50 protein-coding genes, 1 tRNA gene and 1 pseudogene (1 of these 52 cut by a window edge) are annotated in these 50580 nt (G+C 65.3%); 19 read left to right on the top strand and 33 right to left on the bottom strand.

Annotated features, from left to right (window positions below):
- Window positions 1-365: 365 nt before the first annotated feature.
- From AC1DZT_RS07100 to AC1DZT_RS07085, 4 genes are all read right to left on the bottom strand, one after another.
- Window positions 366-965: a protein-methionine-sulfoxide reductase heme-binding subunit MsrQ gene (locus AC1DZT_RS07100; RefSeq protein ID WP_478005910.1), complete on the bottom strand. Its 600-nt coding sequence runs from the start codon at window positions 963-965 to the stop codon at window positions 366-368.
- Entirely contained in the window at window positions 965-1864 is a 900-nt protein-coding gene (gene msrP, locus AC1DZT_RS07095) for a protein-methionine-sulfoxide reductase catalytic subunit MsrP (RefSeq protein ID WP_478005909.1), read from the bottom strand. The genes AC1DZT_RS07100 and msrP overlap by 1 nt, the downstream gene beginning before the upstream one ends.
- A 205-nt stretch (window positions 1865-2069) precedes the next feature.
- Window positions 2070-2801, bottom strand: a complete 732-nt coding sequence (locus tag AC1DZT_RS07090; protein ID WP_478005908.1) for a sulfotransferase-like domain-containing protein — start codon at window positions 2799-2801, stop codon at window positions 2070-2072.
- On the bottom strand, window positions 2798-3697 hold the full coding sequence (locus AC1DZT_RS07085) for a D-amino acid aminotransferase (RefSeq protein WP_478005907.1): 900 nt from the start codon (window positions 3695-3697) through the stop codon (window positions 2798-2800). Before AC1DZT_RS07085 ends, AC1DZT_RS07090 begins: the two co-directional genes overlap by 4 nt.
- A 112-nt stretch (window positions 3698-3809) precedes the next feature.
- Here AC1DZT_RS07085 and mutS point away from each other — a divergent pair, with 112 nt between their 5' ends.
- Window positions 3810-6395, top strand: coding sequence for a DNA mismatch repair protein MutS (gene mutS, locus AC1DZT_RS07080; RefSeq protein ID WP_478005922.1), 2586 nt, complete (start codon window positions 3810-3812; stop codon window positions 6393-6395).
- Here the strand turns inward: mutS and AC1DZT_RS07075 are convergent.
- The 3 genes from AC1DZT_RS07075 to hrcA all read right to left on the bottom strand — a co-directional run bounded on the left by AC1DZT_RS07075 (window position 6392) and on the right by hrcA (window position 9263).
- Window positions 6392-7552: a WD40/YVTN/BNR-like repeat-containing protein gene (locus tag AC1DZT_RS07075; protein WP_478005906.1), complete on the bottom strand. Its 1161-nt coding sequence runs from the start codon at window positions 7550-7552 to the stop codon at window positions 6392-6394. The two genes, mutS and AC1DZT_RS07075, sit on opposite strands and share 4 nt — an antisense overlap.
- A gap of 74 nt (window positions 7553-7626) precedes the next feature.
- Window positions 7627-8103, bottom strand: a complete 477-nt coding sequence (locus tag AC1DZT_RS07070; RefSeq protein ID WP_478005921.1) for a nucleotide exchange factor GrpE — start codon at window positions 8101-8103, stop codon at window positions 7627-7629.
- A gap of 89 nt (window positions 8104-8192) precedes the next feature.
- On the bottom strand, window positions 8193-9263 hold the full coding sequence (hrcA, locus tag AC1DZT_RS07065) for a heat-inducible transcriptional repressor HrcA (protein ID WP_478005905.1): 1071 nt from the start codon (window positions 9261-9263) through the stop codon (window positions 8193-8195).
- Window positions 9264-9368: 105 nt separating this feature from the next.
- On the opposite strand from hrcA, the gene rph reads away from it, so the two are divergent.
- The 4 genes from rph to hemW are packed head-to-tail and all read left to right on the top strand — an operon-like array spanning window position 9369 to window position 12226.
- Complete coding sequence (rph, locus tag AC1DZT_RS07060; RefSeq protein ID WP_478005904.1) at window positions 9369-10085, top strand: ribonuclease PH; 717 nt, start codon at window positions 9369-9371, stop codon at window positions 10083-10085.
- A 1-nt stretch (window position 10086) separates the two neighbouring features.
- Window positions 10087-10695 (top strand): RdgB/HAM1 family non-canonical purine NTP pyrophosphatase, encoded by a 609-nt coding sequence (gene rdgB / locus AC1DZT_RS07055; RefSeq protein ID WP_478005903.1) that lies wholly within the window; start codon window positions 10087-10089, stop codon window positions 10693-10695.
- Window positions 10692-11066: a RidA family protein gene (locus tag AC1DZT_RS07050; protein ID WP_478005902.1), complete on the top strand. Its 375-nt coding sequence runs from the start codon at window positions 10692-10694 to the stop codon at window positions 11064-11066. The genes rdgB and AC1DZT_RS07050 overlap by 4 nt, the downstream gene beginning before the upstream one ends.
- Window positions 11067-11068: 2 nt before the next feature.
- Window positions 11069-12226 carry a radical SAM family heme chaperone HemW gene (gene hemW / locus AC1DZT_RS07045; RefSeq protein WP_478005901.1) on the top strand — a complete coding sequence of 386 codons (1158 nt, stop codon included), beginning with the start codon at window positions 11069-11071 and terminating at the stop codon, window positions 12224-12226.
- A 1-nt stretch (window position 12227) separates the two neighbouring features.
- On the opposite strand, the gene AC1DZT_RS07040 is transcribed toward hemW, so the two are convergent.
- The 7 genes from AC1DZT_RS07040 to AC1DZT_RS07010 all read right to left on the bottom strand — a co-directional run bounded on the left by AC1DZT_RS07040 (window position 12228) and on the right by AC1DZT_RS07010 (window position 19620).
- Window positions 12228-13139, bottom strand: a complete 912-nt coding sequence (locus AC1DZT_RS07040) for a ParB/RepB/Spo0J family partition protein (RefSeq protein WP_478005900.1) — start codon at window positions 13137-13139, stop codon at window positions 12228-12230.
- 3 nt (window positions 13140-13142) lie between these two features.
- Window positions 13143-13964 (bottom strand): ParA family protein, encoded by an 822-nt coding sequence (locus AC1DZT_RS07035; RefSeq protein ID WP_478005899.1) that lies wholly within the window; start codon window positions 13962-13964, stop codon window positions 13143-13145.
- Window positions 13957-14586, bottom strand: a complete 630-nt coding sequence (gene rsmG, locus AC1DZT_RS07030) for a 16S rRNA (guanine(527)-N(7))-methyltransferase RsmG (protein WP_478005898.1) — start codon at window positions 14584-14586, stop codon at window positions 13957-13959. The genes AC1DZT_RS07035 and rsmG overlap by 8 nt, the downstream gene beginning before the upstream one ends.
- The gene (gene mnmG, locus AC1DZT_RS07025; RefSeq protein WP_478005897.1) at window positions 14583-16451 is read right to left on the bottom strand and encodes a tRNA uridine-5-carboxymethylaminomethyl(34) synthesis enzyme MnmG; all 1869 of its coding nucleotides are present in this window, start codon (window positions 16449-16451) and stop codon (window positions 14583-14585) included. Before mnmG ends, rsmG begins: the two co-directional genes overlap by 4 nt.
- An 11-nt stretch (window positions 16452-16462) precedes the next feature.
- A complete protein-coding gene (gene mnmE / locus AC1DZT_RS07020) occupies window positions 16463-17740 on the bottom strand; it encodes a tRNA uridine-5-carboxymethylaminomethyl(34) synthesis GTPase MnmE (protein WP_478005896.1) in 1278 nt (425 codons plus the stop codon).
- 9 nt (window positions 17741-17749) lie between these two features.
- Window positions 17750-19021: a transcription termination factor Rho gene (gene rho, locus AC1DZT_RS07015; RefSeq protein WP_478005895.1), complete on the bottom strand. Its 1272-nt coding sequence runs from the start codon at window positions 19019-19021 to the stop codon at window positions 17750-17752.
- Between the two features lie 149 nt (window positions 19022-19170).
- Window positions 19171-19620 carry a CopD family protein gene (locus tag AC1DZT_RS07010; protein ID WP_478005894.1) on the bottom strand — a complete coding sequence of 150 codons (450 nt, stop codon included), beginning with the start codon at window positions 19618-19620 and terminating at the stop codon, window positions 19171-19173.
- A 395-nt stretch (window positions 19621-20015) separates the two neighbouring features.
- Here AC1DZT_RS07010 and AC1DZT_RS07005 point away from each other — a divergent pair, with 395 nt between their 5' ends.
- From AC1DZT_RS07005 to dnaQ, 4 genes are read left to right on the top strand one after another with little or no spacing between them, the layout of a single operon-like run.
- The gene (locus tag AC1DZT_RS07005) at window positions 20016-20612 is read left to right on the top strand and encodes a Maf family protein (RefSeq protein WP_478005893.1); all 597 of its coding nucleotides are present in this window, start codon (window positions 20016-20018) and stop codon (window positions 20610-20612) included.
- The gene (locus AC1DZT_RS07000) at window positions 20609-21448 is read left to right on the top strand and encodes a shikimate dehydrogenase (protein ID WP_478005892.1); all 840 of its coding nucleotides are present in this window, start codon (window positions 20609-20611) and stop codon (window positions 21446-21448) included. Before AC1DZT_RS07005 ends, AC1DZT_RS07000 begins: the two co-directional genes overlap by 4 nt.
- Window positions 21445-22038: a dephospho-CoA kinase gene (coaE, locus tag AC1DZT_RS06995; protein ID WP_478005891.1), complete on the top strand. Its 594-nt coding sequence runs from the start codon at window positions 21445-21447 to the stop codon at window positions 22036-22038. Before AC1DZT_RS07000 ends, coaE begins: the two co-directional genes overlap by 4 nt.
- Window positions 22031-22726, top strand: coding sequence for a DNA polymerase III subunit epsilon (dnaQ, locus tag AC1DZT_RS06990; protein ID WP_478005890.1), 696 nt, complete (start codon window positions 22031-22033; stop codon window positions 22724-22726). Before coaE ends, dnaQ begins: the two co-directional genes overlap by 8 nt.
- Here the strand turns inward: dnaQ and secB are convergent.
- Complete coding sequence (gene secB / locus AC1DZT_RS06985; protein WP_478005889.1) at window positions 22723-23220, bottom strand: protein-export chaperone SecB; 498 nt, start codon at window positions 23218-23220, stop codon at window positions 22723-22725. The two genes, dnaQ and secB, sit on opposite strands and share 4 nt — an antisense overlap.
- A 42-nt stretch (window positions 23221-23262) precedes the next feature.
- Window positions 23263-23751, bottom strand: a complete 489-nt coding sequence (locus AC1DZT_RS06980; protein WP_478005888.1) for an FxsA family protein — start codon at window positions 23749-23751, stop codon at window positions 23263-23265.
- A gap of 119 nt (window positions 23752-23870) precedes the next feature.
- Between AC1DZT_RS06980 and AC1DZT_RS06975 the strand changes: the two genes are divergently transcribed.
- From AC1DZT_RS06975 to AC1DZT_RS06965, 3 genes are read left to right on the top strand one after another with little or no spacing between them, the layout of a single operon-like run.
- The gene (locus AC1DZT_RS06975; RefSeq protein WP_478005887.1) at window positions 23871-24518 is read left to right on the top strand and encodes a Tim44/TimA family putative adaptor protein; all 648 of its coding nucleotides are present in this window, start codon (window positions 23871-23873) and stop codon (window positions 24516-24518) included.
- A gap of 9 nt (window positions 24519-24527) precedes the next feature.
- Window positions 24528-25553: a murein transglycosylase A gene (mltA, locus tag AC1DZT_RS06970; RefSeq protein WP_478005886.1), complete on the top strand. Its 1026-nt coding sequence runs from the start codon at window positions 24528-24530 to the stop codon at window positions 25551-25553.
- A 3-nt stretch (window positions 25554-25556) separates the two neighbouring features.
- A complete protein-coding gene (locus tag AC1DZT_RS06965; protein ID WP_478005885.1) occupies window positions 25557-26159 on the top strand; it encodes a Smr/MutS family protein in 603 nt (200 codons plus the stop codon).
- 3 nt (window positions 26160-26162) lie between these two features.
- Here AC1DZT_RS06965 and AC1DZT_RS06960 read toward each other — a convergent pair whose 3' ends face one another.
- The 12 genes and pseudogenes from AC1DZT_RS06960 to regB form a co-directional block, all read right to left on the bottom strand.
- Window positions 26163-27272 (bottom strand): alpha/beta hydrolase, encoded by a 1110-nt coding sequence (locus tag AC1DZT_RS06960; RefSeq protein ID WP_478005884.1) that lies wholly within the window; start codon window positions 27270-27272, stop codon window positions 26163-26165.
- A 28-nt stretch (window positions 27273-27300) separates the two neighbouring features.
- On the bottom strand, window positions 27301-28596 hold the full coding sequence (hslU, locus tag AC1DZT_RS06955) for an ATP-dependent protease ATPase subunit HslU (RefSeq protein ID WP_478005883.1): 1296 nt from the start codon (window positions 28594-28596) through the stop codon (window positions 27301-27303).
- Window positions 28593-29645: a hypothetical protein gene (locus AC1DZT_RS06950; RefSeq protein ID WP_478005882.1), complete on the bottom strand. Its 1053-nt coding sequence runs from the start codon at window positions 29643-29645 to the stop codon at window positions 28593-28595. Before AC1DZT_RS06950 ends, hslU begins: the two co-directional genes overlap by 4 nt.
- Complete coding sequence (gene hslV, locus AC1DZT_RS06945) at window positions 29642-30199, bottom strand: ATP-dependent protease subunit HslV (protein ID WP_478005881.1); 558 nt, start codon at window positions 30197-30199, stop codon at window positions 29642-29644. The genes AC1DZT_RS06950 and hslV overlap by 4 nt, the downstream gene beginning before the upstream one ends.
- Before the next feature lie 87 nt (window positions 30200-30286).
- On the bottom strand, window positions 30287-30613 hold the full coding sequence (trxA, locus tag AC1DZT_RS06940) for a thioredoxin (RefSeq protein WP_478005880.1): 327 nt from the start codon (window positions 30611-30613) through the stop codon (window positions 30287-30289).
- Window positions 30614-30645: 32 nt separating this feature from the next.
- Entirely contained in the window at window positions 30646-33966 is a 3321-nt protein-coding gene (gene addA, locus AC1DZT_RS06935; protein ID WP_478005879.1) for a double-strand break repair helicase AddA, read from the bottom strand.
- Window positions 33953-36886, bottom strand: coding sequence for a double-strand break repair protein AddB (addB, locus tag AC1DZT_RS06930; protein ID WP_478005878.1), 2934 nt, complete (start codon window positions 36884-36886; stop codon window positions 33953-33955). Before addB ends, addA begins: the two co-directional genes overlap by 14 nt.
- Complete coding sequence (locus AC1DZT_RS06925; protein ID WP_478005877.1) at window positions 36879-37562, bottom strand: nucleotidyltransferase family protein; 684 nt, start codon at window positions 37560-37562, stop codon at window positions 36879-36881. The genes addB and AC1DZT_RS06925 overlap by 8 nt, the downstream gene beginning before the upstream one ends.
- The gene (locus AC1DZT_RS06920; RefSeq protein ID WP_478005920.1) at window positions 37544-38551 is read right to left on the bottom strand and encodes an aminoglycoside phosphotransferase family protein; all 1008 of its coding nucleotides are present in this window, start codon (window positions 38549-38551) and stop codon (window positions 37544-37546) included. The genes AC1DZT_RS06925 and AC1DZT_RS06920 overlap by 19 nt, the downstream gene beginning before the upstream one ends.
- A gap of 45 nt (window positions 38552-38596) precedes the next feature.
- Window positions 38597-39007: pseudogene (gene tsaE / locus AC1DZT_RS06915) on the bottom strand (tRNA (adenosine(37)-N6)-threonylcarbamoyltransferase complex ATPase subunit type 1 TsaE); the annotation flags it as partial.
- A gap of 41 nt (window positions 39008-39048) precedes the next feature.
- Window positions 39049-40629 carry a PAS-domain containing protein gene (locus AC1DZT_RS06910; protein WP_478005876.1) on the bottom strand — a complete coding sequence of 527 codons (1581 nt, stop codon included), beginning with the start codon at window positions 40627-40629 and terminating at the stop codon, window positions 39049-39051.
- An 86-nt stretch (window positions 40630-40715) separates the two neighbouring features.
- On the bottom strand, window positions 40716-42095 hold the full coding sequence (regB, locus tag AC1DZT_RS06905) for a sensor histidine kinase RegB (RefSeq protein WP_478005875.1): 1380 nt from the start codon (window positions 42093-42095) through the stop codon (window positions 40716-40718).
- Between the two features lie 85 nt (window positions 42096-42180).
- On the opposite strand from regB, the gene AC1DZT_RS06900 reads away from it, so the two are divergent.
- From AC1DZT_RS06900 to AC1DZT_RS06890, 3 genes are all read left to right on the top strand, one after another.
- Window positions 42181-42792 (top strand): SCO family protein, encoded by a 612-nt coding sequence (locus AC1DZT_RS06900; protein WP_478005874.1) that lies wholly within the window; start codon window positions 42181-42183, stop codon window positions 42790-42792.
- Window positions 42793-42829: 37 nt separating this feature from the next.
- Complete coding sequence (locus AC1DZT_RS06895) at window positions 42830-43384, top strand: ActR/PrrA/RegA family redox response regulator transcription factor (RefSeq protein WP_478005873.1); 555 nt, start codon at window positions 42830-42832, stop codon at window positions 43382-43384.
- A gap of 69 nt (window positions 43385-43453) precedes the next feature.
- Window positions 43454-43765: an H-NS histone family protein gene (locus tag AC1DZT_RS06890; RefSeq protein WP_478005872.1), complete on the top strand. Its 312-nt coding sequence runs from the start codon at window positions 43454-43456 to the stop codon at window positions 43763-43765.
- A 33-nt stretch (window positions 43766-43798) separates the two neighbouring features.
- Here the strand turns inward: AC1DZT_RS06890 and AC1DZT_RS06885 are convergent, their stop codons facing one another.
- Together AC1DZT_RS06885 and AC1DZT_RS06880 are read right to left on the bottom strand one after the other, a co-directional pair.
- Window positions 43799-44674, bottom strand: coding sequence for a LysR family transcriptional regulator (locus AC1DZT_RS06885; protein ID WP_478005871.1), 876 nt, complete (start codon window positions 44672-44674; stop codon window positions 43799-43801).
- 186 nt (window positions 44675-44860) lie between these two features.
- Window positions 44861-45451: an HD domain-containing protein gene (locus AC1DZT_RS06880; RefSeq protein ID WP_478005870.1), complete on the bottom strand. Its 591-nt coding sequence runs from the start codon at window positions 45449-45451 to the stop codon at window positions 44861-44863.
- Between the two features lie 75 nt (window positions 45452-45526).
- On the opposite strand from AC1DZT_RS06880, the gene ahcY reads away from it, so the two are divergent.
- The 4 genes from ahcY to AC1DZT_RS06860 all read left to right on the top strand — a co-directional run bounded on the left by ahcY (window position 45527) and on the right by AC1DZT_RS06860 (window position 48790).
- Complete coding sequence (gene ahcY, locus AC1DZT_RS06875) at window positions 45527-46927, top strand: adenosylhomocysteinase (protein WP_478005869.1); 1401 nt, start codon at window positions 45527-45529, stop codon at window positions 46925-46927.
- 186 nt (window positions 46928-47113) lie between these two features.
- A complete protein-coding gene (locus AC1DZT_RS06870; RefSeq protein WP_478005868.1) occupies window positions 47114-47455 on the top strand; it encodes a DUF2853 family protein in 342 nt (113 codons plus the stop codon).
- 334 nt (window positions 47456-47789) lie between these two features.
- Entirely contained in the window at window positions 47790-48251 is a 462-nt protein-coding gene (locus AC1DZT_RS06865) for a hypothetical protein (protein ID WP_478005867.1), read from the top strand.
- A 143-nt stretch (window positions 48252-48394) separates the two neighbouring features.
- Window positions 48395-48790, top strand: coding sequence for an acyl-CoA thioesterase (locus AC1DZT_RS06860; protein WP_478005919.1), 396 nt, complete (start codon window positions 48395-48397; stop codon window positions 48788-48790).
- Window positions 48791-48847: 57 nt separating this feature from the next.
- On the opposite strand, the gene AC1DZT_RS06855 is transcribed toward AC1DZT_RS06860, so the two are convergent.
- The 3 genes from AC1DZT_RS06855 to AC1DZT_RS06845 form a co-directional block, all read right to left on the bottom strand.
- Window positions 48848-48923 (bottom strand) — tRNA-Thr (locus AC1DZT_RS06855).
- A gap of 101 nt (window positions 48924-49024) precedes the next feature.
- Window positions 49025-50476 (bottom strand): heme biosynthesis HemY N-terminal domain-containing protein, encoded by a 1452-nt coding sequence (locus tag AC1DZT_RS06850; protein WP_478005866.1) that lies wholly within the window; start codon window positions 50474-50476, stop codon window positions 49025-49027.
- A 3-nt stretch (window positions 50477-50479) separates the two neighbouring features.
- On the bottom strand, window positions 50480-50580 hold the 3' portion of the coding sequence (locus AC1DZT_RS06845; RefSeq protein ID WP_478005865.1) for a COG4223 family protein. It continues 973 nt past the right edge of the window; only the last 101 of its 1074 coding nucleotides appear in the window; its start codon lies off the right edge, out of view; its stop codon occupies window positions 50480-50482.

Here is a 50580-nt window from a genome sequence, read left to right as displayed (position 1 = left end):
GCGCCCAAACCGCCCACATATCCCTTCATTCATCTACATTTCAAAGAGCGTGAGGACAAAACTTTTCGAGGCGCCAGTCTCCTAGCGTTCCCCGAACCGCCGTGTCTTCAGAATTTCCCACAACCGCCGCCCGCTTCCGCGTCCAACCGCTGCCACCCACCCGCTTCCGCCACCGTCTGGCGTCGTCTGCGTCTCGGTGAGGCGGTATTTAGGGAAACACCACAAAACCCGCAAGCGAAAAAAACACCTGCCGTCGCATTTTCTTCGTATTTCCCGATTTTATAGCAAAATCCGTGGCTTGGCGAAACTTTGACCAAGTGGTCAGGGGTTCCGGCGCAAGATTGTTGCGCCGGAAATCCGGGGAATCACACCCAGACCAGGCTTTTCGGGCCATTGCGGGCGAGTCGCACCAGCAGAAGCCCGGCGAGCAGCGCGGCATAGATCAGCATTTCCCGCGTGTAGACCTTTCCGACCATGGTGAAGTGCAGCACGGCCAGAATCGTCGCGGGATAGGCGAGCTTGTGCAGCTGGTTCCAGCTTTGCGCGCCGAGCTTGCGGATCGACCGGTTGTTCGAGGTCACCGCCAGCGGGATCAGCAGGACGAAAGCCGTCATGCCGATCAGGATATACCACCTCTTGTAGAGGTCCGGCAGGATCTGCCCCCAGCGCAGCCCCATGTCGATGGTCAGCCAGGAGGCGAAGTGCAGCACCACGAAGGCGAAGGCCACGAGGCCCAGCTGGCGGCGGAACCGCAGAAGGTTCAGCCCGATCCAGCGCAGCGGAGAGATGAAGAGCGTCGCGATCAGCAACCGCAAGGCCCAGAGGCCGAGGCCCCATTCGATGCCGCGCACCGGGTCGGTCTGGTTCAGGCCCTGGAAGATCACCCAGGCCGCAAGCGCGAGGCCGATCAGGTAGATCGTCCAGACCGGGACCCGGCGCAGGGATTTGTTGATCTTGTCCAGCATCAGTAGTTCTTCGCCAGATCCATGCCGGCATAGAGGCTGGCCACCTCATCGCCATAGCCGTTGAACTTGAGCGTGTCCTGCCGGCCCGCGAAAAGCCCGGCCCCGATGCGCCGCTCGGAAGCCTGGCTCCAGCGCGGGTGGTCGACCTCGGGGTTCACATTGGCGTAGAAGCCGTATTCATTGGCGGCCATCATGTTCCAGGTGGTTTGCGGCATCTGGTCGGTCAGGCTGATGCGGACGATCGACTTGACGCTTTTGAAGCCATATTTCCACGGCACCACCAGGCGGATCGGAGCGCCGTTCTGGTTGGGCAGCGGTTTGCCGTAAAGCCCGGTCGCCATCAGGGTCAGGGGATTCATCGCCTCGTCCAGGCGCAGGCCCTCGCGGTAGGGCCAGTCGAGGATGCCGGATTTCTGGCCGGGCATTTCCTCGGGCCGGACCAGGGTTTCGAAGGCGACGAATTTGGCCGAGGGCTGCACGCCGATCTTGTCGAGCAGGGCCGACAGCTGGAAGCCGTTCCACGGGATGATCATCGACCAGGCCTCGACACAGCGGAAGCGGTAGATCCGCTCCTCCACCGTCAGGCCGGAGATCAGGTCGCCCAGGTCGTAGTCGCCGGGCTTGTCGACCATGCCGTCGACCTTCACCTTCCAGTTCGTCGTGGTCAGGCTGCCGGCATTGGCGGCGGGGTCTTCCTTGCCGGTGCCGAATTCGTAGTAGTTGTTGTAGCCCGAGATCTCCTCGAAGGTGTTGGGCTTGTCGTCTGTGGAATATTTGCTTTTGGCCAGCGCGGGCGAGGCCAGAAGGGCGGCCCCGGCGGCGGCGATGATCTGACGACGGTTCAGGAAAACGGAGTGCGGGGTGACGTCGGACCAACGCAGGTGAGTTTTGAAAGACATTCGAAGCTCCTCTCATGCCAGAAGGCGGATGATGGGGCAGCGCGCCGGGAACCCGAAGACCGCCTCTGAGGACATTACGGTCTTCAGGGCGAAGGCGTTTCAGATATTGCGCTCACAATCCCGTGATCGGGGGCATTCCGGGCGCTTCTCACGCGGATGTGCGCCAGACCGCCCCCTTTGAATGGCGGGGGCGGTCTGGAGGGCGTCAGATCTTGTGCTGGCGCAGATAGTCGTAATAGGGCAGCGCCTCGTCCGCGAGGCGCTGGAATTCGGGCGCGAGGTCGGGCAGCGGGCCTTCCGGCGCGTCCAGACCGGTCGATTGGTGGACGGCATTGTACCAATGCGGCGCCCAGGCGCCGTCATAGGGCTTGGGGCCGGCGGGCCAGGACAGCATCTTTTCGGTGAAGGGAATGCCCAGGGCTTCGCAAAGCCGGGTCAGGGTTTCACGGGGCCTCGCGCGGATATCGTAGCTGTCCACCACCACGGGCGGCTCGCCCAGCCAGTCGGAGACCTCGTTGTAGAGATGCGCCTGCTGGAGAAAGCCGATATCGTGCAGCGTCGGGCTTTCGCGCTTCTTGGAATAGCTCGCCACCACATAGGCGGGATGGCGGATCAGGAAGACATTGGTCAGGCCCAGCATGAAGCCACGCTCGAACTCCTTGATCATGTGGAGCGTCATGTGCTTCTGGTAGAAAATCCGCTGCGCCTGCGGGATCGGGCCGAGGCAGGCTTCGGCCACCTGTGCGGGATCGGGCTGGCCCGCCGCGATCACCTCGGCGGCCATCGGGTGGTCGATGCCGGTGGCTTTCAGATAAGCGGCATAGAAGGGTTCGTCCCAGACCGCGCAATCGCCGCGGGCGGCGAAGGCATACATCAGGGCGGTGGACAGGTTGCGCGGGCCGCTCCACATGGCGATGCGGTGGGGATCGGGGGTCATGCGCCGACAAGCTCCTTGTACAGGCTGCGGATGCGTTCGGTCATCGGCCCCATCTCGCCGGTGCCGATCTTGCGGCCGTCGATGGTGCTGACCGGGGTCTGGGCGCCGAAGGTGCCGGTGAGGAAGGCTTCATCGGCGGAATAGGTGTCGACGAGCGAGAAGTTGCGCTCGAAGACCGGGATGCCGTTGGCGCGGCAGAGGTCGATGACCTTCTGACGGGTGATGCCGTTCATGCAGTAATCCCCGGTCGAGGTCCAAACCTGGCCCTTCCGCACAATGAAGAAGTTGCAGGCGTTGGTCGTGTTCACAAAGCCGTGGACGTCGAGCATCAAGGCCTCATCCGCGCCGGCCTTTTCGGCGGCGATGCAGGCCAGGATGCAGTTCAGCTTGGAATGGCTGTTCAGCTTGGGGTCCTGGGTCATCGGCAACCCGCGCATATGCGGCACGGTGGCCAGACGGATCGGCCGCGGCAGTTTCTGGCGCGAATGTTCCATGATGATCACCATGGTCGGGCCGCGCTGCGACAGTTTGGGATGCTGGAAGGGCCGGGTCTTCACGCCCCGCGTCACCATCAGGCGGGCATGGGCATCGGTGACAAAGCCATTGGCGGCCTGGGTGTCGTAGACGGCCTGGATGACCTGCGCTTTGGTCAGGCCGATGTCGAGGTCGATGGCCATCGCCGCCTCGAACAGGCGGTCGATGTGTTCTTCGAGGAAGGTCCAGCGGTTGTTGTAAAGCCGGATCCCCTCCCACACGCCATCGCCCAGCATGAAGCCGGAATCGTAGACCGAGACCATGGCTTCCGCCTTGGGAACGATCTTGCCGTTGACATAGATGAGGATCGCCTCGTTGCGGGCGTCATCCTCGGCCTGGTGGGTGGAAACATTGTCAGTCATCTGGGGCCCTCGATTTGGCGCAGAAGGTAAGGGGGGCTTTCGGCGAAGGGAAGGGTTGGTTAGGGTTTGCGGCCAGAGTTCGGGGGAAGATGTGCAAGACGAAGTCACGCCGATGATGGCGCAGTATCTGGAGATCAAGGGCCGCTATCCCGGCGCCTTGCTGTTCTACCGGATGGGCGACTTTTACGAGATGTTCTTTCAGGACGCGGTGGAGGCGTCAGAGGCGCTCGACATCGCCCTGACCAAGCGCGGCACCCATGCCGGAGCGCCCATTCAGATGTGCGGCGTGCCGGTTCATGCGGCGGAGGGCTATCTTCTGGGCCTGATCCGCAAGGGCTTTCGCGTGGCGATCGCCGAGCAGATGGAAGACCCGGCCGAGGCCAAGAAGCGCGGCTATAAATCCGTCGTGAAACGCGATGTGGTGCGGCTGGTCACCCCCGGCACCCTGACCGAGGACAGCCTCTTGGAGGCGCGGCGGTCGAACTACCTTTGCGCCTTTGCCGAGCTGCGCGAAGAAGGCGCGCTGGCCTGGGCCGATATCTCGACCGGGGAGTTCCGGGTGATGCCCTGCCCCCCTGCCCGGCTCGCCGCCGAACTGGCCCGGCTCGCCCCGCGGGAGGTGCTGGTGTCCGAAGCGCGAGAGAGCACTTGGGCCGAGGTGGTGCGCGAGGCGGGTGCCGCGATCACCGCGCTGTCGCGGGGGAGCTTTGATTCTTCGGGCGCCGAGGCGCGGGTTTCGGCGCTGCATGGCGTGGCGGGGCTGGCGAGCTTTGGCAGCTTTGGCCGGGCCGAGGTTTCGGCGATGGGCGCACTGGTCGATTACCTGGAACTGACCCAGCGCGGCAAACTGCCCCTGCTGCGCCCGCCGGTGCGGGAGGCCTCGGGCGGGACGGTGCAGATTGATGCGGCGACGCGGCGCAACCTGGAACTGACGCAGGCCCTGTCGGGCGGGCGTGAGGGGTCTTTGCTGGCAGCGATTGACCGGACCGTGACGGCGCCGGGGGCACGTCTGCTGGAGGTGCGTCTGTCGAGCCCCTCGCGCGATCTGGCGGTGATCGGGGCAAGGCTGGAGGCGGTGCGCTGGCTGGTCGAAGGATCTGCCCGCCACGATCTGCGCGATGCCTTGCGGATGGTGCCCGACATGGACCGGGCGCTGTCGCGGCTGGCGCTGGAACGCGGCGGGCCGCGCGATCTGGCGGCGATCCGCGCCGGGCTGGCGCAGGCGGCACGGATCGATCTGCCCGGCGCGCCCGGGGTTCTGGTCGAGGCCTGCCGGGCGCTGCGCGGGCAGGAGGATCTGGTGGATCTTCTGGACCGGGCCTTGGTCGCCGAACCGCCGCTGCTGGCGCGCGACGGGGGATATGTGGCCGAGGGCTTCGATGCGGAGCTGGATGCGACGCGGCGCCTGCGCGACGAGGGGCGCGCCGTGGTGGGCGACATGCAGGCGCAGTTCATTGGCGAGACCGGGATATCCTCGCTGAAGATCAAGCATAACAATGTCTTGGGCTATTTCATCGAGGTCACCTCGCTGCATGCCGACAAGCTGTTGGGCACGGGCAAGTTCATCCACCGGCAGACCAATGCCAATGTGATGCGGTTTTCCACCGTGGAGCTGAGCGAGATGGAGACGCGGATCCTCAACGCCGGGAACCTGGCGCTGGAGCAGGAGAAGGCGCATTTCGATGCGCTGCGGGCCGAGGTTCTGGCCCGGGCCGCGGCGATTGCCGGGGCGGCACGCGGCTTGGCCGAACTGGACCTTGCGGCGGCGCTGGCCGATCTGGCGGTGGCCGAGGATTGGACCGCGCCGGTGGTGGACGACAGCCGCGCCTTCATCGTCGAGGGCGGGCGGCATCCGGTGGTGGAGCGCAGTCTCAAGCGGCAGGGTCAGGCCTTTGTGCCCAACGACTGCCGCCTGACGGAGAAGGACACGCCGGCGATCTGGCTCATCACCGGGCCGAACATGGCGGGTAAATCGACCTTCCTGCGGCAGAACGCGGTCATCGCCCTGCTGGCGCAGATGGGGAGTTATGTGCCTGCCAAGGCGGCGCAGGTTGGTCTGGTGAGCCAGCTGTTCAGCCGGGTGGGGGCGGCGGATGACCTGGCGCGCGGGCGGTCGACCTTCATGGTGGAAATGGTCGAGACGGCGGCGATTTTGAATCAGGCGGATGACCGGGCGCTGGTGATCCTGGATGAGATCGGGCGGGGCACGGCGACTTATGACGGGCTTTCGATTGCCTGGGCGACGCTGGAAAACCTGCATGCCGTCAACCGCTGCCGCGCGCTCTTTGCCACGCATTACCACGAGATGACGGCCTTGGCGGGCAAGCTGAAGGGCGTGAAGAACGCCACGGTCACGGTGAAGGAATGGGAGGGCGACGTGATCTTCCTGCACGAGGTGCGGGAGGGGGCGGCGGATCGCAGCTATGGCGTGCAGGTGGCGCGGCTGGCCGGTCTGCCGCATGCGGTGGTGGAGCGGGCCAAGGTCGTGCTGGAGGCTTTGGAGAAGGGCGACCGCGACCGGCCCTCGCAAAAGGCCTTGATCGATGATCTGCCGCTGTTCCGTGCGGTGAAACCGGAGCCTGCGGTGCGCATCGCAGCCTCTGCCGTCGAGGCGCGGTTGAAGGAGATCAGCCCGGATGACCTTTCCCCGAAGGAGGCCTTGGGGCTGCTTTATGAACTGAAGGGCCTGCTGCCTTAAGCCTCGCTGTCCAGCACCTCGACGGCGAGGATGGTGGGCAGGTGGCGGGCGACTTCGGTCCAGCTGTCGCCCTCATCGAGGCTGGCAAAGACCGAACCGCTGTTTGTGCCGAAATAGATGCCGGCCGGATCGCGGGCGTCGCCGGCCATCGCCTGGCGCAGCACGGTGAAATAGCAGGCGGTCTGCGGCAAGCCCGCGCGCAAGTCGGTCCAGCTTTTGCCGCCATCGCGCGAGCGCCAGACGGCGGCCGCCGCACCCGGCGGATAGCGTCCGGCGGAATCACCGTTGAGCGGTAGGGTCCAGAGCGTATCGGGGTCACGGGGATGCACCCGGATCGGGAAGCCGAAGGTCGAGGGCAGGCCTTCGGTGATATCCTCCCAGCTGCGGCCGCCGTCGGCGGAACGCCAGACACCGTGGTGATTCTGCTGGTAGAGCACATCCTCGGACCCCGGGGCGCGCATCATGTTGTGGACGCAATGCCCGGTATCGCCATCGCGCGGCGCTGCGGGATGATCGTGGTGGACATGGGGCACGGTGTTGGAGAGGCGGTTGCGCCTTTCCCACGACGCGCCGCCATCCTCGCTGGCGAAAACCCCGGCGGCGGAAATGCCGATCCAGAGCTTCTTGGGGTCCTTGGGGTCGCTGACGATGGTGTGGAGCACCAAACCCGCCGCCCCGCCCTGCCAGCTGGCGGCAGAGGGATGGTCGGTCAGGCCGGGCAACAGCGCCCAAGTGGCGCCGCGATCATGGCTGGCCAGAAGGCTGGCGGGTTTGGTGCCGGCATAAAGCGTGTCGCCGGACTGCCCCAGCGACCAGATCTGGCTGAAACTGTCGCCGAAGGGGAGCGGGCTGTCCGTCCAGCCGATGGCGCGGGCAAAGTCCGGGTCATTGGCGGCCCAGTCGTCCATCTTGCCCTTGGTCAGCTTGGCCAGGGTCCAGGTGGCGCCATGGTCGGAGGAGCGCCAGATGCCGGCGCCGCTCCACTCGCTGCCGCCACCGGCCCAGATCTCGCCGGTCTCAGGGTCGCCGATCATGTGATTGATGACCCAACCGTTGCAGAACGGGCCAGAGACGACCCAACCTGCGCGGTCGGGTCCGCCAGAAATCAGAAAAGCGCCTTTTGTCGTGCCGACAAGTAGGGTCAAGGCCTTGGCCATGCGAGCCTCCGTTCCGGAACCTCGCAAAGACTAGCATGCGGGAGGCGACCCGCATAGCCTTTGGCGCGGGCGGGTCAGCCCTGGGTGTTGGACGAAACGCCAACCTGCGCCGGGCGCAGCAGGCGGTCGTGCAGCATGAAGCCCTCGGTCATCACCTGGATGATGGTGCCGGCCTTGGTGCCGGGCAAGGGCGCCTCGAACATCGCCTCCATGCTTTGGGCATCGAAGACATCGCCGACCACGGGGGAAATCGGGCGGACGCCGTGCTTGGTCATCACATTGGTCAGCTCGCGCAGGGTCAGTTCGACACCTTCGGTCAGGGCGGCGGCCTGGGCCTTCAGCTCTTCCGGCACGGCGGTCAGGGCACGCTTGAGGTTGTCGTAGACCGGCAGAAGATCGCGGGCGAGGCGGGTGGAGCCATATTGCTCGGCCTCGCGGCGGTCGCGCTCGCCCCGCTTGCGGGCGTTTTCAGCATCGGCCAGGGCGCGCATGTAACGGTCGCGCATCTCGTCCCGCTCGGCCTTGGCGGCGGCGAGTTCTTCGCTTTCCATGAAGGATTCGAGGTCCTTCAGATCAATTTCCGCGCCGTCCGACGCCGGGCCTGTCTTGTCGTCTGCCATTCTGTTCCACCTTTTCAAACTCAGCCCTTGCCCCGTCCGGAGACCATGCGGCCCACCAATTGCGCCGTATAGTCCACGATCGGAACAATCCGCCCATAGTTGAGTCGGGTCGGGCCGATGACGCCAATGGCGCCAATGATCTTTCGGTCGGCGTTCATATAGGGAGAAACCACCAGAGTGGAACCCGAAAGTGAGAAAAGCTTGTTCTCGGAACCGATAAAAATGCGGACACCTTCGCCGGTCTCGGTCATTTCGAGGAAATCCGCGATGTCGCGCTTGCGTTCGAGGTCGTCGAAGAGGGTGCGGATGCGGTCGAGGTTGAGGGATTCGGGGTCGGCGTCGATCAGGTTGGCCTGCCCGCGCACGATCAGCCGCTCGCCCCGCTCACCGGCGTTTTCCCAGAGGGCGAGGCCGTTTTCGACAAGATCGCGGGCCAGAACGTCGATCTCTTGCCGGTTCAGCGCGATCTGGGCCGCGATCAGCGGGCGAAGTTCGGAGAGGCGGCGGCCCTCGGCGATGGAGTTGAGGAAATTCGCCGCTTCGCGCATCGAAGAAGGGGTCTGGCCGGGCGGCGGGTTGAAGACGCGGTTTTCGACATGGCCGTCGACGAAGACGAGGACCACCAGCGCGCGCTCGGCGGAAAGGCTGACAAACTCGATATGGCGGATCGCGGTTTCCTGTTTCGGCGCCAGCACCAGCGATGCGGAGCGGGTGATGCCCGAAAGCGCCGCGCCGACGTGATCCAGAAGCGAGGCCACATCGGTATCTTCGCGCTCGACCGAGGATTCGATCTTGGCGCGGTCGGCTTGGTCGATCGTGCCGACCTCCATCAGCCCGTCGACGAACATGCGCAGACCCAGCTGGGTCGGGATGCGCCCGGCCGAAACATGCGGGCTGTCGAGCAGGCCCAGATATTCCAGATCCTGCATCGTGTTGCGAATCGTGGCAGCCGAGAGCTTTTCGGTCATCGTGCGGGTCAGGGTGCGCGAGCCGACCGGATCGCCGGAACTGAGGTACGATTCGACCACGCGACGAAAGACCTCGCGGGAACGGTCGTTCAGTTCGGTCAGGATCGCGGATTTGTCGGCCATGACCCTATCTAGGGACTGCGGGGCCGCGCCGTCAATCGGGGTTGCACCCGGGGGCTGCAGCGTCATATCTGGCCTTGACAGAGAAACTTGAGAAAAAGGTGGAAAATGCGTCCTTCTGGCCGGAAATTGGATGAATTGCGGACGGTGTCGATCGAGGCCGGGGTGATGAAACACGCAGAGGGCTCTTGCCTGATCAAGATGGGCGACACGCATGTGCTCTGCTCCGCCTCGATCGAGGAGAAGCCGCCGAGTTTCCTGAAGGGCACCGGGCTTGGCTGGGTGACGGCGGAATATGGCATGCTGCCGCGCGCGACGGGTTCGCGGACCCGGCGCGAGGCGGCGGCGGGCAAGCAATCGGGCCGCACGCAGGAGATTCAGCGGCTGATCGGCCGTGCCCTGCGCGCCGGTGTGGACCGTTCGGCCCTGGGCGAGCGGCAGATCGTGATCGATTGCGACGTGCTGCAGGCCGATGGCGGGACGCGCTGCGCCTCGATCACCGGGGGGTGGGTCGCGCTGAAGCTGGCGGTGAACAAGTTGATGAAGGCGGGTGTGATCATCAGCGATCCGATGATCGACCATGTCGCCGCCGTGTCCTGCGGCGTCTATGCCGGGCAAGAGGTGCTGGACCTGGACTATGCCGAGGATTCGGTTGCGGGCACCGACGGCAATTTCGTGATGACCGGGCGCAAGCGGATGATCGAAGTGCAGATGTCGGCCGAAGGGGCGACCTTCTCGCGCGATGAGATGGGCAAGCTGCTGGATCTGGCCGAAGCGGGTGTCGCGGCCCTTGTCGCGGCGCAAAAGGCAGCGATTGGGGCATAGGATGCGGATTCTTCCGGGTGAGACACTACTGGTAGCGACGGGGAACCGCGGCAAGCTGGCGGAAATCTCGGCCTTGCTGTCGCCTTACGGCGTGAAGGTCCTGTCGCTGGCCGATCTGGGACTGGGTGAACCGGAAGAAACCGAACGCAGCTTTGCGGGGAATGCCTTGCTCAAGGCCAGGGCGGGGGCGAAAGCCTCTGGCCTGCTGACCCTGGCCGACGATTCCGGCCTGATGGTCGATGCCCTGGGCGGGGCGCCCGGCGTTTACACCGCCGATTGGGCGGAAGGCGCCAAGGGGCGCGATTTCGGGAACGCGATGGCGAAGACCTGGGCCTTTCTGCAGGCGGTGAAGGCCCCTGCCCCGCGGACCGCCGCCTTCTGCTGTACCCTGGCATTGGTGCGGCCGGAGGGGGAAGCGCAGGTCTTTGCGGGCAAGGTGCAGGGGCAGATCGTCTGGCCCGCCCGGGGAAAACAGGGTCACGGCTATGACCCGATCTTCGTGCCCGATGGCCATGACCAGACCTTTGGCGAGATGGACGACACCGTCAAGAACCGCATCAGCCATCGGGCCGATGCTTTTGCAAAACTGATCGAGGAATGTTTCACGTGAAACTCATCTCCACAGGATCGCCCTTCGAGGCGACAATGGGCTATAGCCGGGCGGTCGTTAAGGCGGGCTGGTGCTTTGTGTCCGGTGTGACGGGCTATGATTACAAGACGATGCAGATCCCCGACAGCGTCGCCGATCAGGCGCGGAACTGCTTTGCCACCATCGCCGGGGTGCTGGAGCAAGCGGGTTTTTCCATGGGCGATATCGTCCGGGTGCAATATACGCTGACGGATGCCGCGCTGGTCGAGGAGGTGATCCCGGTTCTGGGCGAAAACCTCCGCACCATCCGCCCCGCCGCGACGATGGTGATTGCAGGGCTGATCCGGCCCGAAATGAAGATCGAAATCGAAGTCACCGCGTTCAAGGGATGATGATGGAAGACTGGCGAAACGGCGGCTTTGGCCTGTACCTGCATTGGCCGTTCTGCCAGTCCAAATGCCCCTACTGCGACTTCAACAGCCATGTCGCGAGCCGGATCGATCAGGATCGCTGGCAAAAGGCCTATCTGGCCGAGATTGCGCGGATCGCGGTCGAGACCGAGGGGCGGGTCCTGAACTCGGTCTTCTTCGGGGGCGGCACGCCGTCCTTGATGAACCCCGATCTCGTGGCCGCGATTCTGCAGGCCGTGGGCAAAAGCTGGACCCTGGCCAACGACATCGAGATCACCATGGAGGCGAACCCGAGTTCGGTCGAGGCCGGGCGTTTTGCGGGATACCACGATGCGGGGGTCAACCGGATCTCGATCGGGATGCAGGCGCTGAATGACCCGGATCTGAAGCGCCTTGGCCGGATGCACAGCGTTGCGGAGGCGAAGGCGGCCTACGACATCGCGCGCAGCACCTTTGACCGGGTCAGTTTTGACCTGATCTACGCGCGGCAGGACCAAAGCGCGGAGGCTTGGGCGGCCGAACTGCGCGAAGCCCTGTCGATGGCGCCGAGCCACCTGTCGCTGTACCAGCTGACGATCGAGGACGGTACGGTCTTCGGCGCGCGTCATGCCCTGGGGCAGTTGCGCGGGCTGCCCAGCGAGGATCTGTCGTCGGACATGTATGAGATGACGCAGGATCTGTGCGAAGCGGCGGGCCTGCCGGCCTATGAGGTGTCCAACCACGCCAAGCCTGGGCAAGAATCGCGCCACAACCAGATCTATTGGCGGATGGGCGATTACGTGGGAATCGGGCCCGGCGCCCATGGCCGATTGACCCTGGACCACCACCGCTGGGCGACCGAAGCCCCGAAACAGCCCGGCCAGTGGCTGGAACAGGTCGAGCGCGGTGATGGCGGTGAGAGCCCGCGGCAATCCTCTGCCAATGAAGACCACGCGATGGAATATCTGCTGATGTCGCTGCGGCTGCGCGAAGGCAGCGACATGGCGCGCTTCAACGCCATTTCCGGCCGCGATCTGCCACAGGCCAAGATCGAAGAACTTGTGGCCGATGGGTTGCTGCAGGTGGAAGGCACCCGCCTGAAAACCACGCAGAACGGCCGGCTGTTGCTCAATGCCATCCTGCGGGAATTGCTGGTGAATTAGGTTACATCGTCCGTTCGGGCAGCATGTCGCGCGGGATCTTGGATAGCACATCGCAAAGCAGGTCGAGATCTTCGAGCGTGCGATAGCTGATTGACAGCACCCCGCCCTCGTCGATACCGCGGTGGTCGATCTTGACGACCATGCGCAGATTGGCGGAAAGATCGGCCTCGATCGCGCGGGTATCGGCGTCCTTTTCCGGCTTGCCGCCGCTGCGCGGCTGCTTGGTGCCGGCCGTTTTGGCGAGTTTTTCCGTCTCCCGCACCGAAAGACCGCGGCGGACCACCTGGCTGGCCAGAACCGCAGGATTCGGCACCGTGATCAGGGCGCGGGCATGGCCGGCCGAAAGATCACCCTTGCGCAGCATGTCCTGCACCGAGTCCGGCAGGGTCAGCAGACGCAGAAGGTTGGTCACATGGCTGCGGCTGCGCGACAGGGCCTCGGCCAGTTTTTCCTGGGTATGGCCGAACCGCTCGATCAGCTGGCGGTAGGCCATGGCTTCTTCGATCGGGTTGAGGTCCTCGCGCTGGATATTCTCGATGATCGCGATTTCAAGCACTTCAACATCGGTGAACTCGCGCACCACGATCGGCACTTCATGCAGACCGGCGATCTGCGCGGCCCGCCAGCGCCGCTCGCCAGCGACGATCTCGTACTGGCCCTGGGCACCGATGGCCCGCACGATCAGCGGCTGGACGATGCCTTTCTGACGGATCGACTGGGCCAACTGCTCCAGCGCATCGGGGCTGAATTCACGCCGTGGCTGGTCCGGATTGGGTTGAATCCGCTCGACCGGCATGAACTGCGTCGGGCGCGGCTGTTCCGGACTGTCCGCTGCGGGCTCGCCCAGGTTTGCATCGGCAAGAAGTGCGGAAAGCCCCCGCCCCAGGCCGCGACGATCCAGCTTCTTTTCCATAACTCAGGTCCTGACTTTTTCGACGGCGCGCGGGTGACGCGCCAGAATCTCGGCTGACAGATTGCGGTAAGCCTCACTGCCCTTGGAGGTCGCATCATACTGCATCACCGGCATGGCGAAAGAGGGTGCCTCACTGAGCCGCACATTCCGCGGGATCACCGTTTTGAAGACGAGATCGCCGAGGGTCGCCCGCGCATCCGCCTCGACCTGCTGACTCAACCGGTTGCGGCCATCATACATGGTAATCGCAACCCCTTCGATCCGCAGGGCGGGATTGGCCGTTGACCGGATTTTCCGGATCGTCAGCATCAGCTGCGACAGACCTTCCAGCGCAAAGAACTCCGCCTGCAGCGGGACGAGGACGGACTGCGCGGCGACCAGCGCATTGATAGTCAAAAGGCTGAGTGAGGGCGGGCAATCGATCAGGATGAAATCCAGGCCCAGATGCTCCGCCGCCGGCTGGTGCAGCGCGTCATGCAGAAGGTAGACCCGCTTCTCATTGGCGACGAGGTCGATATCCGCAGAGGCGAGGTCGGAATTTGCCGGGCAGATCAGCAGATTTTCGATCGCCGTCTTCTGGATCACCTCGCCGATCGGACGCTCTTCGATCAGCAGATCATAGGTGGTCGCCTTGCGCGCCTCTGCCGCGATTCCAAGCCCGGTGGAAGCATTGCCCTGTGGATCCAGATCGATCAACAGAACGCGCGCCCCGAGGCCGACCAGCCCGGCCGCCAGATTGATCGCGGTTGTGGTCTTGCCCACCCCGCCCTTCTGGTTGGCGACGGCAATGATGCAGGGTTCGTGGTCGCGGCTCAGATCAGACATGGCGCAGATTCTTTACCTTCAGGATCATTCCAGCGGGGTCGGTCCGGCTGGGCAGGCTTTCAACGTCGAAAATCCAGGATTTCCGCGCTTCCGTCACCTCATCCTGCGCGCGGGCGCCTTTCGGGAACAGCGCCAGACCTTGAGGTTTCAGGTGCTGTTGCACTAGCGGCATAAGCTCCGAAAGCGCCGCCAAGGCACGGGCAGAGATGGCGTCAGCGGCCTGCGGTGGCAGATCTTCGGCGCGGCGCGAAAGGACGGCGGCCTTCAACCCCAGCTCGCGTGCCGCTTGAATCAGAAAAGCCGCCTTCCGCTTGTCGGATTCAACCAAAGTCACGGTCAGATCCGGCTGATGCTCCGCCGCCAGGATGGCAACGATCAGGCCGGGAAAGCCCGCGCCGCTGCCGAAATCCACCCAGTGTCGCGCCTCTGCGGGGCGATGCAGAAACAGTTGCGCCGAATCGAGGACATGCCGCTGCCAGGCAACCGGCAGACTGCCCGCCGCAACCAGATTGATCGCCGGCGTCCACCGCTCCACCAAGGCCAGCATCGCCTCCATCCTGGCCAATGTTTCACGTGAAACATCTAGCCAGTCTGGCGCCTGCCCGCGCGTCGCTTCGGTCATTGACCAGCCGCCCGCGCAAGATCGGCCTTCCGGCAGTGCGCCAGGATCAGCAGCAGTGCTGCGGGAGTCATCCCCTCGATCCGTTCCGCATCGGCCAGATTCGACGGGCGGCGACGCTGCAGTTTCGAGACAAGCTCGTTGGACAGGCCGGGAAGGCCGGAAAACTCCAGATCCGCCGGAATTTCAACGAGTTCATTGCGTTGTAGCCTGTCCGCCTCGGCGCGTTGGCGTTCTAGGTAGGGCGCATAGAGGGCATCGCGCCAGACCTGGGCCATGGTCTCCGGATCGATTTCAGCCGCCCGCGGTTCCAGACGCAGTACATTGGTCCAATCGGATTCGGACCCGCCGAGGACCTGCAACACCGTACGCCGCGCGCCATTCTGGCTGACCGTCAGCCCGACCGATTGCAAGTCCTGCGGCGTGCAGGACCGCTCGGACAGCATCGCGGCGGCGGCATCGATCTTCTCCATCTTCTCGGCAAAGACCTGCGCTCGCGTCGGGCCGATCAATCCGCTGGTCAGGCCGAGCGGCGTCATGCGCTGATCGGCATTGTCGGCGCGCAAATGCAGCCGGTACTCCGCCCGCGAGGTGAACATGCGATAGGGCTCGGTCACCCCGCGCGAGATCAGGTCGTCCAGCATGACGCCGATGTAGCTGTCGGTGCGGGAAAACAGGACCGGCGCCCGACCCAAGACCGCGGCCGCCGCATTGGCACCCGCCACCAACCCCTGCGCCGCCGCCTCTTCGTAACCGGTCGTCCCGTTGATCTGGCCGGCGAAATAGAGGCCAGGCACGGCACTTTCCAATGTCGGCCGCAAAGCCGAAGGATCGAAGTAATCATACTCGATCGCATAGCCCGGCTGCAGGATGATCACACCCTCCAACCCCTTGATGCTGCGCACATATTCGACCTGCACTTCCGCCGGAAGCGAGGTGGAGATGCCGTTGGGATAGACCGTGTGGTCATCCAGCCCCTCCGGCTCCAGGAAGATCTGGTGCCCGGTCTTGTCGGCAAACCGCACCACCTTGTCCTCGATCGAAGGGCAATAACGCGGCCCAACCCCTTCGATATGGCCGCCATACATCGCCGAGCGGCCAAGATTGGCGCGCACGATGTCATGGGTCCGTTCGTTGGTATGGGTGATCCCGCAGGCCACCTGGCGCACGACCGGCGCTTTGCTGAGGAAGGACAGCATCACCGGCGCCTCGTCCCCCGGCTGCTCATCCAGCCCGTCCCAGGCGATGGTGCGGCCGTCCAGACGCGGCGGCGTACCGGTCTTCAGCCGCCCGCGACGCAGGCCGAACCCGCCAAGCCTCTGCCCCAGACGGATCGAGGCCACATCGCCCTCGCGGCCGCCAGAGCGGTGCTGATCGCCCACATGGATGATGCCGTTCAGGAAGGTGCCCGCGGTCAGAACCACGGCGCCCGCCTGCAAGACAGTGCCATCCAGCAGTTCAATACCCGAAATCCGGCCGCCCGGTCCTTCGATCAGGTCAACGACCTCACCCTCGATAATCTCCAGCCCCGGCTGACGGATCAGAAAACCCTGGATCGCCTCCCGGTACAGGCGCCGATCGGCCTGGGTCCGCGGGCCCTGCACGGCCGGTCCCTTGCGACGGTTGAGCAGGCGGAACTGGATGCCCGCCGCATCCGCGGCCAGGCCCATGATCCCGTCCAGCGCATCGACTTCGCGCACAAGATGGCCCTTGCCGAGCCCGCCAATCGCCGGATTGCAGGACATAACGCCGATTCGATCCTTGCGCATCGAAACCAGCGCCGTCCTCGCCCCAACCCGTGCCGAAGCCGCCGCCGCTTCCGCGCCGGCATGCCCGCCACCAATCACCACCACATCGAAATGTTTCACGTGAAACATCCTCACTTGCCTATGCAAAAGCTGGCGAAAATCTCGTCCAGCAAGTTTTCAACGTCCAACCGCCCCACCAGCACATTTAGCGACCTTGCCGCCCGGCCCAGATCCGCCGCGACCAGTTCCGCCGCACTTCCCTGCCTCTGTATCTGATCTCGCGCCGATTCCATAGCCTCGACCGCATGGATCATTGCAACCCTGTGCCTCTCCCGCGTCATAACTCCGGCAGAAGCCGCCTTTTCCTCCAAAGCAGCAGAAATCCGCGCAACCAGCGCATCAACCCCCTGCCCTGTCCGGCCAGAGACGCCCTCGGCGCCGTGCAGATCGGCCTTGCCAAGCACGACGATATCGCCGGGCACGGGTTCCATCATCAGAACTTCTCCCGGCTGTTCCTGCAAAAACACCCGCAGATCCGCCGCCCTGGCCCGTTCCAAAGCGCGCGCGACGCCGATCTGTTCCACCACATCCTCGGTTTCGCGCAGGCCCGCGGTATCCAGCAGGGTCACCGCCAGGCCGCCAAGGTCCATCCGCACCTCGATCACATCCCGCGTCGTCCCCGCGATTTCCGAGGTGATCGCAGCCTCCCGCCCCGCCAAAGCATTCAGAAGCGTGGATTTTCCCGCATTCGGCGCCCCAAGGATCGCGACTTCAAAGCCATCGCGCACCCGTTCGGCCACGCCGCTGCCGGCAATCTCGCGCCGCAGCTCCGCCAACAGGCCGTCGATCAGGCCCATCACCTCCGGCGTCACATCGACCGGCACATCTTCGTCGGCAAAATCGATCGTTGCCTCGATCAAGGCGCCAGCGCGGATCATCGCCTTGCGCCACCCCTCGGCCCGCCGCCCGATCGCCCCCGACAGCACCCGCATAGCCTGACGCCGCTGCACCTCGGTCTCGGCCTCGATCAGGTCTGCGAGGCCTTCGACCTGGGCCAGGTCCAGCCGCCCGTTTTCCAGCGCCCTGCGGGTGAACTCCCCCGCTTCCGCCAGCCGAAGCCCCGCCTCGCTCAGCGCCCGCGTCACGGCCTTCACGACCGCCGTACTGCCATGCACCTGCAATTCGGCCGCAGCCTCGCCGGTAAAGCTCGCCCCGGCATCAAAGATCAGAACCAGGGCCTCGTCCAGCACCTCACCCTGCCAGACCAGCCGCCGCAAGGCAGCCCGCCGCGCCTCCGGCAAGCGGCACAGCCCGGCCACCGCCCCATGCGCCATGGGGCCCGAGATGCGGAACACCGCAACACCCGCTTTGCCCCGCGCCGAGGCCAGGGCAAAGATCGTGTCGCCCATCGCGCCCTCTCAGGTGTTCATCGATTCGAAGAATTCGCTGTTCGTCTTGGTCTGCTTCAGCTTGCCCAGCAGGAACTCGATCGCATCGGTCGTCCCCATCGGGTTGAGGATGCGGCGCAGCACATAGGTCTTCTGCAGATCGGTCTTCTCGACCAGCAGCTCTTCCTTCCGCGTCCCTGACTTGAGGATGTCAATCGCCGGGAAGGTCCGCTTGTCAGCCACCTTGCGGTCCAGCACGATTTCGCTGTTACCCGTGCCCTTGAACTCTTCGAAGATCACTTCGTCCATCCGGCTGCCGGTATCGATCAGCGCCGTGGCGATGATGGTCAGGCTGCCGCCCTCTTCGATATTCCGCGCCGCACCAAAGAAGCGCTTCGGCCGCTGCAGCGCATTGGCGTCCACGCCCCCGGTCAGAACCTTGCCCGACGACGGCACGACCGTGTTGAACGCCCTACCAAGCCTTGTGATCGAGTCGAGCAAAATCACAACATCTCGCTTATGCTCGACCAGACGCTTGGCCTTCTCGATCACCATTTCCGCCACCGCAACGTGACGCGAGGCCGGCTCGTCGAAGGTCGAGGACACAACCTCTCCCTTCACAGACCGCTGCATGTCGGTGACTTCCTCGGGCCGCTCGTCGATCAAGAGGACGATCAGATAGCATTCCGGATGGTTCACCGCGATCGAGTTGGCGATGTTCTGCAACAGCACCGTCTTACCCGTCCGCGGCGGCGCCACGATCAGGGCGCGCTGGCCTTTGCCGATCGGGCAGACCAGGTCGATGATCCGGGCCGAGCGGTCCTTGATCGTCGGGTCTTCCACTTCCATCTTCAGCCGCTCATCGGGGTAAAGCGGCGTCAGGTTGTCGAACAGAACCTTGTGGCGCGCCTTCTCCGGGTCGTCGAAGTTGATCTTGGTCACCTTGGTGATCGAGAAATAACGCTCCCCATCCCGCGGCGCCTGCATCAGGCCCTCGATGGTGTCGCCCGTCCGCAGGCTGAACTGCCGCAGGATATCGGAGGAGACATAGATATCATCCGGACCCGGCAGATAGTTGGCCGAGGTCGAGCGCAGAAACCCGAATCCGTCCTGCAGCACTTCCAGCACGCCATCGCCGCCGATTTCCCAGCCCTCTTCGGCATGCTCTTTCAGGATCGAGAACATCATCTCGCCCTTGCGCATGCTCGGCGCGTTCTCAATCTCCCATTCCTCGGCCATCGCCAGCAATTCAGCCGGCGTCTTTGCCTTCAGATCAGCAAGATTCAGATGTTCTACAGTCATGGAAAACCCTTAAGGCAACCGGGGCAGCCCCGGTGCAGTGCAGCAATGTCAACGGAATGCGGTTACGGCCGGACGGCCACGCAATTCGCCACGTAATCGCAACCACCGCGAAAGTCAACGCCGGGCTGCAAAAGGACAGGCGCTGCCCCTCAGAACTTCACGATCACCGAAGCGACGATCACCAGCATCAGCACCGTCGGCAGCTCGTTCATCATCCGGTACTGCCGCCCCGTCACCGTGTTGGAGCCCGCCACGAAGTCCTTGCGCCGCCAGCCCAGCCAATGCTGAAACCAGGTCATCACCAGCACCGAAGCCGCCTTGGTCCAGGGCCAGACCATCGACCAATCCACGATCCCCGGCGTGAAGACCAGGCACAGCCCAAACACCCAGGCCGAGACCGAGGCGGGCCCGATGATCCCGCGCAACAGGCGCCTTTCCATGGTCTGGAACATCGCATCGGTGGGCGAGCCTGCCTCCACCTGCTCCACATGGTAGACATAGAGCCTGGGCAGATAGAACAGCCCCGCCATCCAGGCGATCACGCTGACCACATGGGCCACCTTGATCCACGGATACCACACCGCCAGAACGTCGATCATCCCTGCCCCCTACTTCTTAAGTATAAAGATAAAGAAAGGATTGATGATGTAATAGAGGTGGTGGGTATCTGGATTGCATCTTTCCTCCGCCAACTTGCCCACAGGGGCAAAGCTGTGGAGGAATCGAGGGCAGTCTTTCGCAACCTCCGAGTCAATCCTACAAAATCTGCTGCAGAGTCATTGTCTTGCCGGGGCACCCGCCGCCAAACCCATCCCCCGCGAAATCGGCCGCCCGGCAGTTTTCCCCAAGCGCGCCGAACGCTCATCCCCATGGGGACAATCCTTTTTCGTTCTCGCGCCGTCTTTCGTGAAACCGCAGGACCTCGCGCCAGACCCCCTTTTCACCTCGGGAACAAAGCAGCATTGTCCACAGATCCGCCCCCAAGGGAAACCGCATGACCCCGCTTCTCCTCGCCTCGCAATCCGCGATCCGCCTGACCCTGTTGCGCAACGCCGGGCTGGAGGTGACGGCCCATCCCGCCCGCATCGATGAAGAGGCCCTGCGCGCCGCCCTCGCCGCCGAGGATGCCACCCCCCGCGACATGGCCGACGCCCTGGCCGAGGCCAAGGCGTTGAAACTGGCGCAGCGCCATCCTGGCGCGCTTGTCCTCGGCTGCGACCAGATCCTCGCCCTCGGCCCGCGCGTCTTCGCCAAGCCCGAGAGCCGGGAGGAGGCGCGCCAGCAGCTTATCGACCTCGCCGGGCAGACCCACCAGCTCCTCTCCGCCCTCGTGCTTTATGACAAGGGCGAACCGATCTGGCGCCATGTCGGCGTGGCGCGTCTGACGATGAAAGCGGCCAATCCGGCCTATATAGAGACTTATCTCGACCGGAACTGGCCCGAGGTCGGCCATTCCGTCGGCGCCTATCAGATCGAGTCCGAGGGGATCAGGCTTTTCTCGGCCGTGGAAGGCGATTACTTTACCATTCTGGGCCTGCCCCTGTTACCCCTGCTCAATTACCTGTCCTTGCGAGGTTTCATTCCGTCGTGACCGATCTGCCCCGCATCCCCCTGGCCGGCGTGATCGGCCACCCGATCGCCCACAGCCGCTCCCCCGCCCTGCATGGCCATTGGCTGAAGCGCTACGGGATCAAGGGTCATTACATCCCGATGGATATCGCCCCCGCCGATCTGGCCGAGGCGCTCAAGATGCTGCCGAAACTGGGCTTCGTCGGCATCAACGTGACGATCCCGCACAAGGAAACCATCCTCAAGCTGGCCGATGTGGTGACGGACCGTGCGGCGCTGATCGGGGCGGCCAATACGCTGATCTTCCGAAAGGATGGCAAGATCCACGCCGACAACACCGATGGCGCGGGCTTCATGGCCAACCTGCGCCAGCTGGCGCCGCATTGGCAGGCCCATGACGCACCGGTGGCGCTCTTCGGGGCTGGCGGCGCCGCCCGCGCGGTGATTGCCGCGCTGATCGAGGTCGGCGCGCCTGAAATCCGCATCGCCAACCGCACGCGCCTGCGCGCCGAGACTCTGCGCCACGATTTCGGCGCCAAGGTCGTCGTCTATGACTGGGTCCATGCCGGCGACATGCTGGAAGGTGCCGGGCTGGTGATCAACTCCACCTCGCTGGGCATGACCGGCAAGCCCGACCTGCGCCTGCCGCTCGACGCGTTGGAGCCCTATGCCGTGGCCACCGACCTCGTCTATACCCCCCTGATGACCCCTTTCCTGATCGAGGCGCAAAGCCGCGGCGCCCATATCGTCGATGGTCTGGGCATGTTGCTGCACCAGGCCGCGCCCGGTTTCGAACGCTGGTTCGACCACCGCCCCGAGGTTGACGCCGCCACCCGCGCCGCCGTCCTTTCGGCATGAAGCGCCCGTTCAAACTGGCGCTGACCGGCTCGATCGGGATGGGAAAATCCACCACCTCGGCGCTGTTTCTGGCCGAGGGCGTCCCGGTCTGGGACGCCGATGCCGCCGTGCATCGGCTTTATGCCGCTGGAGGTTACGCCGTGGGCCCGATCTCGGCCCTCTGCCCTGCGGCCCTGGTGGGCGGCGCCATTGACCGTGGTGCCCTGAAGTCCTGGATCGCTCGCGACCCCTCCGCCCTGCCCGCGATCGAGGCGGTCGTCCATCCGCTCGTTGCCGAAGACCGCGCCCGGTTTGCCGCCGAAATCGTCTCTGACATCGCGGTTTTCGACATTCCTCTACTGTTTGAAAAGGGGACGGAGGGGGAATTTGACGCCTCCCTCCTCGTCACCGCCCCGGCGAGCTTGCAGAGCAGCCGCGTCATGGCCCGCCCCGGCATGACCGAAGACCAGTTCCGCCTGATCCTGTCGCGCCAGATGCCCGATGCCGAAAAGCGCGCCCGCGCCACCCATATCGTCGAAACCCTCGACCTTGCCTCGGTCACGGCCTATGTGCAGGCCCTGTTGACCCATATCCGGTGCCAGAATGCGTGAAATCGTCCTTGATACCGAAACCACCGGCTTCGAGCCTTCCGAAGGCCACCGGATCGTCGAGATCGGCGCGGTCGAGCTTCTCAACCACATGCCGACCGGCAAGACCTATCACCAATATATCAACCCCGAACGCATGATGCCGAAAGAGGCCTTCGAGGTGCATGGCCTCGGCGATGACTTTTTGCGCGACAAGCCGGTGTTCAAGGCCATTGCCCGCGATTTCATCGAATTCATCGGCGAGTCGACCCTGGTGATCCACAACGCCAGCTTCGACATGAAGTTTCTCAATGCCGAGCTGCAGACCCTCGGCCATCCCGGCCTGCCGATGACCCAGGCGCTGGACACCCTGGCCATCGCGCGCAAGAAATTCCCCGGCTCGCCCGCCACTTTGGACGCGCTCTGCCGCCGCTTTGGCATCGACAATTCCTCGCGCGAAAAGCACGGCGCCCTTCTGGACTCCGAGCTTCTGGCAGAGGTCTATCTGGAATTGATCGGCGGCCGGCAGCCCGATTTCATGCTGGCCACGGCGGCGGCCCATACGGCGGCTCGGCAGCGCGACACCCAGGCCGGGCGGGCGCGGCCAAGGCCAACGCCCCTGCCCCCGCGCCTGACCGAGGAGGAAAGCGCCGCCCATCAGGCCTTTGTGGCCAAGATGGGCGATGCGGCGGTCTGGTTGAAACGTTCTTAAGCCGAGGCGGTCGGCGTCGCTTCCGCCAACTGGGCGCGGCGGGCCATTTCCTGCCGGTACAGAGCCAGAAAATCGACATTGTCGATGTTCAGGGGCGGGAAGCCGCCGTCATGCGTCACATCCGAGATGATGCGGCGGATGAAGGGGAACAGAAGGCGCGGGCATTCGATCAGCAGGAAAGGATGCAACTGTTCCGACGGCACGCCTTCGACCTGGAAGACCCCGGCATAATCCAGCTCCAACAGGAACAGCGTCTCGTTGTTCGCCTTGTTGATCGAGGAAACCTTGAACTTCGCGATCACGTCATAGGTGTTCGGCTGCGGGCGCTGCCGCGCGTCCAGGTTCACGCCAACGGTGATCTCCGGCTGCATTTCGGTGCCGCTCAGGCCCTTTTGCGCCACCATGTTCTCGAACGACAGATCACGGATGAACTGCGCCAGAACCTGCATCTTGACTTGCGGCGCACCGGCGCCGTTTTGGTTTTCGTCGGCCATCAAATTTCCCTCCGCGGTAGGTGAGGCGTTCCTAGCAGGCGGTCAGGGTTTGGTCCATCCCGAAGGCTTGTGCGGACGCGGCGAAGCGGGGTGTATATCAACCACTTCGGCCTCCACCACCTCTTCCTCGCGGCGCGGCGGGCGCGGGCGCAGCATGGTCGCCACGGCCTTGTCCATCGCCGCCAGCCGCGCCCTTTCGCGCAGGGCGTCGATGATCAGGTTGCGCACCCCGGGGATCAGCAGGACCAGCCCCATCGCATCGGTCAGGAACCCCGGCAGGATCAACAGAACCCCGGCCAGCACGATCAGCGCCGAATGGGCGGCGGGGGTCAGCGGGTCGCCCAGGGTCTGCAGATCCTGCAGGACCTGCCCCAGCACGCTGCGCTTCTGCCAGCGGATCAGCAAGAACCCGCCAATCGCGGTGCCGACCACGATAGCCCAGGTCGCGAGCACGCCGATATAGCCACCCAAACCGGCAAAAAGCCCGATTTCGATCATGACCCACAGCAGAAAAAGCCAAACGAAGCGCATTCTGGACCCCTGTTGCAAAAACTTGCAGCCCCGGAAGGTGGACTTGGACCCACCCAGCACTTACATAGGGTCCACATCCCTCCACGGCCAGCCCAATCGGCCCTCGCAAAAGGTACCGCATGAGTTCCGCACCGATCCAGCTTCTCGTCCTTGCCGGGATCGCGATCTTTCTGATCCTGAAATTGCGTTCCGTCCTGGGCACGCGCGACGGCTACGAGCCGACCACGGCCGCGCCCGGCACCGCACCGACGCGCGACAGCACGGTGATCGACGGAACCCTGGACCATGACATCATCGACAACGTGGCCGACGACGCCTCGCGCTCGGCCCTGGCGGCGATGAAAGGGGTGGAGCCCGATTTCTCGGTGACCGAGTTCCTGAAAGGCGCGCGCGGCGCTTACGAGATGATCCTGATGGCCTTCGACAAGGGCGAGATCGACCGCATCCGCCCCTTTGTCGGTGACGAGGTCGAGGCGAGCTTCGATGCCGCCGTGGCCGATCGTGTCCAACGGGGCCTGTCGGTCACCTCGAGCTTCGTCGGCATCCGGGAGCTTTCGCTGGCCGCCGCCGAATACAACCCCGCCACCAAGCGCGCCGAAATCTCGGTCCGTTTCATGGGCGAGCTGATCCGCGCCGTCCGCGACGCCTCGGGCAATGTGGTGGAGGGCAATGCCACCGCCATCCAGCGCCAGCGCGAGACCTGGACCTTCTCGCGCATCATGGGCGCGGGCGATCCGAACTGGCAGTTGACGGCGACAAGCGACTAAGGCGGGGGAATGCGTGCGCTGCTGCTTGCCCTGTCTATCGTCCTGGGGCTTGCGCCCCTGATGCCCGCCACGGCGCAGGTGCTGGAGTTCGAATCCCTGCCCGATTGGGACAAGGACGACCATCTCGCCGCTTTGCAAAGCTTTCAGCGCACCTGTGATCTGCTGGACCAGCCCGACTGGCAGCCGATCTGCGGCCTCGCCGCCACGGTCGAACCGAACGAATCCGCCGCCCGTGCCTTTTTCGAACTGCTGTTCCGCCCGGTTCTGGTCGGCAACCCGCCTGCCCTGTTCACCGGCTATTATGAGCCTGTCCTCGAAGGCTCCCCGGTCCGCACGCCGCGCTTTGCCTGGCCGATCTACCGCCGCCCGCCCGAGTTGCGCGATGGCCAGACCTGGTATGACCGCGCCACCATCGAGCGCGGCATCCTGCGCGGCCGTGGGCTGGAGATTGCCTGGCTCGACGATCCGGTCGAGGTGTTTTTCCTGCATATCCAAGGCTCTGGCCGGATTCAGATGACCGATGGCTCGGTGATCCGGGTCGGCTATGCCGGGCGCAACGGCTATGCCTATCGCTCCATCGGGTCGATCTTGGTGCAGCGCGGCTATCTGAACCAGGACCAGCTTTCGGCGGAATCGATCCGGGCCTGGGTGCGGGCCAATCCGGTGGCCGGGGCGGATCTGCTGAACCAGAACCCCTCTTACATCTTCTTTCGCAAACTGCCCAACCTGACCGCGGATCAGGGGCCGATCGGGGCCATGGGGCGGTCGATCACGCCGATGCGTTCGGTCGCGGTCGATCCGGCGCATGTGCCGCTTGGCACCCCGGTCTGGATCGAGAAGGAGGGCGACACGCCCCTGCACCGGCTGATGGTGGCGCAGGACACCGGCGGTGCGATCAAGGGCGCGCAGCGGGCGGATATCTTCTATGGCACGGGCCGTGCCGCGGGCCTCGCCGCAGGGTCGATCAAGGATGCCGGGCGGCTGATCATGCTGCTGCCGATCGACCGCGCCTTTGCCATGTTGCCGGACGGTTGACCCATGGTGCGCCGCCGTACCCTGCGGCCAGAGGAAGAGCAGCTCTGGCAGGAAGTCGCCCGTTCGATCCGCCCCAGTTCCGAGGCGGCCCTGGCGCGGCTGCGCAAGCCGACGCCGATGATCGACCCGCAACCGGTCAAACAAACCCATCCCGAGCCGGTGCCGCTGTTCACCGCCTTCCGTCTGGGTGAAAAGTCCCGGCCCCTGCGATCCACCGCCCAGATCGCCTCGACCCCGGCCGAGGCGCTGGCCCAGGCGCCCTTGCAGATGGATGCCCGCAAACACGCCAAGATGACCCGTGGCAAGCTGGACCCCGAGGCGCGGATCGACCTGCACGGCATGACCTTGGCCGAGGCGCATCCCGAACTGATCCGCTTCATCCTCAACGCGCAGACGGCGGGGCTGCGGCTGGTGCTGGTGATCACCGGCAAGGGCAAGCCGGGCCCGGACCATGGCCCCATTCCGCAGCGGATGGGCGTGTTGCGCCATCAGGTGCCGCATTGGCTGCGCATGGCGCCGCTGGGGCCCGCGATCCTGCAGGTGAGTGAGGCGCATCTGAAACATGGCGGCGGCGGGGCCTATTACGTCTATCTGCGCCGCCGCTAGGCCTCAGCGGCGCTGATGCGTCTCGCCCTCGGACAGGGGCAGCAGGATGATCCCCGTGGCGTTCCTTGCGGTCAGCACCAGCCCCGGCAAGAGGCCGATATTGGCCCTGCGGTCATATTCGAAAGCGCCCTGAATATCGACGATCCGGTTCATCAGCGCGATCATGGCCGGGGAATCGCCCACGACGAAATGCCCGGCGCCCTGCGAGAACTGGCTCACATCCAGATAGGTCACCTTCAGATCCGCCACCCGCGACAGATCGCTGAGCGAGCCGAGCCTGTCGGCCTGCCCGGTCAGCGCGGCTGACAGAAGCAGCACCTTGTCGCGCCCCGAGCCGAAGATGACGAAGGGCTGGGGCAGGGTGCCGATCGAGCGCGCCTCTTCGCGGAAAACATCGATGTCGATATCGGGCGAAATCAGGATCACCCCGCCGATCAGACCCATGGTGCGCCGGTCCTGCCGCAGGGCGACGGTGCGCAAGGCCTCCATCGTCAGGCCGGCGCCCATCGAATGGCCGACCAGAAGGATGCGTTTGGCGCCAGAGGCCGCCACTTCATGGATCAGTTTTTCCAGACCATCCCGGGCAAACAGCGCGGAATCGCGGTCATAGGCATAGCCAAGCGCCGCCGCCGCCGAGGGCCAGGAATATTCCACCACCGTGCCGGGCAGGTTCAGATCGTGGCTGAACTGCGCCACCCGGTAGATGCCCTCGGCGAAGTTGTTGTTGTAGCCGTGAACGAAGATCACCGCCTCGCCACCGGTCTTCTGCAGCTCGGCACGCAGCCGGGCGCGGAATTGCTGGTCCGAGGGGTAGACCTCCTCGCTTGCCGTCACGAATTGGGTGCGCGGGTCGACCTTGCCGCCTTTCGGAGGCCAGGTGATCTGCCCCGGCTTGCGGTCGGGCGGGACAGAGATCTGGTAGAGGCCAAAGCGCACCTCCTCGGACCGTCCGCCGTCGAAGCTGCCGTCCGGCTCTTGCTTGCGGGTGGTGCCGATGAAGATATTCTCCACCGTGCCGATCCGGGCGGCCTCGGGCATCAGCGTGACCGTGCCGCGCTGCGCGCAGGCGGCCAGCAGGACAAGGCACAGGATGCGCAGCGCGCGGGGGATCACAAAAACCCTCTTTCCGCCGGATGCGCCATCACAGCACATACCGCGACAGATCGGCCGAGCGGGCCAGCGCGCCTAGATTGGCCTCGACGAAGACCTCGTTCACCACGACCTCGCTTCCCGCACGGTCCGGGGCGTTGAAGGACAGTTCCTCGAAAACCCGCTCCATCACGGTGTAAAGCCGCCGCGCGCCGATGTTTTCGACGCTGCGGTTGACCTCTGCCGCGATGGAGGCAAGCTCGGCAATGCCATCCGGCGTGAAGGTGACGGTAACCTCTTCGGTCGCCATCAGCGCGGCATATTGCCGGGTCAGGGCATTTTCCGTCTCGGTCAGGATGCGGACGAAGTCTTCCTCGGTCAGGGCCTGAAGCTCCACCCGGATCGGCAGGCGGCCCTGCAATTCCGGCAGAAGATCCGAGGGTTTGGCGATGTGGAAGGCGCCCGAGGCGATGAAGAGGATATGGTCGGTCTTCACCGGCCCGTATTTGGTCGATACCGTGGTGCCTTCGATCAGCGGCAGCAGGTCGCGCTGCACGCCTTCGCGGCTGACATCGGCGCCGCGCGCATCGGATCGGGCGCAGATCTTGTCGATCTCGTCCAGAAAGACGATGCCGCTGTCTTGCACCGCCTCCAAAGCGGCGAGTTTCACCGCCTCATCATCGAGAAGCTTGTCGGCCTCCTGACCCAGAAGCAGGTCGTAACTGGCGGCCACAGTGACCTTCTTCTTCTTGGTCCGGCCACCGAAGGCCTTGAAGAGGTCCTGCAGGCCCTGCATCTGCAGCTCCATCCCCTGACCGCCCATCATCATCGGCGCGGGGGCAGACTCCTCCACCTCCAGTTCGATCACGGTATCGTCCAGCTCGCCCCGGCGCAGCTTGCCGCGGAACATCTCGCGGGTCTGTTCGCGGGCGTCCTTGCCGGCCAGCGCCTCGATCACCCGCTCCTCCGCCGCGGCCTTGGCGCGGGCGCTGACATCGTCGCGCATCCGGGCGCGGGTATCGACCAGCGCCACATCGACCAGATCGCGGATGATGCTGTCGACATCGCGGCCGACATAGCCGACCTCGGTGAACTTGGTCGCCTCGACCTTGAGGAACGGCGCCTTTGCCAGCCGCGCCAGACGGCGGGCGATTTCGGTCTTGCCGACGCCGGTTGGCCCGATCATCAGGATGTTCTTCGGGTAAACCTCGTCCCTCAGATCGTCGCCCAGTTGCTTTCTGCGCCAGCGGTTGCGCAGGGCCACGGCGACGGCGCGCTTGGCATCCTTTTGGCCGATGATGAAACGGTCAAGCTCCGAGACGATCTCGCGCGGGGTCAGGTCGGTCATTGGGCAATTCCATAAGGCGGAAGCAGGGCCTTGCCGGGAAAGTCCGGCAAGGCATTCATCAGGCGGGCGCGCAGGCGTTCCCAGAGCGCGCCAAGGGCGACGAGAACCGCGCCAAGGATCAAGATTGCCAGCGCCGCACTGCCGGCAAAGAGGGTGGAGGCCAGCGCCACCGAATAGCCGGCACCCGAAACGAGGAAGGAGCGCCGGTCGATCACGATGGCCACGACGGCGATCAGGAACAGAAAGCCCAGCAGCAGGGCCTGGGGCAGGGCGCCCGGCTGGCCCAGAAGGTTCAGCGCCACCGTGTTGACGATGGCCGGCGCCGCCGTGACATGCAGCCAGAAGGCCGTGGCAGAGCGGGTGGAAACGCGCATCGGGTCCGACATGTCAAGCTTCATCGCCACCGCAAAGGTCGCAAGGCCAAAGCAGAAGGTCAGGGCCGACAGCGCCGGGCTTTCCCGCATGAACAGCATGCCGGTGGCCGTCGGCGGCAGAAACCCGATGGCCAGCGCTAGCGCCCAAAGCGTGAAGAACGCCGCCCCGGCAATGATCGCGGCCGAGAAGGGGACGCGGAACAGGGCGTAATGCAGGCTCATCACCGCCAGAACCACCAGCCCGGCAATGACCAGCGCATATTCCCCGATCCCGGCCAGCGCCATGCCCAGCACCGTGGCCGCCAGCGCCGACATGATCGACAGCGCGATCGAGGGCGCGATCATCCGGCGTTTCAGGGTGAAATACCGCCCCACGGCGGCAAGCCCGGCCAGCGTTACCAGCGCCAGAAAGGCGGTCGTGGTGCCGGCAGGCGCGCTCATGTTCAACCCGAAGAGGACGGTCACGCCGACCCAGCCCATGAAGAGGATGGTCAGGCCGACGACGACGAAGATCTCGTTGAAGCCCTTGAACAGCACGAAAGGCTCTTCCGCCCCCGAAACGCCGGCCACCGCATTTTGCCGGGCCGAGGCGAGGGCGATCAGCTGGGCCGATTGCGCCTCGGTCACGATGCCCCGGCTGACGGCTGCGCGCAGATCCTCGGTCGAGATCATCATTTTCGGATCGTCTCCACCGTCAGGTTGCCATTGGTATAGACGCAGATATCGGCGGCAATCGCCATGGCCTTGCGGGCAATCGCCTCGGCGGGCAGATCGCTGTCCATCAGCGCCCGCGCCGCGGCCAGCGCATAATTACCGCCCGAGCCGATCGCCGTCACATCATGTTCGGGTTCCAGCACATCCCCCGCGCCGGTCAGGACGTATAGCCCCTCGCCATCGGTGACGATCAGCATGGCTTCCAGGTTGCGCAGGTATTTGTCCATCCGCCAGTCCTTGGCCAGCTCCACACAGGCGCGGGCCAGCTGGCCGGGCGAGGCCTCCAGCTTCTTCTCCAGCCGTTCCAGCAGGGTGAAGGCGTCGGCGGTCGATCCGGCAAAGCCTGCGATCACATCCTTGCCGCCGGGCGACAGGCGGCGGACCTTGCGCGCGGTGCCCTTGATGACGGTCTGGCCGAGGCTGACCTGACCATCGCCCGCCACCACCACCTCGCCCCCCTTGCGCACCGCAAGGATCGTGGTGCCGTGCCAGCCGGGAAATTTGTCTTCAGACATGAAAGCCTCCGTTTGCCGCAATATGGGGGCAAAGCGGGCAAACGAAAAGGGCGCCCGAAGGCGCCCCTGACGTGTCGTCCAGATGGATCAGATGTTTGCGCTGATCCAGTTGGCAAGTGCGGCCTTCGGCGCGGCACCCACCTTGTTCGAGGCGACCTGGCCGTCCTTGAACAGGAACAGGGCCGGGATCCCGCGCACGCCCAAAGCGGCCGGGCTGTCGGGGTTTTCGTCGACGTTCACTTTGACGATCTTGATCTTGTCGCCATATTCCACGGCCAGCTCTTCCAGAGCCGGACCAATCTGACGGCAGGGGCCGCACCACTCCGCCCAGAAGTCGACGATCACCGGAACGGTGGACTGGCGGACTTCCTTGTCGAAGGTGGCATCGGTCACGGCAACGGTTGCAGCGCCCATGATAATTCTCCTGAGGATTTCGGACTCAGAACCTAGGTGCGCTGCACCGCCGCGTCAAGGGTCGCAGCCCCAAGTATCGTGGCCCGCCCCAGCGCCGCCCGCAGCATATCGGGTTCAAGCGGCATCAGCTGGCCGGTCTGCGTCCACAGGATGCTGAGCGTGATGGCGCGGCCCGGATAAATCCCCTCCAGCATGTGAAGATAGGCCCCCATCTGGCGCAGAATCCCCTCCGGCACGGCAGAGGCGCTGGCGGGCACGCTGCGATTGCTTTTGAAGTCCACCGCATGGACCGAGTTTGGCGTCAGGATCAGCCGGTCGATGGTGCCAAGCAGCCTCTGCGTCCCCCAGGGCGCGGTCAATGCTACCTCGGCCAGACTGTCCGCCCCGAACAAGGGCCCGAGTTCCGGGTTCTGCAGCAGCCCCGTCACCTGCGCCAGAAGATCCTGCGCGAGGTCGCCCACCAGATGATCGGCCACCATCGGCCAATCTTGCGGCGGATGGTCGGGCAGGTGTTGCAGCAGCAGGTGCAGCGCCGTGCCCTGGGCCTTGGCCACCTCGGTCTCTTCGCCGAAGCCCGGCAAGGCCTTGGCCCCGCCGAGATCGGAGGGGGAGAGCGACTGCGCCGCCTTGGCCGGGCGTTCGGTCTGCAGGAACATCCAGTCTTCGGGCGCTTCGGCGACCTCTGCCACCGGAGTGCTTTGCGCCGCAGCGTCCGGCCAGACCCCGCAAGCATGGCGCAGGCCTTGCGGTGTGACTTCGGTCGGCAGCCGCGCCATGCCGTCGGAGACGATCTTGTGCCAGGTGCCGTCCTTGGTCGATTTCCCCGCCCCCGCCACGATCAGCCAGCACCGCGCCCGGGTGAGCGCGACATAGAGAAGGCGCAGGTTCTCCTCCGCCTCGCGGGCCTGTTTCTGCTGGCGCAGAGCCACAATCTGCGGCGGGCTGTCGTCGGCCGGGGTCTTCCACAGGACGTTGCCCTCGGCGTCTTCATAAAGCGTATCGCGTTCGCGCGGGTTACGGTCGGCGGTGTCGGGCAGGATGACGATCTCGGCCTCGAGCCCTTTCGAGCCGTGGACCGTCATCACCCGGATCCGCTCGCCCGCGCCATCGGCCTGGCGTTTGACCTGCACCGAATCCGCCTCCAGCCAGGACAGGAAGCCGGTCAGGCTGGGCACAGCGCCGCGTTCATAGGCGAGGGCCTGGTTGAGGAGTTCGTCGATCGCATCCTCCGCCTCGGCCCCAAGCCGGGCGATCAGGCGGCGGCGGCCGTCGTGGCGGACCAGAACCCGCTCCAACAGGTCAAAGGGGCGCAGATAGTCGACCTGATCGCGCAGGTCTTTCAGCAGCGTGACGGTCGCGCTGTCCTCCTGCCGCAGCTTTTCCCACAGATAGCCCGGCCGCCCCTGCGCCAGATCGTAAAGCGCCGCCTCCGACAGCCCGACGAGGGGGGAGCGCAGGACGGCGGCCAGCGACAGGTCATCCTCGGGCGTGGCGAGGAAGGAGAGAAGGGCGACCAGATCCTTGACCGCCATCTCCTCCCCGAGTTTCAGCCGGTCGGCCCCGGCGATGGGCAGGCCGCGCCGCTTGCAGGCGCCGATGATCTCGTCGAACAGGGGGCCACGGGTCTGCACCAGAATGAGGAAATCCCCGGCATGCACGGGACGCGGACCGTGGCGGGTGGTGATCTGGGTGCCGCTGGCCAAAAGCGTCTCTATTTCGGCGGAAATCCGGTCTGCGAGCTGCGCCACCGGATGGGTTTCGCGGATCAGATCCACCGGGTCTTCGAAGTCGATCTCCTCTTTCTCCGCCTCGGCCTCGATTAGCGGCCAAAGATCAACCCGCCCCGGCAGGTCGGGGAAACAGGCGCGGTGCTGGACCTTGTCGCCCAAGGCGGCCTCCGACAGGCCACCCAAAGCGGCATCCACCAGATTGAGTATCGCCGGCGAGGAGCGGAAGGAATATTCCAGCGGCAGGGTCTGAAAGCGCTGGCGGGCGGCCTGGAACTTGCCCTGAAAACTGCGCTGCTTCTCATCGAAGGCCGCGACATCGGCGCCCTGGAAGGAATAGATCGACTGTTTCTTGTCGCCCACGACAAAGAGGGTGCGGCCGCCGGGGCGGGTGCCTTCGCCGGCGGTGAATTCGGCGGTCAGATCCTCGATCACCTGCCATTGCGCGGGGGAAGTGTCCTGCGCCTCGTCCACCAGAACGTGGTCGATCCCGCCATCCAGCCGGAACAGAACCCAAGCCGCCACCGAGCGATCCTTGAGCAATTGCCGCGCCCGGGCGATCAGGTCGTCAAAGTCCAGAACCCCCAGCGCCGCCTTGCGCGCCATGTAGCGTGGCAGGAAGGCGCGGGCAAAGCCGTGGATCGCTTCGGTCTTCCGCACCGCCTGCAAGACCTGCCGCCGCCGCTTGGCACTTTCCACCCGGCTCATCAGGTTATCCAGCCGGGGCATCAGGGCGGGGATCTTCTTGCGGGTGTCGGCAGTCGGAAAGGCGCCGATCTTCGCCTGACCGGCCTTCTGACCGGAACCGTAGAGAAAGACCCCCTCCAGCCGTTCCAGCGTCGCCAGGTTGGGCGCGGAAAGGTCTGTCGCGGCGAGTTTCTCCCGCGCCTTGTTGTCATTCGCCCCGCCAGCGGCCAGCGCCGGCAGAAGCTGTTGCAGGATATCCGCCTCGTCCCCCAGAAAGACATCCGACAGAAGCTTCGCCTCGCTTTCCCCCTCTGGCATGGCGAAAAGGGCAGGAACAGAGCCTGAAAAGCCGTCGGGATAGCCCGCGACCTCTTCCATCAGCGCCGTGAAATCCTCGCCGCCGAAGACCATCGCGGCGGCGCGCAGGGCCTCGGGGGCGAGCCTATCGGCCAGCTCCTCCAGCAGATCCTGCCGCAGCATTCGGGCGGCGCGGTCGTCCAGTTCGACGAAGTTGGGCGAAACCCCGGCCTCCAGCGGAAAGCGGCGCAGAAGGCTGGCGCAGAAGCTGTGGATGGTCTGGATGCGCAAACCGCCCGGCGTCTCGATCGCGCGGGCAAAGAGGCGGCGGGCGCGGGCGAGGTGGGCCGCATCCAGCACCGCCGTCTCGCCCAGTTCGGCCAGCGCCACGGTCAGCGCCGGTTCCGGCATCATCGCCCATTCGCCCAGACGCTGGAACAGCCGGTTCTGCATCTCGGTCGCCGCAGCCTTGGTATAGGTCAGGCAAAGGATGCGCTGCGGCTCCACATCGGCCAGCAACAGCCGCGCCACGCGGTCGGTCAGAACGCGGGTCTTGCCCGATCCGGCATTGGCCGACAGCCAGGTCGAAGAGGCGGGGTCGGCGGCGGTGATCTGGGCGGTAATCGCCTCACGCGGGGTCATCGGGGCCTACCTTGATCTGGGTGGCGCGCTCGGTCATGTCCCATTCGCCAAAGCGGGCGAGGTGGTCATAATCGCCGGGATAGCGGGTTTCGAACATGGCGCGGCGCGAGGCATAGCCGGTGTCGCGTTGACCATAGCGCTTGATCAGGGTCACGAACCGCTCCCAGATCGCGGTGATCTCTTCCGGGGTCAGCGGCGTCTCCTCGACCTTTTCCGAGGCGCCGAGGCCGATATAGCTGATCCGCGCCACCTCCATCGGATGCGGGGTAAAGCCGCCGCGTTCGGCCATGGCGGCGGCGAGGTGGAGTTGCAGTTCGAACACCGTCTGCTGCGCCTTGGAGGGTGGGGTGCCGGTCTTGTAATCGATCAGATGCAGGCGGCCGTCGGGCAGAAGGTCGATCCGGTCGGGCGTGCCGTAAAGCGTGAAGCCGGTGCCCTCCACCGGGGTGCGGCCCTTGGTTTCGATCTGCAAGGTCTGGCCGCCAAGCTTTTGATCCTGATGCAGGAAATGCCCCGCCGCGCGTTCCAGCCGGGCCAGCCACAGCATCCGGGCCGAGGGGAAGGGCGTCTCCTCCGCCAGAACCTCGGCCCCGATGGCGAGAAGCCGGGCCCGCGCCTCTTCGAGGGTTTCCGTCGCGGGACGTTCACCCACGAAACGTTCGAGGATCAGGTGCAGCGCGGTGCCCCGGTCGCGCGGATCGGGCTGGGCGCGCAAGGGGTCGAGCGGGCGCAGGCGCAGGATATATTGCGCGTAAATCGCATAGGGGTCGCGGATCAGGGTGCGGATCCGGGTCAGCGACAGCTCCTTCGGCCTTGCGGCAAGCGGCGGCGAGGGTTGCGGGCGTTCGGCCGGGGCAAGGCCCGTATCCAACACCGCCACCGGCCGTTCCAGCGCGGCGCAACGGTCCAGCCAGACCTGGCCCCGCGCCTCCATCGCCTTCAGCGCGAGATCGCCGCGCTTCGCGCCCAGACCGCTCATCAGATTGGCCAGACGGTTCAGCCAGCGCGAAGGGACCGTCTCCGCCTCGGCATCGCGGAGCGCGCGCGACAGGATGACGAGGGGGGCCGCGACCGCCTGTTGATAGTCATGCGCCGAAAGGCCGATCTGCCGTTCGGGCAATAACAGAGCCGCATCTTTGCGCATCTTGCGGTTCAGCCAGGGGTCCGGATCGGTCGCGGCGGGCCAGGTGCCCTCGTTCAGACCGGCGAGGATGACCAGATCCGCCGCGATCTCGCGCGCCTCGCGCGGGCCGTGGAAGCTGACCAGCGGATGGCCGGTCACCGGGCTGCGCACCTCTTCCTTGGCGATCAGGCCGTCGAAGAGCATCCGGTAATCGGCATTGGACAGGGCGCCTTCATGGTCGCCATCGCGGGCGAGCATGTCCATCAGCTTCAGCGCGGCGAGGCCCGGCTCTTTCTCCCACAGCCCGCCGCTGCCTTCGGCTGCGGTGCCGCGGGCGAGCGTCTCGGTCGCGGCGCGGTGGCGAGCGACGTGGTCGGCCAACCGGGTCAGCGGTGGTGCGGCGATCAGGCGCAGGACTGCGGCCATGGCCTGACCCCAGGCGGCGGCGTCAGGCTCCTTGCGGGCGCTGGCCCAGTGCAGCACGGCCTCGGCGGTGGGAAAGGCCGGACCGTGGCGGCGCAGATGCAGTTCCAGATCGCGGGTCAGCAGCAGATGGGTGCCGCGATCGCCGCCGCTGGCCGCGAGGGGGTGCTTCAGCAGGGTCATCAGCACATCGGCGGTCAGGGGCGCCTCGAAGGCGCGTACCACATGGCGCAACAGACGCCCCGGCGCTGACAGGGCCAGCGGCATCCCGGCGGAATCGTCGGGCAGGATCGCCCAACGGTCGAGTTGCGCCTCCACCCGGCGGGCAAGGTTGCGGTCCGGTGTCACCAGCGCCGCCCTCTGCCCGCGCGACACCGCCCGCCGGAGGATCAGCGCCAGGGTCAGCGCCTCTTGCCGGGGATTGGCGGCCTTGATGAGGGTCATGTGCTGAGTCGTGTCCAGCAGATCGGGCAGGTCCTGGCCTTCGACCAGCCATTGGTCGGTGACCGGGGCGGGCCGCAAGGACAGCGAAATCAGGCGGTTGCGGGCCGGATCGGCCGGCGCGGCCGCGTGCCAGAGGGGGATCTGGTCCGGCGTCAGGCCCAGAAGGTCCATCAGGCGGCGATAGCGGTACTGCGGGTGATCCTCGGCGCTCAGCGCGTCGTCCATCTGGGCCCAGACGGCGGAGGGCATATCGGTGTCATAGCCCGGCAGCACGATCATCCCCTGCGGCAGCCGCGCTACCGCCTGCATCAGCACCGCGACCGGCCCGCGTGACCCGGTGGAGCCTGCGATGATCACCGGCCCCTGCAGCGGCGCGGTCTGCCAAAGTTCGGCCAGGCGTTCCGCCGCGATCCGGTGGCGGGCGGGGCCGTCCTGCGCCGCCATGATCGGGGCGACGATGCGCAGAAAGGCCTGGGTGCGCGCCCAATGTTCCGAATGGCCCGAGACGTCGAGGTTTGCGATGGTCTCGGCCGCAACGCCCTCATCCTGCATCTCGTCCAGCAGAAGGCCAAGGCTGCGCGCCAGATCGAAAAGGGCAGCGCGCGGGGCGAGGTCGGGTTGGGCCTGCAACAGGCTGTCGATCAGCCGGGCGAGATCCAGTTCGCGGCGCAGCGCGCTCGACGGGGCGGGCAGGTCGGCGAGGATCGGGTGCTGCGCCAGTTCGGACAGGACCAGCATCCGCGGCAGGAAGGTCGCGCCACCGGTCATGAAGACCTCGGTCACCCGGCGCCGCATCCTCTGGCTGTTGAGGTAGAGCGTCACCCGCGCCATCGCCTCGGCCGGCTGACCCGCCAGCCGCGCCTGCAGACCCGCCACCAGCGCGGACGCGAAATCGACGCCGAGCGGGAGTGCGAAGACCTTGTCAGCCATGAAGCATCGCCTCCGCCAGGGCAATCGACTCCGGCTGGCCCACGTCACACCAGCCGCCCTCGTGCAGAAGGCCGAAGGCGCGGCCCTCGGCGATCATCTGATCCCAGAGAAGGTTCAGCGAGAAGGCCCGCGCCGCCACCCCCTCCAGCCTTTCGGTGCGCAGGATCTGCGCGCCAAGGTAGACCGGACCCGGCGCCCCCTTGGCCCGGCTCAGCCTTCCAGAGGCGTCCATCAGGAAATCACCCTTGCCCTTGTGGCCAAGCGCGCGGCTGACCGGCGCGAGCAACAGCAGCGCATCCATCCGGTCATCCCAGGCGGCGGCGAGTTCCTCCAGCGGGTTGGCGCCGGACCAGACGGCATCGGTGTTCAGCGTCATCACCGGCCCCCGCCCAAGCAGGGGCAGCGCGGCGCGCAGGCCGCCGCCGGTTTCGAGGATCTCGTCCCGCTCCCAGGACAGGGCGATGTCCTGCCCCGCCAGATGCCGGGCGATCTGGTCGCCGCGGTAATGCAGATTGACCACGGTATGTGAGACTGTTTCGGCGCTTCGCAGGTCCAGCGCATGATCCAGCAGCGGCTTGCCATCGACCGGGATCAGGGGTTTCGGCCTGTCCTGGGTCAGGCTGCCCATCCGCGTGCCGAAACCTGCGGCGAACAGCATCAAAGGGAAGGGCGGCATGCGGCCTCCAGCTTGGGCAGGTCGGGGGCGGGCAAGAGCCGGTCGCAGATGGCGCGCAGGTCGCCCAACGCGGGATGGGCGAGGTTGCGCTGCAACTGCCCCCAGACCTGCGGGATCATCGGCAGGTAACGCCGCTTGCCCTCCACCGCCGCGAGCCGGGCAAAGATGCCGAGGATGCGCAGCGCGCGCTGGGCGCCAAGCGCGGCATAGGCGGTCTGAAACGCGGCAAGATCGGCGCCGGAACCTGCGGCAAAGCGGCGGATCATGGCGGATTCGATCGCCTCCGGCACCGCGCGGCGGGCATCCTGCAGCAGCGAGACGAGGTCATATCCGGGTTGCCCCATCTGGGCGAGTTGGAAGTCAAGAAGGCCGACGCGGGCCAGACCTTCGCGGTCGGGCAGCCAGAGCAGGTTCTCGGCATGGTAGTCGCGCAGGATCAGAACCCGGGGCCCGTCGGCATGGGAAGACAGCGTTTCAGCCATGATAGAGACGAAATCCGCCCGCCCCGCCGCATCGCCCGCCAGCGCCTTGCGGTAGAAGTCGATGGCCAGGGCCGCAGCCTCGGCCCAGGCGGCGGCGGTCAGATCGGGCAGGTCCGCCGGGGCGGGATGGCGTTGCAGGTGCAAGAGCACATCGGTGGCGGCTTCGTAGAGAGGCAGTTCCAGGGAAGGGCTTTGGGCGATTTGTTGCGGGTAAAGCCCGTCGCCGAGGTCTTCCAGCAACAGGAAACCCGCAGCGGCATCCTCGGCCAGGATCGCGGGGGCGGAAAGGCCGAGGTCGCGCAGATGGCGGTCGATGCGGGTGAAATCGGCGACGGAATCGGCCTGGCCGGGCGGGGCATCCATCAATATGGCGCTGCGGTCCGGCGCGGTCAGCCTTTCGTAGCGGCGGGCCGAGGCGTCGCCGGCCAAGGGCTTGCGGGCGGCATCGGCCCAGCCGGAGGCGGCGATAAAATCGGTTGCCGTCGCGGCGCGCAGCGCGCTGGTCAGTGCAGCGGTAAAGCCGGGCCGCGCACCGGGAGAAAGATGGGCGCGGCGGCCGTCGCCCGAGGGTTCCAGCCGCAGGCGCAGCGGATTGGGGGGCAGATAGCTGCCCAGACGTTCGGGCCATTCGATCAGGCAGATGGCCGCAGGATAGGCCTCTTCCAGCCCCAGTTCCAGCACGTCATCTGGATGGGTCAGGCGGTACAGGTCGGCATGCCAGATCTCGGGCCCGTCCTCCTCTGCCGCGGGGTAGGTCTGGATCAGCGTGAAGGTGGGGGAGGGCACCTCCTCCGCCTCGCCCAACAGGGCGCGGATGAAGGCGCGGGCGAGGTGGGATTTTCCCGCACCGATGGCGCCTTCCAGAAGCAGCGCATCCCCCGCCCGCAACAGGCTGGCCAGGGCGCAGCCAAGCCGGGCGGTGTCGTCTGCGGTGGCAAGGTCAAGGATCAAATCTTCGCTCATCCGCCAAGCTTAGTCGACCTTGGCGGCAGAGGGAATCGCCCTTACGCCCGTTTGAGCCCGGAGTCGGCGGCCAGCACCGCCTTGGGGCCGGCGCCCGCATCGCGCAGGCGGAAGGCGGTCATCGTGGCGCTGCCCGACAGGGGCGCAAAACGGCAGTCGATCAGCCTTCCATCCAGCAGCCGCAATTCGGCCCGCCATTGCGTGCGGTCACCGGGGTTGGAGGCAAATTCCTCCAGCTGCGCCCAGACCGGATTGGGCGAACATTGTTCGCGCCATTTGCACGACAGCGAACGCAGGGTCGCCTCCGACAGGCTGGCGGCCGGATCGCCGCCCCAAAGCCGCGCATAGGCGGTGTTGGAGATCACCAGCTGGCCGGCCGAGGAGAAGACGGCAATCGCTTCGTCCACCTCGTCGATCACCGACTGGCTCAGCTCCAGATCGGCGCGGAAACGGCGGGTGCGCAGCATTTCACCCGAGATATCCTCGAGCATCAGGGCCAGGGCGCCGTTCGGATGCGGCCGCCCGATGACGCGGTAGGTCTGCCCGCCCGGCAGGCTCCAGGTTTCCTCGTAAAGACCGGAGGCTGCGGCGCGCTCCATCTCCATCAGCTGGCGGCGCCAGTTGCGGTAATCCTTCGGTTCGGGGATCATGTTGCGGTCGCGCATCCCGTCCAGCACCGACAGAAGCGAGGGCCGCATCGACAGGAAATCCGCCGGCAGCCCGGTGAGGTCCATCAGCGCCGGGTTGAACAGCACCAGCTGGCGCTGCTTGTCAAAGATGGCGAGGCCGACATGCAGATGGGCGAAGGTCTTGGTCAGGGTCAGCATGAAATCGCGCAGGGCGGTTTCGGCGTGGACGGCGGCATCGGCGGGGCTGGCAAAGACCAGACGATCCTCGCCATCGGCAAAACCGGTGAGGTCGTACCACTGCGCCTTGCCCTCGCGCGGCGAGAGCCTCTGGCGCTGTCCGGAGATGCCCTGCGCACTCGCCTGCCGTTCGAAAAGCCGGGGCAGGGGCCAGGTCAGATCCTGCCCGGGGTCCAGCACCTCGGCCGCGCGCAGCATGTAGCTGGCATTGGCCCAGATGATGTCGCCATTGCTGCGCTCGCGCCACATCAGCACCGGGGCGCGGGCGATCGTGTCGCGCAAAAGGTCCAGCTCTTCCTGCATCGCGCGTTGCGCCATCAGGTCCTGGCCTGCGGCCCGATCGTCGCGGCTGGGATCGGCGAGCATGATGCGGGTCAGCCCGCCGCGCTGTTCGGCCTGCAACAGCAAGGGGTTCCCCCGCGCCGGCGTGGAGGCCAGCGTCAGCGCCCCTTCATAGGGCAGCTGCAAGAGCCGCGCCTCAAGCTCGGCAAAATGCGGCGCCAGATAGATCATCAGCTTGGCCCAGGCCGAGCCGCTGGCCGGGCTTGACGTCAAAAGCGCGCGCGCCGAGGGCGTGCTGTCCACCAGGACCTCGCCATCGAACAAGAAGACGGTCGCCGAGGTATCCTCGGTGAAAATCGTGACGCGAGCCGCCTTCTGGCGACGCTCGCACAAGACCAAGGCCGCCAAAGCCAACCCGGCGGCGGCCAACGCTGAAAACGTCAGCTCCACAATCGTAAGCCAGTGCAACTGCATTCTGCCATCCCCGACATTCCCGATCTGCAACCTACGGGCGTGGCGGTTAACGAACGGTTAAACTTTTGGGTAAGATTTGACCGAACTCACACAAGGTTGGGCTGATTTTCACCCGAGACGAGATTTTCCGGCGCACGGAGGGCGGATTCGGGCCAGACGACCTCGACCACGGCGCCGCCGCGCTGCGGGCGCTCGCTGGGGGCCAGGAAGGGATCGGTGGCATTGGCAAAGGTCAGATCGGCGCCGGTCCGCTCCAGCAGCGTCTTGGCGATGAAGAGGCCCAGACCCATGCCTTCATATTCCGGGCGCAGACCCTCTTGCTGCGGCTCGCGGCGCAGGCGGACGAAAGGGTCGCCGATCCGGTGGATCAGATGCGGCGGAAAGCCCGCGCCGTCATCGACGATCCGCACCCGGATCTGCCCGCCCTGCCATTCCAGATCGACCCAAACCGTCGAGGCGGCGAAATCCACCGCGTTCTGGATCAGGTTGCGCAGGCCATGGATGATCTCGGGCCGGCGCAGCACGGCGGGCGGGAAGGGCAGGCCAAGGTGATCGGTGATCTCGACCGTCTTGCCGCGGTTCAGATGCGGCTCTGCCGCCTCGCGCACCACGGCGATCAGCGGCGCCTGGCGCAGCAACAGGTCATCCTTCCCGGCCCGCCCCATCGAGCGCAGGATGTCGCGGCAGCGGTCGGTCTGGTCGCGGATCAGCTTGGCATCCTCCTGCAGGCCGGGCTGGCCGTCCAGCTCGTCGATCAGCTCGGCCGCGACCATCTTGATCGTGGCGAGGGGGGTGCCAAGCTCATGCGCGGCGGCGGCCACGACGCCACCCAGATCGGTCAGCTTCTGTTCGCGCGCCAGCGCCATCTGGGCAGCCAGCAGGGCATCCGACATCGCCCGCATCTCCACCGCGATCCGGCGGGAATAGGCGGCCAGAAACACCGTGCCGCTGACGATTGCCGTCCAGAACCCGATCTCCAGCTGGGTCGGCAGGCTGAGGATCTCGCCGTTCCTGAAGTGCAGGGGCTTGTAGATGAAGCCGATCGCGGTGACGAGCTGGATCGAGAGGCCGCCAAGGAAGATCGTCGATTTCAGCTCCAGCGCCGAGGCGGAGATGGTGACAGGCACGATGACCAGCAGGGCGAAGGGGTTGTTGAGCCCGCCGGTCACCCCCACCAGATAGACCATCTGCGCCAGGTCGAAGAGCAGCATCAGCATGGCCTCGTGGTCGGCCAGCCGCTTGTTGGCCGGAAAGACCAGGGTGATCCAGATGTTCAGCGCGACCGAGGCGCCGACCGCCATCGAACAGGGGCCGACCGGCAGGACGAGGTCGAAGTACCAAGGCGCCACGACCAGAACCGCGATCTGCCCGGCGATCGAGATCCAGCGCAGCAGGGTCAGCGTGCGCAGGCGCACCCAGTCGCCGTGGACATAGCGGAAACCGGGGTGCACATCTGTGTGAGTCATCAAATTCCGCCCCTCGCCCCTTGCGTCACGCATTGTTATTGACAGGCAAAGGTCGGATCAATGCGCGACCGTGATGGAGGACCCGATGCTGAAACTTTACGCCGCTGGTGGCGCTGTTGCCCTTTCCGCCTTGCTGGCCTGGCAGACCTACCACGTCATGCGGGCGCAAAGTGCGGATGCCTTTGCCGAATGCCGCAGCGGGGCGGTGGCGGGCGGGCAGATCGGCGGGCCCTTCTCGCTGAGCGACACCAAGGGGGCGGTGGTCACCGATCAGACCCTGCTTGCCAAACCGGCGCTGATCTATTTCGGCTATGCCTCCTGCCCGGATGTCTGCCCGATCGACAATGCCCGCAATGCCGAAGCCGCCGACATTCTTGCCAAACAGGGAATGGAGGTGACTCCGGTCTTCATCTCGGTCGATCCGGCGCGCGATACGCCGCAGGTTCTGGGCGATTACGTCAGCAATTTCGACCACCTTGTCGGTCTGACCGGAACCGAGGCCGAGATTGCCGCCGCGGCCAAGGCTTATAAGGTCTTCTACCAACTTCCGGCAAAGCGCGATCCCGGCTATACGGTGGATCATACGACCATGACCTATCTCATGCTGCCAAAAACCGGATTTGCCGATTTCTTCCAAAGAGATGCGACGCCAGAGCAGATCGCCGACAGGACTGCTTGTTTCCTGAAGGCAAGCTAGGCTACCCTGCGCGTGCCGATGGTCGGGGAGGACAAACGTGGCGGATGAAGCAATACCCGATCTTGGACCGGACCGCTCGCTGCTTTTGGTCGATGACGACGAGGCTTTTGTAAAGCGCCTGGCCCGGGCAATGGACAAACGCGGCTTTCAGACCGAAACGGCGGAAAGCGTTGCGGCGGGCAAGGTGATTGCCCTCTCGCGCCCGCCGGCCTATGCCGTGGTCGATTTGCGGCTGGGCGATGGCAATGGGCTGGATGTCGTCGAGGCGCTGCACCAGACAAGGCCGGATTGCCGGGTTGTCGTGCTGACCGGCTATGGCGCGATTGCGACGGCGGTGGCGGCGGTCAAGATCGGGGCGATCGATTATCTCTCCAAGCCGGCCGATGCCAATGACGTGATGAACGCGCTATTGGCCCGCAGCGAAAACCACCCGCCGATGCCCGATCATTTGATGTCGGCCGATCGGGTGCGGTGGGAGCATATTCAGCGGGTTTACGAAATGTGTGACCGCAATGTGTCCGAGACGGCCCGGCGACTGTCCATGCACCGGCGGACCCTTCAGCGCATTCTTGCAAAGCGCAGCCCTAAATAGGCCGCAAGCCTTGCTTTTTGTCAAAGCCGATCCTAATAAATCCCTATTGGGATAAAAAGGACGCGCGCCGTGGAAAACCTGAACACCCTGTCGCTTAAAGAGTTGAAGGATCTGCAATCTCAGGTAGCCAAGGCTATCGCGACATTTGAAGATCGCAAGAAGAAAGAGGCCCTGTCGGAGCTGCAGGAATTCGCCCGCGCCAAGGGTTTTTCGTTGGAAGAACTGACCGGTGCCACCGTGGTGCGCCGCCGCGCCCCGGCAAGCGCGAAATATGCCAATCCTGCCAATGCATCAGACACTTGGTCGGGTCGTGGCCGCAAGCCGCGCTGGTTCATCGATGCGCTTGCCGCGGGCAAGCATCCCGAAGACCTCGCCATCTGACCTCCCCCACTTTGTGATAAGGATATTGGCCGCCTAGAGGGTGGCCTTTAACCATTTCATGAATACCTTGAGCTCGGCGCGTTTGGGTCCGGGCCTCGTCACCATGTAATAGGCCAGGCTATCATCCTCGACCCTGCCAACGATCTGCAGCGCGCCGGTTTCCACGTCATGTTCCACCAAAGCCTCGGCCTCGACATGCAGGCCATAGCCTTGGCGGGCGGCGGAAAGCGCAAGCTCTTCGGTGGGCATATAGGCAATATTCATCGCATCGGGTTTCAGTCCAAAACCCTTGAGCCAGGTCAGCGCCTCGGGCCAGTCCTGTTCAATCACCCAAGGCATGGCGGAAAGTTCTTCCGGCGAAAGATTCTGCTTTCCGTTCAGCAATAAGGGCGCTGCGACGATCACATAATCGGCAGCGGTCAGAAATTCGACATCCAGCCCGGGCCATTTGCCATTGCCAAAGCGCAGGCCGATGTCGATGCCCTCGCGCCGCAGGTCGACCACGCGCTTTTCGGGGTTGAGCGAGACCTCGATCTCGGGATGCGCCTTCCAGAAGGCGCCGAGGCGCGGCATCAGCCATTGCGCGGCAAAGGCCGGCGTCAGGGTCACCCGCAGGGGGGCGCCGGGACCGCTGCCCTTCACCTCGTCCAGCGCCAGGGCGATGGTGCGAAAGCCGTCCGCCAGGGCCTGCGCCAGCCGCGTGCCCTCGGAAGTCAGGGCCAGGCCGCGCCCGGCGCGATAGATCAGCTCGCGGCCCAGATGATCTTCCAGCCCGCGCACCTGCTGGGCCACGGCGGCATGGGTCACGTTCAGCTCGCGCGCCGCCAGCGAAAAGCTTTGCAGTCGCGCCGCCGCCTCGAAGGCGCGGAGTGAGGTCAGCGAGGGGAAGCTGCGCCAGTCGAGAGACATGATAGTTCACCTAACATCCCAGAATTTTCTTTGACTCGGAAAACCGCCCATATCCCCCTATATACACATCATCGAAACAGAGAAATGGAGAAGAAGATGTTAACCCTGCTTGCAGACGCCCTGATGCTCGCCACCGGGATGACCCCGCTGCCCCGCCACAAGGATACCAAGCGTGGCCGCTAAAGCTCAGCCAAGCTGTTCCAACAAGGCCCTGTGCCGCGCAATGTAGTCCGCCCGCACCACCGTGGGCGGACGCAGTTTTATTTCCAGACCCCGCAAGACCTGATCCGCCGGACGGCCAAAGAACTTGTCGGCCTCACCTTCGGAAAACCCCGCGATCTGCACCGCTTCCAGCCAGGCCGAGACCTTGTCCGCCAGCTTGATCGCCTTCTTCACCATCACAGGCAAAGCCGCCGGCAGACCAAAGCGGATATGCACCGCCGCCGTCAGCCGCGCATCCAGCTCGCCATAGCCGGGCCCCACCGCGGCCTTCACCGGGCTGATCATGTCGCCGATCACATATTCCGGCGCATCGTGCAGCAGGGCCGCCAGCTGCCAGCGCGGCTCCACACCCCCCTGCCTCCGGAAAATCTCCTCGACCAGCAGCGAGTGTTCGGCCACCGAATAGGGCCAGTCCCCCCGCGTCTGCCCGTTCCACCGCGCGACGAAGGCCAGGCCATGGGCGATGTCCTCGACCTCGATATCGACGGCAGAGGGGTCGAGCAGGTCCAGCCTGCGCCCTGAAAGCATGCGTTGCCAGGCCCTGGGTTGCTTCATCTCTTTACCATCGGTTGTCGAATTGCCCTGTAGATGCTATCTGGCCGCCAACCACAGGATCAAGGAGTGCGCCGCATGGCCGCCGATTATATCGTCAAGGATATCGCTCTGGCCGACTTCGGCCGCAAGGAACTGACCATCGCCGAAACCGAAATGCCCGGCCTGATGGCATGCCGTGAGGAATTCGGCCCCGCGCAGCCGCTGAAAGGCGCGCGGATCGCGGGTTCGCTGCACATGACGATCCAGACCGGCGCCCTGATCGAGACGCTGAAGGCGCTGGGCGCCGATGTGCGCTGGGCCTCCTGCAACATCTTCTCGACGCAAGACCATGCGGCGGCGGCGATCGCGGCCTCGGGCACCCCGGTCTTCGCGATCAAGGGCGAAAGCCTCGAGGAATACTGGGAATATACCGACCGCATCTTCCAGTTCGGCGGCGAGGGCGGCACCTGCAACATGATCCTCGACGATGGCGGCGATGCGACGCTGTACATCCTTCTGGGCGCGCGGGTCGAGGCCGGTGAGACCGACCTGATCGCGGTGCCGACCTCGGACGAGGAGGTTTGCCTCTTCAACCAGATCAAGAAGCGGCTCGCCGCCTCGCCCGGCTGGTTCACCAAGCAGCGCGGCGATATCCTTGGCGTGTCGGAAGAGACGACCACGGGCGTCCACCGCCTGTACGAGCTGCACAAGAAGGGCCTGCTGCCCTTCCCGGCGATCAACGTGAACGACTCCGTCACCAAGTCGAAGTTCGACAACAAGTATGGCTGCAAGGAATCGCTGGTCGACGGCATCCGCCGCGCGACCGACACGATGATGGCCGGCAAGGTCGCGGTCGTCTGCGGCTATGGCGACGTGGGCAAGGGCTCGGCGGCCTCGCTGCGTGGTGCTGGCGCCCGCGTCAAGGTCACCGAAGTCGACCCGATCTGCGCGCTGCAGGCGGCGATGGACGGCTACGAAGTGACTCTGCTGGAAGATGAGCTGGAAACTGCCGACATCTTCATCACCACCACCGGCAACAAGGACGTGATCCGCATCGAGCATATCCGCGAGATGAAGGACATGGCCATCGTCGGCAACATCGGCCACTTCGACAACGAGATCCAGGTCGCGGCGCTGCGCAACCACAAGTGGACCAACATCAAGGAACAGGTCGACATGATCGAGATGCCCAACGGGCACCGGATCATCCTTCTGTCGGAGGGTCGCCTGCTGAACCTCGGCAATGCCACCGGCCATCCGTCCTTCGTGATGTCGGCCTCGTTCACCAACCAGGTTCTGGCCCAGCTGGAGCTGTTCACCAAGGGCAAGGACTATGCCCCCGGCGTCTATATCCTGCCCAAAGCGCTGGACGAAAAGGTCGCCCGCCTGCACCTCAAGAAGATCGGCGTGAAGCTGACCCAGCTGAAGCCGGAACAGGCCGCCTATATCGGCGTCAATGTCGAAGGCCCGTTCAAGAGCGAGCATTACCGCTACTGAGCCGCCTGCGGCACCAGGTTTGAAAAGGCCCGCCCTCACCCGGCGGGCCTTTTGCTTGCGGCCTTCCTGCCGATCCGGGGCGCGCGGCAAATATTCCCTTTGCGGGTTCAGAGGCCGGACCTAAGCTGTCGCCCCATCCACCACCTGCGGGCGCTGGATGGTTTTGCCAGGAAAAGGGAGAGTACGATGGGTAAGAGAGATGATTTGATTGCGAAATATGCGGAAGACCTGAAGACCAAATGCAAGATGAATCCCGATATGGCACTTTTGACCAAAGTCACCATCGGATGCGGGCCGGCGATTTACGATGCGGATTCCGCCACCATTGCGGGCTCGGACGCGGGCGAGCTTGAGACCGTGAAAAAGAACTTTCTGATCAAGAAGCTGGGCCTGTCTGACGGCTCTGCGCTGGACGAGGCAATTTCCGCCGTCCTGGACACTTACGGCAGGTCAGAGCGCAACAAGTACCGCGCCGTCGTCTATTACATGCTGACCAAGCATTTCGGCAAAGAGGCCATGTTCGGCTGAAGCGGCCCCCTTCTGACAAGGGCCCGCCCGACAGCGGGCCTTTGTGCGACGTGGTTAAACCTCAAGTTTTCGCTTCTTCGGATTTGCCCTGCCCGCCTGATTCTTGCTATGTTCTTCCCAAGGGCATCATGTCCGGGACCTTTTATCAAACACGTGCGGTGCTGGGTGCGCGTGGGGTGGATGAGGGGTCCCTAGGGGTGGGGGCCCCTCATTTTATTTGCTCTCCCTCCTAACATCGCAATGCAAAGGACCCGTGCTGGCGCTTGGGTCCCTTTGCCTGTCGTGCTAGGCAGATCCGCGCTCCGCCGGTTTCCCGCTGGCGAGAAAGGACCCCATGTTCAGCAATTGGCAGCAAGAGAAGGCGAAGACCGCCCTGGTCGACGAGGCGCAGGCCCTGGCCGACAAGCTCGCCGCGGCAAAGCGCCATCATGTGGACGAACAGGCCGCCGCCGCCCGCTATTGGGTCGCCGTCTACTTGAACCGTGGCCTCAACCTGCAGGAGATCTCGCTTTGGCCCCCGGCAGAGGCGGAACGTTTCGCCAAGGCCGCCGCCAAGGACATCGCCGCCCTGCGCAAGAAGCGGGAATACGGCCAGAGCGACGGGCTGACCGTCTGGCTTCACACCGCCCGCGCTCTGGCCGAGCCGCGCATCCTGCCCCCGGCAAAGGAGATCTGGCGCCAGTTGTCAGGCGCCGGACCGAATGCAGAGAGCATGGCCGAAGAGATGATGCAGGACGCCGGCCTGCCCCTGGGCCAGCATGGCGCAATCCCCGCCGGGTTTGACGACCCGGAATAGGCCCGCACCCCCCGCAACCGCATCCCCAAAAGGCAATCTGCCGGCAGAGGCCCTGAAACCGGCCATCCGGTCTTGATTTGCGCCGGTTGCCGGGGGACAGGATGGGCAAAGCCGATGACGCCAGACAGAAGGAGACAGTGCCGATGGGCCGCGAGGATAAACCGCCGCTGGGCAACCCGACGATCCGCACCGTGGCCATGCCCGCCGACACCAACCCTGCGGGCGACATCTTCGGCGGCTGGCTGATGAGCCAGATGGACCTTGCCGCCGGCAATGTCGCCGCCCTGACCTCGGGCGGGCGGAGTGCGACGATCGCCGTCGATGGCATGATCTTTCACCGGCCGGTCAAGGTGGGGGACGAGGTCTCGCTTTACGCCACGCTGGTCAAGGTCGGCCGCACCTCGATGACCATCCATGTCGACGCCTGGCGCCGCCCGCGCCAATTGCACGACAGCGAAAAGGTGACCGAGGCGAATTTCATCTTCGTGGCGCTGGACGAGCATGGCCAGCCGATTCCTGTCAGGAACGGTGCAGGCTGATCCGCACGGAAGGACGCCGGGTAAACCCGGGCCGCGCTGCAAGGGATGGAAAGGAACTGGTGCCCCAAGACGGACTCGAACCGCCGACCCATTGCTTACGAAGCAATTGCTCTACCAGCTGAGCTATTGGGGCACGAAGCGTCGTGTAACCACTGTCCGCGCCGTTGTCCAGAGGACTGCGCCGCTCTCTTGCGTTTCCATCGCGCGGAAAGTGGTGCGATGCCTTGCGGTGCGTCAGTTGGCGCGGCGGCCGATGGCTTCCAGGTCGATCGGCTCCGGCACGGGTTCGGGATCGGGCTCTGCCGGGCGAGGGGCCTGGACGAGGACGGGCAGAAGCTCGGCCCCCGTGGCGCTGGCCCCGGCGGTCTCGACCGGCTCGCGCCAGCTGAGCGTGTCGAAGCCCTGGCAATTGTCGCAGATCGGCACCCAGGCGACATGGACGGCCTGGCACTTGTCGCAGCACCAATGCGGCCCGCGCGGCGCGATGATCGCCTTGGACAACCAGGCGCGCACCGTTGCGTCATCGCCGCCCTCGCCCCGCTCGATGGCCGCCATGATGGCGAGGCTGCGCTGGGTCGGGTGGCTGGTGGCCAGATCGCCCAGGGCGCGACGGGCGGCAGGGAAATCCTCGGCGACGATGCAGAGCTCGGCCAGGAGCTGTTTGGTTTCCGGATCGTCGGGATGGATCGCGGTCAGCGTGCGGAAGCGTTTCAGGCGGGCCTCGGGGGTTTCCTCGGGCGCAATCTCGGCAAAGGCGGCGGCGAGGTCGGGGTGCGGCTGCGCCTCCCAGGCCTTCTTCAGCACGCGGGTCGCATTCTTGGCATCGCCCTTGTCGATATAGCTGCGCGCGGCCATGGCGGCGGCGGGGATCAAGTCGGGCGACAGCTTGTTGGCGGCGATGGCGGCCTCGCGCGCCTCGATGCTGGCGCTGTCGTCCATGATGCCCCGCGCCTCCTGCAGCGCCAGAACGGCATCGCGACGGCGGTAGACATCGCGGGGCAGCAGGCCCGCCTTCGATTGCGCGGTCAGCGTGGCGCGGGCGCCCTTCCAGTCGGCGGCGCCGGATTGCAGCTTCAGCAGAATCTCCTGCAGTTCGGCATTGCGCGGCTTCATCTCGAAGGCCTTCTCGGCCAGCTTCAGCGCGGTTTCCATATCGCCCTCGGCCAGCTTCTGCTTCAAGAGCCCGCGAATCCCGATGAAGCGCGAGCGCGGGTCGGCCAGCAGCGCCTTGTAGGCTTCGCCGGCGCGTTTGGTGTCGCCGGCGAAATCTGCGGCCTGGGCGACCAGAAGGTTGGTCAGTTCCGGCCGGTCAAGATAGCCCGCCGCCCGCTGCGCCTTGATCAGGGCCAGACGCCCTTCGCCCGCGGCCAGCGCCATCGTGCCATCGGCCAGCGCCTGAAAGCCGCGCCGTTCCCGGTCGCGGTCGAGATAGCGCGAGATGGCCGTCTCATCCCCGGTGAGAAAGCGCAGCACGGCGACCAGCAGGCCCAGCAGCTTGAAGATCACCCAGACGGCCAGCATCACGACCAGCGCGAAGATGGCCAGCTGCAGCGGGCGCAGGCTGAACTCCCACCCGGCAAAGGCGATGCGCATCACGGCATCGGCCTGCAGCAAGAGGTTGGCGGCGAAGGCGAGGGCCAGCACCACGACGACGAAGAACAGGATGCGGAGCAGCGACCACAGCATGATTCACCCCGCCTTGTTCAAGGATTGCAGGGCGGCAGCGGCATCCAGCCGCAGCTGGGCGCGGGCCTGCCAGTCGGCCATGGCGGCCTGCCCTTCGGGTGGCA

Source organism: Rhodobacter sp. P1_C2, from assembly GCF_056406375.1.
The sequence above is the reverse complement of the archived record's forward strand: the minus strand, read 5'-3'. Positions and strand labels throughout refer to the sequence as shown.

What these genes read in the sequence shown, in the direction of transcription:
- rsmG (WP_478005898.1), bottom strand. Translation starts at nt 14,586, where the DNA reads ATGACCGAAGCGACGCGCGGGCAGGCGCCAGACTGGCTAGATGTTTCA.
- AC1DZT_RS06885 (WP_478005871.1), bottom strand. Translation starts at nt 44,674, where the DNA reads ATGTCTCTCGACTGGCGCAGCTTCCCCTCGCTGACCTCACTCCGCGCC.
- hslV (WP_478005881.1), bottom strand. Translation starts at nt 30,199, where the DNA reads ATGTCTGAAGACAAATTTCCCGGCTGGCACGGCACCACGATCCTTGCG.
- AC1DZT_RS06950 (WP_478005882.1), bottom strand. Translation starts at nt 29,645, where the DNA reads ATGATGATCTCGACCGAGGATCTGCGCGCAGCCGTCAGCCGGGGCATC.
- dnaQ (WP_478005890.1), top strand. Translation starts at nt 22,031, where the DNA reads ATGCGTGAAATCGTCCTTGATACCGAAACCACCGGCTTCGAGCCTTCC.
- AC1DZT_RS07100 (WP_478005910.1), bottom strand. Translation starts at nt 965, where the DNA reads ATGCTGGACAAGATCAACAAATCCCTGCGCCGGGTCCCGGTCTGGACG.
- secB (WP_478005889.1), bottom strand. Translation starts at nt 23,220, where the DNA reads ATGGCCGACGAAAACCAAAACGGCGCCGGTGCGCCGCAAGTCAAGATG.
- AC1DZT_RS07010 (WP_478005894.1), bottom strand. Translation starts at nt 19,620, where the DNA reads ATGATCGACGTTCTGGCGGTGTGGTATCCGTGGATCAAGGTGGCCCAT.
- AC1DZT_RS07040 (WP_478005900.1), bottom strand. Translation starts at nt 13,139, where the DNA reads ATGGAAAAGAAGCTGGATCGTCGCGGCCTGGGGCGGGGGCTTTCCGCA.
- AC1DZT_RS06980 (WP_478005888.1), bottom strand. Translation starts at nt 23,751, where the DNA reads ATGCGCTTCGTTTGGCTTTTTCTGCTGTGGGTCATGATCGAAATCGGG.
- hrcA (WP_478005905.1), bottom strand. Translation starts at nt 9,263, where the DNA reads ATGGCCGACAAATCCGCGATCCTGACCGAACTGAACGACCGTTCCCGC.
- AC1DZT_RS07070 (WP_478005921.1), bottom strand. Translation starts at nt 8,103, where the DNA reads ATGGAAAGCGAAGAACTCGCCGCCGCCAAGGCCGAGCGGGACGAGATG.
- AC1DZT_RS06865 (WP_478005867.1), top strand. Translation starts at nt 47,790, where the DNA reads ATGTTCAGCAATTGGCAGCAAGAGAAGGCGAAGACCGCCCTGGTCGAC.
- regB (WP_478005875.1), bottom strand. Translation starts at nt 42,095, where the DNA reads ATGACTCACACAGATGTGCACCCCGGTTTCCGCTATGTCCACGGCGAC.
- AC1DZT_RS07090 (WP_478005908.1), bottom strand. Translation starts at nt 2,801, where the DNA reads ATGACCCCCGATCCCCACCGCATCGCCATGTGGAGCGGCCCGCGCAAC.
- rph (WP_478005904.1), top strand. Translation starts at nt 9,369, where the DNA reads ATGCGTCCTTCTGGCCGGAAATTGGATGAATTGCGGACGGTGTCGATC.
- rho (WP_478005895.1), bottom strand. Translation starts at nt 19,021, where the DNA reads ATGACTGTAGAACATCTGAATCTTGCTGATCTGAAGGCAAAGACGCCG.
- AC1DZT_RS07085 (WP_478005907.1), bottom strand. Translation starts at nt 3,697, where the DNA reads ATGACTGACAATGTTTCCACCCACCAGGCCGAGGATGACGCCCGCAAC.
- mltA (WP_478005886.1), top strand. Translation starts at nt 24,528, where the DNA reads ATGCGTGCGCTGCTGCTTGCCCTGTCTATCGTCCTGGGGCTTGCGCCC.
- coaE (WP_478005891.1), top strand. Translation starts at nt 21,445, where the DNA reads ATGAAGCGCCCGTTCAAACTGGCGCTGACCGGCTCGATCGGGATGGGA.
- AC1DZT_RS06925 (WP_478005877.1), bottom strand. Translation starts at nt 37,562, where the DNA reads ATGCCGCCCTTCCCTTTGATGCTGTTCGCCGCAGGTTTCGGCACGCGG.
- addB (WP_478005878.1), bottom strand. Translation starts at nt 36,886, where the DNA reads ATGGCTGACAAGGTCTTCGCACTCCCGCTCGGCGTCGATTTCGCGTCC.
- addA (WP_478005879.1), bottom strand. Translation starts at nt 33,966, where the DNA reads ATGACCCCGCGTGAGGCGATTACCGCCCAGATCACCGCCGCCGACCCC.
- AC1DZT_RS06860 (WP_478005919.1), top strand. Translation starts at nt 48,395, where the DNA reads ATGGGCCGCGAGGATAAACCGCCGCTGGGCAACCCGACGATCCGCACC.
- AC1DZT_RS06900 (WP_478005874.1), top strand. Translation starts at nt 42,181, where the DNA reads ATGCTGAAACTTTACGCCGCTGGTGGCGCTGTTGCCCTTTCCGCCTTG.
- hemW (WP_478005901.1), top strand. Translation starts at nt 11,069, where the DNA reads ATGGAAGACTGGCGAAACGGCGGCTTTGGCCTGTACCTGCATTGGCCG.
- AC1DZT_RS07005 (WP_478005893.1), top strand. Translation starts at nt 20,016, where the DNA reads ATGACCCCGCTTCTCCTCGCCTCGCAATCCGCGATCCGCCTGACCCTG.
- AC1DZT_RS07035 (WP_478005899.1), bottom strand. Translation starts at nt 13,964, where the DNA reads ATGTCTGATCTGAGCCGCGACCACGAACCCTGCATCATTGCCGTCGCC.
- AC1DZT_RS06975 (WP_478005887.1), top strand. Translation starts at nt 23,871, where the DNA reads ATGAGTTCCGCACCGATCCAGCTTCTCGTCCTTGCCGGGATCGCGATC.
- mutS (WP_478005922.1), top strand. Translation starts at nt 3,810, where the DNA reads ATGATGGCGCAGTATCTGGAGATCAAGGGCCGCTATCCCGGCGCCTTG.
- msrP (WP_478005909.1), bottom strand. Translation starts at nt 1,864, where the DNA reads ATGTCTTTCAAAACTCACCTGCGTTGGTCCGACGTCACCCCGCACTCC.
- AC1DZT_RS06850 (WP_478005866.1), bottom strand. Translation starts at nt 50,476, where the DNA reads ATGCTGTGGTCGCTGCTCCGCATCCTGTTCTTCGTCGTCGTGGTGCTG.
- AC1DZT_RS07075 (WP_478005906.1), bottom strand. Translation starts at nt 7,552, where the DNA reads ATGGCCAAGGCCTTGACCCTACTTGTCGGCACGACAAAAGGCGCTTTT.
- AC1DZT_RS06965 (WP_478005885.1), top strand. Translation starts at nt 25,557, where the DNA reads ATGGTGCGCCGCCGTACCCTGCGGCCAGAGGAAGAGCAGCTCTGGCAG.
- AC1DZT_RS06870 (WP_478005868.1), top strand. Translation starts at nt 47,114, where the DNA reads ATGGGTAAGAGAGATGATTTGATTGCGAAATATGCGGAAGACCTGAAG.
- mnmE (WP_478005896.1), bottom strand. Translation starts at nt 17,740, where the DNA reads ATGGGCGACACGATCTTTGCCCTGGCCTCGGCGCGGGGCAAAGCGGGT.
- hslU (WP_478005883.1), bottom strand. Translation starts at nt 28,596, where the DNA reads ATGACCGACCTGACCCCGCGCGAGATCGTCTCGGAGCTTGACCGTTTC.
- trxA (WP_478005880.1), bottom strand. Translation starts at nt 30,613, where the DNA reads ATGGGCGCTGCAACCGTTGCCGTGACCGATGCCACCTTCGACAAGGAA.
- rdgB (WP_478005903.1), top strand. Translation starts at nt 10,087, where the DNA reads ATGCGGATTCTTCCGGGTGAGACACTACTGGTAGCGACGGGGAACCGC.
- AC1DZT_RS06910 (WP_478005876.1), bottom strand. Translation starts at nt 40,629, where the DNA reads ATGCAGTTGCACTGGCTTACGATTGTGGAGCTGACGTTTTCAGCGTTG.
- ahcY (WP_478005869.1), top strand. Translation starts at nt 45,527, where the DNA reads ATGGCCGCCGATTATATCGTCAAGGATATCGCTCTGGCCGACTTCGGC.
- AC1DZT_RS06880 (WP_478005870.1), bottom strand. Translation starts at nt 45,451, where the DNA reads ATGAAGCAACCCAGGGCCTGGCAACGCATGCTTTCAGGGCGCAGGCTG.